The following is a 57,671-nucleotide window of genomic DNA, read 5'->3' as shown; positions in this document are numbered from 1 at the left end:
TAATGCCCTTGTTGAGCCAAATAGACGGGATCATGTCCATAAAGCGCGGGGCTATATTTATCGGGACTCAGCAAGAATTTTTGCTGTTGCTCTTTTCCGGCAAAGAGATACGTCCGTCCCCGATGCACAACGCCAAAATCCAAATTTCCCTTGACCCAGGCTTTGGACCCTAGTTTGCGATGGTCCAGCAGGGTCACGGGGCAGTATCCATCCAGGGCCAAATGTTGGGGGCTTCCCGCGGCTTCTTGTTTGTTGCGCGGCGGGTTAAGCGTGGCCGCGCCGGTAGTTACCGGCGGCAACTGCACGGGGCCCAGCGGAGTTATCTCGGAGGGAACCGCCACCGCTAACGGGCTAGAAACAGGGGAAGCGGCGGACGCCGGGGGTACGATCGCCAACGACGCTGGACCGGGCGGCACAGGTACCGGGCTGGATGTAGTCGTCTTGGGCTGTGGCGATCCCCCCGTCAATGGCTGCCCCAAATACTTCTCGTAATTCTCTGTGCTATAAGCGGAGATCGCCGGGCTTGGCGGTCCCGCCGCCGCTGTTCGTATCGGATTGACCGAGGAAACAAGGGGCTGAACCAAGCCACCCGGGGGCGTATTCGAGGCGGTGGTAGGATTGGAAAACGGCGGTTGCGCGGTGATTGCGAGCGGATGGGGAAGGACTGGCGGGGAAGGCTGCGGGGGTTGGGCAGCAGGCAGGGATCCCGCTGTCGTCCCGGAATTGCCCGTTGGAACTATGTTTGAGGGGGAGGCAACCACACCGGCCGATGCCACGGGGGAGGAGACCGTGGGCGTATTTGTGGCCGGGGGAGTCACCGCTGGGGATGCGGATACACCCCGAGGCGGGATTGATCCTCCGACAACCGGTTGAAAGGGGATGCTATCAATTCCCGCATAACCACTGATTGCGGGAGTTGCCGCGGGTTGGGCGGGGGAAACTGGCACAACGCTAGCGGGAAGGGATGTTGCCGTTAGCGCAGGCCCAGTCCCCGAGGGCGTTTGGGGGGGGGCGCTCATGGGGGGAGCTGGGCTAACATGGGGAGCGTTCGCTTCCACGGCGGCGGGAGTCAGCTTTGGATTTGCAGCTGTTGTCGCGGCGACCGCCGCCACCGGGGAGGGGGCGGGGGGATTCGCGGGGTACTGAAAATTTGCCGCGGGAGCGCGGGAGATGGGTTGACTGCTCAGCGGGAACAGGGAACTGGCGGGCTGGTTGGATAATTGAGGTGAGCCTAAGGTAATTGCCGGGCCGGTACTTGGAACTACTTGGGAAACCTTGACAACGGTCGTATCCTGAACGCCGGTGGTTGCGGCGGTTTGGGAAGTATCGGCGCGAACAGTCGCGGGATCAGGGGTCGTCTTGGGCTTTTCCGGCGCTGTGGTGGCAATATGGCCGGGCAAGGTCGCGTCCTCAGGGTCAGCGTTTTTTGCGGCTGGAGTTGCGGGTTTGGCTGGCTGAGGGGATGCTGTCAAAGTTGTTGAGGAACTTGTCGCGGGCTGTTTCGTAGGGGAGGGCGTGGCCGCCAAGTCAGCCTTAGGCGTTTCCGCGGAAGCCAGCCCATTGGCAGCGGGTTCTAGGATCGGTTGTAAGAGCTTGGCTAGGGCTGCTCCCGTGTCGGGAATCGTTAACCGCAGCAGCTCTTGTTGTGTGGGGCTTTGCACTACGATCAGGGGCAATTGGGCCGGATCGGTGGCTTGAAAGTGCCGGGCGGTGTAGGGGACGTCGCGCACATTGATCCGCACGGGGATCGCCTGTTTTGTCAGTTGGCGGTGAACATCGGCATGGCGCAAGATGGTGTCTTCGCAGCGCGTTGTCGGGGCCGTTCCCGGCAAATAAAAATAGAGAACCACCGGCTGGCGCGTTACCGTGGCAAGCTGTTGGGCTTCCCGGAGATTGGTTTTCCAAGGAATAGCCGAACTAGCGGAAATTTCCGATTCGGTGGCAGCGGGTAATTCGGTATGTGCCGAACCACAGACCAACATGATCAACAGGAAACCGATTGGCAACGAGCGAAGCGCTAATTTCATCATAAAATCCCCATGGACTCTGCCAAAAAAACCGGCAGATTGAGACCTATTGGGACGTATCGGGCGGGATGATTGATAAAGGTTAGCGATTTTAGCGGACAATGGGGTTTTTCGCGATTTACCGTGTTTACCAGTCAGAACAGCAAAAAAGGACGTCGCTCCCCCTGGCCAACGGGCTTTGTTCTTTCCCAAAAATATTCCCGCACTTGGCAAATTCACCCCCCGGATTCACTTGACAGCGTGGGTGGGGACGTTATATTTCAAGGAGAGATTAGCAATTTGCCTTTGATCCTACAAAAGGCATTCGCTGGCCAACCCTACGTATTCTGGCCACAGTAACAAGACACTAGCAGTGGAGTTTTTTCTGCTAGCTGTTCGCTTGTTATGGAAAAGCTACGGCAAACATGCTTTTTTGGCTCTTAGCTGTTTATGGCATGACTTCTGCTAGTGGTCTTTCCTGAAAAAAAGTGGCGCGCTGTCATCACCTGTTATTTGTGTGCTGACCCTTTTGCGTTGATAGCTCGGCTGGCTTAAATGTTAACGCTGGCATCGTTGCTAGGTTGGCTTAGCCATTAATGCTGGCATAGCTGTACCCTGGCTGACCTGTAGATATTGGCCTACCTTGTAGATATTGGCTGACCTTTAGGCACTGGCTAACTTGGTATAAAAAAAGCATTGCCGCAAACATGGGCTTAGATGGGGAACACGGGGTGGCCAAGCCCGCCACTTATAATTGGGCTTTTCCGTTTTTTGAAACGTGATTCCTAAACGTCCAGAGCGTTCCTGTTATAGAACTGTTCCTGTTATTGAACTTTGACCTTTGTTATTGATGCGTGGAGTGATAGCTTTTTTTCATACAGGGGAATTGCTCGGCATACGGCCCCGCCGCATTCATAGAGCAACGGAAGGTTTGGCAGCGGGGGATTTGTCTCCGCGCTGAATGTCACGGCGAATGGCTTTTCGCCTGTGAGGCTTTCGCCGGTGGGCATATAGGCTTATAAAGCGGTGTTGGCACTTGATTAGCTGGCGTAGAGGCTGGCAGTTCTAGCAACCGTTTGTTGGGATGTCTTGCGAATTTTGGTGTTTCGCCTGGCGGATTTGTTCTATCCAGGCTCCGTGTGGGTTCGGTGGCCGCTGGGTGTGGAGTGCCCGGTGGCTGAATATTCTCTTTTGGCTTCTCATGAGGCCGCTTTTTGTCCCGCGCAGTTTCTGCCGGGCCGTATTAGGTGTTCTGTTATGACGCGTGGTCGAAAAAGTCCGGGTGGCGGTAATGGTGGCGGGCGGGCACGGGGGGGGCGTCCCGGTTCCGGGGGACATCCCGGCGGCAGACCGATGAATGGTCGCGGCGGCAGTCGTGGCGGAGCGCCCGGTCAAAGCTTTCGCCGTCCCATGTCCAGCAATATCCCGGTGGATAATCTGAATTACAACGAGCCCGTGGGGGAGGATATCGGCGAACCGCTCCCGCTGGAGCATGGCCGCGGCGTCCTCGAGATGCACCCCAATGGCTACGGTTTTTTGCGTAGCCCGAACAACAACTATGCCCGTGAACGGATTGATCCGTTTGTGCCCGGGACCATGATCGAAAAATTCCGCCTGCGCGAGGGAGTCATGCTATCCGGCATGGTCCAGCCGGGCCGCCGCCAGCAAGGCCCGCGGCTCAAGGAAATTTTGGACGTGGACGGCATGCCCCCCGAGCAATATCCCAACGTCAAGGTATTTGATAATTTAACGCCCATCAATCCTGAGACCTGGCTCAAGCTCGAGACCGGGCAGCAGCCGCTGACCACGCGGGTCATGGATTTACTGACCCCGCTAGGCAAGGGGCAGCGGGCGTTGATCGTCGCGCCGCCGCGCACGGGCAAGACCATGCTCTTGCAACAGGTCAGTGCGGCTATTTCCACAAATTATCCCAATGTTTATTTGATCGTGTTGTTGGTGGATGAGCGTCCCGAGGAAGTGACTGACATGAAGCGCTCTGTCCGTGGCGAGGTCATTGCCAGTAGCCTGGACCGCGATGTGGAAAGCCACGTGCGCCTGTCGCAACTGGTGATCGAGCGCTGCAAGCGCCTGACCGAAATGGGGAAGGACGTCTTTTTACTGATGGACTCTATCACTCGCATGGCCCGCGCGTTCAACAAGACCGTCCGTAGCGACCGGACCGGCAGCGGTGGTGTCGATATCCGCGCGCTCGACATTCCCAAGAAGCTTTTTGCCAGCGCCCGCCAATTCGAAGAAGGGGGCTCGCTGACCATTTGCGCCACCGCGCTGATCGATACCGGCAGCCGCATGGACGAAGTGATCTTTCAAGAGTTCAAGGGGACCGGCAACATGGAACTGGTGCTGGACCGCAAATTGGCCGACCGCCGCGTCTGGCCGGCGATCGACATCAGCCAATCCGGCACCCGCCGCGAGGAAAAACTGCTCGATCCCGAAACACTGCACGCCGTCACCATGCTGCGGCGGACACTCTCGACCATGCATCATGTCGATGCCATGGAACAGCTCACCACCCGCCTGGCCAAGTTCAAATCCAATAAGGAATTCATCAACTTGATCAGCGGCGCGCGGGCGTTGTCGGAGTAGGGCGGAACATGTTCCGCCATGAAAAAGAGTAGTTCCATCGATAAGGAAAGTCAGGCGGAATGGGTTCCGAAATGAAAAATCCAAATCCGTGATCATTATGATACTCTAACTGTGTCTGATCACGATCCGACCTATTGCCTAAGAGAAAAACATAGGACGCCGCGGTTCATGTTCCCCCTTACGGTATCATCCCCCCCCAGAACCATCCCGTCTTGGCCAGTACCGCCAGCGCCACCACCATTCCCGCCGCCAGCCAGCTAACCCAGTCCGACAACGCGTAAACCAGCGGGTCTTCGTTTAGCTCGCGCCGCTTGGCCACAAACCATAGCCGCGTCATCCAATACAGCATTACCGGGCAAATCATAAGTAGCGCCCAGTGGTTGTTATACAGCTTCTTCATATTGTCCGAGTTGACATACAGCGCCAGCACCAAAATCGACATATACCCCGCGGTCGGGCCGATGCTTTCGATCATGCTCAGGTCGTGGACGCCATAGCCTCGCCCGGGCGTGGCGGGTTGGTTCTCGTCCGCCAGGCGGGCCAGTTCGGCGTGCCGCTTGGCAAAGGCCAATGACGTAAAAAAGAAAATCGCGAACGCCATCAGCCATTCGGACACGGTAATGCCGGTCGCCACCCCCCCCAGCACGATCCGCAGGCAGTACATTCCCGCCAGCAGCAGTACGTCGATCACCATGTGCCGCTTGAGCCACAGGCTGTACGCCAAATTTATCAGCCCATACGCGCCCATCAACAGCGCGAATGACGGCGCATTCCCCCCTGCCCACGGCAGACCCAGTAGCGCGATGGCAAACCCCGCCGCGGCCAGACCAAGGCTCAAAAACGGTCCCCACGCTAGCGGCAGCGTCCCCGCCGCGAAGGGTCGGCGGCATTTATGCGGGTTGCGCCGGTCGGCGGGCGCGTCGAACAGATCATTTAGCACATACACCGCACTGGCACATAGCGAAAACGCCATAAACGCCACGCACGCCTGCCAAATTTTTTCCCCGCTACTCAATTGATGTCCCAGCACCAGCGGCACGAACAACAGCAAATTCTTGACCCATTGCGTGGGTCGGATCAACTTTAACAGCGCCCGCCAGCGCGGCGGCAGGGTGTGCCAGATTTGCACCGGGCGGCGTTCTTTTTGCAATTCGGCCCGCACGGTCCTGCCGGGGTTGACCGCCCCGATCGCCGCGGAGTTTTCCGCCCGCCAGATGGGCAAATCCACCCGCGCATCCCCCCAATATTCAAATTGTTCCCACCCCTGCTTGGCGCAAAACTCCTGGATGGCCGCCAGTTTGGCCGACCCCTTTAAATTATGCAGTCCATCGCTGGCCAACACCGCGTCAAATAGACCCAGATGCGCGGCGATTTGTTCCGCCAGCAGGCGGTCGCTGGCCGTGGCCAATATAATGGGCCGCCCGGCGGCTTTGGCTTCTTGAAGGGCCGTGACCACCCGCGCGTGATAGGGCAATTCCGCGGCATCAAATCGCACGCGCGAGGCGAGGTGCCGCTTGAGCACGGCCAGTCCCCGCGCGGCTAGCAGGGGGAATTGCAGCAGCACGGCGGGATGCTGTTTAATGGCTTGAAAGGCTGTTTCCTGGCCCATATCCGTGGCGATTAGCGTCCCGTCCAAATCGACAAAGAGCGGGATCACCTTGGTTGCGCCGGGCGTGGCGGCGGCGATCTTATCGGCGTCCGCGGCGGCTGGCTCCGGCTCGCTGCTAATTGGATAACTGGACATGCCCGCCGCCCACAATAAAGTTAGATAAAAACGCGTCCCGCCCATCCCTGGCCCCCAGGTAACCCCGTGCCAAAACACCCGGCTAAGCGCCTACTCTCCAGCATCAACCAATTCGTCGCGAGTGTCAAACGATCCATTGCCTAACAGGGGGAATTCCCCTGAATTGGGCGTGCCTAACGCTATAATCGATACAATCAATCACATTCCGCACGCTTCACCCACGATCAATTTTCCCATGTCCATGCCGCCTCCCCCTTCCTCCGCGGAACTAAATCATTGGATCGAACGCTTTCAACGGGGAGAACTATCCGCCGCGGCCCTATTGGCGGAATTGACCCGCGCTCAAACGGCGAATCTAGAACACACGCAGGTTGATTTAGATCGGCAACGACGCTGCGGATATCCCGAAGTGGTTTATAGCCCGGGAAAATCGGACTGGGCGCTCATCCAGATTGCCGAGGCACTTTTAGCCCAGCGGCAGCGTGTCTTGATGACCCGCATCACGCCGGAGCAAGCCGCCGCCGTGACAGCCGCCTTTCCCGCGGCGCGGCACAATGCGGTGGGCCGGACGCTGCGGATCGATCCCGGGGCAACCCTGGAATCTACGGGGGAAAATAATAATGCTACGGGACGGGTGTGCGTGGTCACTGCGGGAACCACGGATCTGCCCGTGGCGGAGGAAGCCCGCGACACCGCCGCCTGGATGGGTTGCGAAACGACGCTGTTTAGCGACATCGGCGTGGCGGGACCGCAACGCCTGATTTCCCGCTTGGCCGACATTCAAACCGCGGACGCGGTGGTGGTTGCCGCGGGGATGGAGGGGGCATTGCCCAGCGTGGTTGGCGGTTATGTCCGTTGCCCCGTGATCGCCGTCCCGACCAGCGTCGGTTATGGGGCGGCCTTTGGCGGGTTAGCCGCGCTGTTGGGCATGCTCAATAGCTGTGCGGCGAATGTAACGGTGGTGAATATCGACGCCGGGTTCAAGGCGGGCTACATTGCGGGCCTCATCGCGCGGCGAAGTTTGTAGAAGGCGAGGATTCGTCATCATGTCGCCTGTAGCGGCGAGATTCTATCGCCGAGTTAGCCGTAGGGGCGAGTTTTACTCGCCCATCAGGTTTTTGCCTTTTTGTTTATTGCCCTCCTACCGCGTAGCGGCTACAAAAACTAGCCCGGGTCGGGCAGCGACCATAAAGAATGACAAGCGGATAGTCACTTCTATTAAATTTCATTCGACTCTCTCGTTCCTCTTGTTTCTCTGTCTCTATTGCTTTGACAACGATTCGTTACGGATGAGTCGTTGGGCTCAAGCACACGTTTAGAGCGGCAAAAAACTTGGGCTAGCGCCCTATGGCTGATCTGCCTAATTCGAATATTTCACTTTGAAAAAGCACTAAGTTTACAAGCAAGCTGGGCATCTCACTTGAAAGAATACTATGAAATAGGAGGCTTCTATTCCCCGTTAGGGGACAAGAAAAACCTCAGTGAAAGTGAATAATGGAAGTCGCTCCACCAGCAGTGAACGCACGCCTTGATCGTCGGGCGCGGCTTTACTTATCGGGCTGGCTGGACCACGGAAATATCTTTGAATTCAAACGGGACGGATACGAGCGAATTTTCAGTGGCGATGTGAAATCTGACAAGTAAATCGTCTGGCGGTTTTGCAAAAAATACGATGGTCATCTGCTTTGTGCCGCCGCTGCCGCCGCCCCACGGACCTTGTGTCGGTAAGGCTCGTCCATCACGATCTAGAAATTCCGGATTGCCGATCACTTTACCGTAAGGATCTTTGATCAAATATTCCAATTTCCATACCCGGGGTGGAGTGGTGGCATCTTTAGGGTCGTGCAATTTCTGGAGTGTGATCTCAATCACCCCTGGTTGCAGAATGTCTCGCTTGAGTGGCACGCCGGCTTCCTTGGGGAAATTGGCTGTGACATTCGACGAGGGATCCTTAGCCGACAACATGAGTTCCAAATAGCCGCGGAGCAACTTTAATTTCTTGATCGAGCCGGGAGCATTGAGCCAAATCTCTCTCCTACGTGGGTGTTTAAACTCGTCTTTCTCCGTTTTTTCCAAAGGTCTGTCGTTGTCATCCGTGGCTTCTAAAATATGTGTGCGAATGGCCAGCACATCCGCCAGCTCGGGACCGCTCAGGCGATAGTGAATGATCACCGCCTCGCGCTCACCAGGCCGAGTCGACTGTACTTTGTCGAGAGAGACTTGCATGTTTGCCGCCGCAGGGGGTCTTAGCGCGGAGGAACGTTTGATTGGATCGTCATCGGGATCCAAGAATGAGACCACGCGAAAGCCCGCTTGATCACAGTCGATGCTGGTGGGATTTGCCCAGTGACGGGAAGCGGAATAACACTCCCAAGGAATGCTAAGCCAGGAACCGCCGCGGAGAACGCGCGCTTCCCGGACAAGATAGCCGCGCCCCGGACCGGTGGGATCGTCCACAGGCGATTCGAGATAGTAATCCGGCTTGTACCAATCCCAGCACCACTGCCGCGCATTGCCATGCATGTCATAAAGGCCAAAAGAATTGGGTTGGAATTTCCCCACGGACGAGGTCAGAAAGTAACCGTCACGGGCTTTCAGCGTTCCTCCATGATGCGGGAATTTTTCGTTCAAGGTGGCATCGCCCACATTGGCCACGGTGGCCAAGCTCTCGGGATTGTCGCCACAATGATAGCGAGTGGTAGTTCCGGCGCGGCAGGCGTATTCCCATTCCGCCTCGGTCGGCAGACGATACACTTTGCCCTCTTTTTTGCTGAGCCACTCGCAAAAGGCAACCGCGTCGCTCCACGTCATCATGACAACCGGGTGCTCGTCGGACTGTTCATAGCCAGGATTTCGCCAGGAAACATCTTTGAGAAAACCATAACTCAACGACTTGGCGTCAACGCCTAAAGCGCCTGGCGGCCGGCCATCGCGCCCCTCCACGACGGTTTTATAACCGGTTTCATCGACAAACTTGCGAAATTGACCGCGTGTGACGTGATAAGCGCCCATGTAAAATGGGCGAGTGATCCGCACCCGATGTTGCGGGTATTCTTGAGCAAAGCGTTCCGGTGTCAAGTTAAAGGCATGATAATTTGTTTTGTGAAAATCGGCCATTGATTCCGCGGTTTCGCCATTTCCCATCAGAAATTCGCCTGGTGGAATATAGACCAGCCGCATACCAAGGGAGTTTGTGATTGGCTCTTTCACATTCTCCGCCGGGGGAATAGTCACTGTTGTCGGCAGAGAGGCGGTTGCCAAGGCAATTGAGAAATCGCTTGCGAGAATCAACAACAAACCAATGATTGCGATCGGTTGACGAGCCATGAGTTTTAGCCAAAACTTTGGAATGGGTTAATGACAGCCTAACGATCCTACCATCAGGGTGAAGATGTGCACGGAAAATTGCCTGGCAAGTATATTTGTCAAAGCGAATTTAAATTAATAATACTAGATTATCCGCGAATCACGCTTTTGCCAAACGTGAATTCGACTCGCCTACAAAGGGGAATTGTTTTTACTGCAGTGAGAATCGGCTGCCGGCAACGGGGAGCCCTGGTCGTTAACCGGGTAGCCAAGTAATTTGTTCCATGACCGCTTAGCTGCAGAAAACACTTCTTGATCTACCTCCGCTCCATCCAGTGGGCGTTTGGCACGCTGCACACTCCAGTGCCATCTGCGGTAGGAGAGTAAGAGCCAACAACCAACCACAACAGTCCCGTCGAACGGATGGCACATACGATCGCGCACGGGGCTTATTTCTTTTTCTTGGCCAGATATTCCGCGATAATTCCGGCCGGGTCTTCCTCAAATGCCTCTTTGCAACCGGTGCAACAGACAAAGTAGGTCTTCCCCTGGTAGCTCACTTCAATTGTTCCCAACCCCCCCGTGACGATGCATTCTGGTCCGGCGGCCCCTTTGGCAAAATTCCCGCCCAGGCGCGTCAGGCCGACTTCCGCCAGGCGTGAAAATTGCTTTCCGGCGGCGCGTTCGTACAGGACCACTAGCCGGTCCCCCTCCGCCAGAGTCTTGATGGTGATGCGCGCGGGTCGGTCGGTGGGGGGTGGATTGTCCGCGGGTTGTTTCTGGGGTTGGTCCGGGGGCTGCGCAGCGGTTGTAGTTGGTTGTTCGGCTGTTTTGCGCAGCAATACCAGCGTCCCTTCTTTATCCCGCGTGGCGGCGTAATCCTCGATGGTTTTGCCGTCGGGCAGGGTTCCTGCGATCATAAACTGGTCGGGTTTTTCGCCGGGTGTGATCAGCAACTGCGAAAAGTATTTGCCATCCGTCAATTCCAGCCGCAGCGCGGTTTGGTCCGGCGTAAAGCTCCAGGCACAAGCGGCGGTCTCTCCCCAGGCGCCGACATTCGACCCACGTTTGGGCAGGCCGACCCCTTTCCACTCCCCCACGAGGGTTTGTAGCGGGGCGAGGGCGAGTTTGGCTTGTGGGGATTGCTCGGAAGCTATTACAGTAAGATCAGTAAATAAATATGCCACAACGGTTACAATCAGCCGAGCAGCATAACAGCGATGAAAAAAAATTGGCATGGTTAAGAGTTGGGTAATTTTCTCTGGAAAACAAGTAAGTTCAAACCACATTACAAATGCCACTAACAAATTATGTAAGTCGCAAGACAAGAACCACCTGCTAGCGTCATTTTCGCATCTTTACCAGGAAAATGCCGCCTCCATTGAGGTTTCGCCCCTAACTTTCTATACTCAACGGCTTATTCCTAGGATTTTACCATTGGCACCTGTCCGTGAGTCAACGTTTTTTGCAATTTTGGAGAGTTTCATGCCTGATTTGATTCCCCCCCATGGCGACCTGCCCGCGCCGGTCAACCGCACCGTTCCCGCCGACCAAATTTCCTCGTTTACCGCCGGGGCCGAGTCGCTGGTCAAAATCCCCGTCAGCGACGCCGACCTGTCAACCGTCTACCGACTGGGTGATGGGGGGCTGAGCCCGCTCGTCGGATTTATGAATTCCGAAACGTACAACCGCGTGCTGGACGAAGAGCACATTGTCCATAACGGGGCCAAATACGCCTGGACGATTCCCCTAGCGCTGCCTGTCACCGCCGAACAGGCTGGTTCGTTAAAAACCGGCCAAAAGGTCGCGCTGGTCAATTCCGCTGGAAAGCTGGTCGCCACACTGGCGATCAACGATATCTTTCCCTGGGATAAACCGCGCTACCTCAAGAGTGTCTATCTGACAGAACGGACAGACCACCCTGGCGGCGACATGGTGTTAAAGAATGATGCCGAAAAAACGCATCTGCTCGGTGGCGAGGTCGAAGTGCTTCCCCAGCCGAAAAACGCCAAATTCGGCAAATACGTCCTCTCGCCGGCGGAAGTGCGCCAGTTGCTGGCCAGTAAGGGCTGGAACCGCGTGGTCGCCTTTCAAACCCGCAACCCCCTGCACCGGGCACACGAATACGCCCTGGTCTATGGGTTGGAACACCTGCTACGCGAAGGGCATAACGCCGGCGCGTGCCTGAACCCCCTCATTGGCGAGACCAAGGGGGATGATGTCAACGCCGAAATCCGTATGCAAACCTACGAAGCGCTCATCAACCAACGCGGCCTGGGGGAAGGGGACAGCGATACGAGTCTGTGGAGCGCGCGAAAGGAATCCGTGCCGGATCGCGTGATTCTGCTTGGCCTGGATATCAAAATGTTTTATGGCGGGCCCAAGGAAGCGGTCATGCATGGCATTTATCGGCAGAACTTTGGCTTTACCGATATTGTGATCGGGCGCAAGCACGCCGACGCCCCGTATGCCGATGGCACGGCCATTTGGGGGGACTTTGACGCGCAAGAGATTTTTAGCAAGCTCAAAGGGGACCTAAAAATCAACCCCATCAAGGTCGGCTTTGCCGCGTACTATGAGTCTATTGGGCGGGTCGATCTGTGCGAACGGCACAAAGAAGAAAAGCCGTGGTCCATCTCGGGCAAGGACATCCGCGCCACCCTGCAAGGGGGCAAAGAGGTCGATCCCCGGATCATGCGCCCCAGCACGAGCAAAATCCTAGCCGCCGCCATGGCGGGGAAGTAGTGTTTAGTGAGTAGTGAGTAGTGGGTGGTGGATAATGGATAGTGGGTGGTGGATAGTAACTTTGCGCTTCCCCACTCAACACTGTCCACTAACCACTATTCTTCCCACTGTCCACTCAGCACTACCCACTACCCACTCTTCTTCCCTCCCCTCCGCTTAGCGTCGTCGGGTGAGACTGGCAAAGATCGCTTGGCGAATGGTGCTAGTCGCCGAGCTATCACCGGACTCTCCCCCATTCCCGTGCCGATGCCGCAACGCGGTAAATTCGCGCAGGGTCAGGTTGCCATCGCCGTCCTTATCCAGCTTGTTAAAAATTTCTTCCGGCGTGGGAGCGTTTTCCGGGCGGTCCTCCCGCGCTCCGGCGGCAAATTCCTCCAGCGATAAACCACGACTCCCGTCGGTGTCCAATTTCTTAAACGCTTGCAAGGGATTGGGCCGCGGATCGGGCCGGGTGGAAAATTCGCGGAAGCTCAAGTTGCCGTCGTCGTTCCTGTCCAGCTTGGCAAAAATTTCTTCCGGCGTGGGAGCGTTATCCGGGCGGTCCTCCCGCGCTCCGGCGGCAAACTCCTCCAGTGACAAGCCGCCACTGCCATCCGTGTCCAGCTTCTTAAAAATTTGCGCCGGCGTGGGCCGATGATCCGGGCGGATCGTAAATTCGCGCAACGTCAAATTGCCATCATCGTTTTTGTCCAATTTGTCAAAAATTTCCTCTGGCGTAGGGGCGTTTTCCGGGCGGTCCTCCCGCGCTCCGGCGGCAAACTCCTCCAGTGACAGGCCGCCGCTTTTATCGGTGTCCAGCCTTTTAAACAGATTCTCCGCCACATGACCTTGTCCGGCCCCATGCCCAGGCTGGCCAGCGTGCTGGGGGCCAACCTGATTTGTTCCGCCGCCATTTGCCCCCGCGAGATTGCCGGGTCGCGGCGGCATGAGCGAACCCAGGGTGTGGCCGGCCAACATTTGGCGGGCTTCCAATTGTTCCAACAAGAATCGACGGTGTGTGCGCATCGGCAATGTTCCTTTTCCCTAAGAAATTATCCCCAACTGGCCGCGCTGCCCGAACGAAGGGCGGGTCGGAATCGACAAAGCGTCAGCCAGGCCTCTGACTTAAAAAACGGAAGAAGACGCGCGAGTCGCCGGAATTTTTGCCGCTGGGCGAAAGAAAACGGAATCCGTGAAGAAAAAAAAGAACACAGATTAGACTGATGAACACTGATAAAGTTAAGTGAGCGAATCTCCCCGCTGATCCGCGCAAATCACTAAAATCAGTGTCCTCTGCGGGCTATTGCCTATAGGAAAACCGGAAATTTGGAGAAATTAGGGAATGTAGCAAAATCAAGCGAGACCTAAGTTTGTCAGCCAAGGTTAATTAGTACTAGGTTTGCCTTAGTGGTTCTTTCCTGGGTCAAACGCCAATTACGCGATAATTGGCTGAACCTGACAGTGCTCCGAAGGCGTAGAACGCGCTGCCCAGGTGACTAGCTTTTCTTTTTTCTAGCGACGCTTCCTTATCGTGAGATAGAACATGCACAGTCCCGTGGCGGATGAAGAGTTACTAGCCAAGCTCGCGGCGGGAGACCGCGACTCGCTGGCGCAGTTGTTTGATCGTCAACGTCCCGCCCTGCGGCGCATGATCGAGCTGCGGGTCGATCCCCGGCTGGCGGGGCGGGTGTCCCCCTCCGACATTTTGCAAGAGGCGTACATCGACGCGCAAGAGCGGTTGCCCCACTTTTTAAGCAAGCCCGGGTTTTCCATCGGCGTCTGGCTGCGGCTGATCACGGGGCAATGCCTGATTGACGTGCATCGGCAACACCTGGGGGCGCAGATGCGCGCCGCGGGGCGCGAACAGTCGTGGGAACAGGCCTACGCGCCGGCGGCCAGTTCGCTTTGTCTGGCCGAGCAATTTGCCGCGCGCATCGCCACGCCCAGCCAGTTTGCGGTCCAAGCGGAGCTAGTGCGCCAGTTAGAGACGGCTCTGGCGTCCTTGGAACCGCTGGACCGCGAAGTGTTGACGCTAAGGCACTTTGAGGAATTATCTAATAACGAAGTGGCGGAGCTACTGGGCCTGCAAAAGCAAGCCGCCAGCAAGCGCTACGTCCGGGCCCTGGCGCGATTGCAAGCGGCGTTGGGAGAGTGAGGGAGTAGTGGAGTTTGGAGTAATGGAGTTTGGAGGAGTGGAGTTGCCGTTTTTTTGTGTTCTTATTTTCTTGAGGTGTACTATGGGATTAAAAAGTTATCGTGACTTGGAAGTCTGGAAAGTTGCAATGGAGATTGCGGTGGAGATTCGCCAGTACTCGGAGAAAATTCCCAAGTCGGAACTTTTTGGGTTAACCTCCCAGATTCGTAGCGCGGCTTTGTCCATACCCTCTAATATCGCCGAGGGTTACGCAACGGGAAAAACCCGTGTTTGGCTGCGGCATTTGGCAATCGCCGGGGGCTCATTGGTCGAGGTTGAGACTCAACTCATCTATTCCCAAAGAGTAAAACTGGGGAATAGGGATTTAGCAAAGCAGCTTTATCTCAAGCTACAGCAGTTAGGTAAGCAACTGCGTAAACTGCGTTCGTCTTTGCAAAAAAAGGATGCGAATTCCAAACGAAAAAAGTAAACGGAACTCCATTCCTCCATTCCTCCACCTCTCCAAAATGTCCGATCGCGATCCCCTTGATCTCCTGGCCGAGGAATTCGCCGCGCGGTGCCGCCGCGGAGAATCGCCCACACTGCGCGAATACGCCGAGCGCTACCCCGAACTGGCCAGTGAACTGGCGGAAATGCTCCCCGCGGTGGCCCTACTCGAACGCTGCAAGCTATCTGACGTCGTCACCGGCGACGCTGCCCCGCCCCGGCAAATCGGCGATTATCGCCTCATTCGCGAAATCGGCCGCGGCGGCATGGGCGTGGTCTACGAGGCCCTGCAAGAATCGCTGGGCCGTCGGGTCGCCATCAAGATCTTGCCCGCCCATTTTCTGCAGAATAGCGCCCGTGTGGCGCGGTTTCAGCGTGAAGCGCGGGCGGCCGCCCGGCTGCACCATACAAATATCGTGCCGATCTTTGGCGTCGGCAGTGAACAAGAGCTGCATTATTATGTGATGCAATTAATTCCGGGCCAGGGACTCGATCGGTGCATTCTTGCGCGGCGGCAAAAGAGCGGAAAGATAAACGAGAAGTCCGCTCCTGCCACCGAGCGCCCGGGACAGCGGGACACCAGGGCGTCCACCCCGATTTCTTCCACCGACGCGCCCGTGGAATCGAGAGAACTTGATTTTTCTCCGGCTCCGCTTTCTTCCCGGCAATCCTGGGAGCGGGCCTTGCGGATGCAGGAAATTGATCCGCCCAAGTATGTATGTGAGTTGGGCATGTCCGCGTATTTGCGGCAAATTGCCAGTTGGGGATCACAGATTGCCGAAGCGCTGGATTATGCGCATCAACAGGGAACGCTGCATCGCGATCTCAAGCCCGCCAATGTATTGATTGACCAGGAGGGACTGGCATGGCTGACGGATTTTGGCCTAGCTAAGGTGGTCAACGATAGCGAGCTAACGGCGACGGGAGACATCATTGGCACGTTGCAATATCTGGCTCCGGAATGCCTGCAGCACGCCCCCGCGACGCCGCAAAGCGATGTGTATGGGCTGGGGATGACGTTGTACGAGGCATTCACCTTTCGCGCGCCGTACACGGTGACGCAGCCAGTCGCTTTGCTCAAACAAATTAGCGAGACTTCGCCACCGCCGCCTCGGCAGGCCAACCCCGCGATTTCCCGCGACCTAGAGACCATTATCCTGAAGGCCATCTCCCGCGAACCGAAGCAGCGATATGCCACGGCGGGAGAACTAGCGGCGGATTTGCACAATTTTTTGAACGGGAGGCCGATTACCGCGCGGCGCAGTTCGTTCGTTACGATAGCCTGGCACTGGTGCCGCCGCAATCAGCTTACCTCCGGCTTGATCTTTGCCGCGTTGGCTTCGTTGGTGCTGGCGGCGGTGGTGGGGTGGATCGGCTATTGGCAAACGACCTCCGCCCTTTCGCGCGAATCCGTTTTGCGGTATCAGGCCGAAGTCGCCACGCAAAGCGCTGATCGCAATGTGCGGCTCTCGCTAGCCGCCTTTGAAGACCTGTTTCAAAAATTTAGCGACAGCCCGGGCGAATATCGCGCCGCGTGGCTGGAAGAACTGCTGCGTCCGGCCCCTGCCCTACGTCTGGCCGATGCCCTCCGTGATGGTCTTTTGGAACAAAGAAATTCCGCCGAGGAAGCCGAAATTTTGACCGGTATCCTGGACTTTTACCAAAAATTCGCCTCTCAAAACATCACCCACGGCGCGCTGCAAAGCGAGGCGATTCGCGCGTACCACCGCGTGGCGCAAATTCAGCGCCGCCTAGGCCGGACCGAGCAAGCCCGCGCCGCCCTGGCCACGGCGCGGGAGTTGTGGGACGAATTAATCCCCGCCGAACAACAACAGACCGCTTGGCAGCGGGAATGGGTGCAGGTGCTGATCGATTCAGCCCAATTGGCCAATGCCGCCGACCCACAGGCTGCGCAAACCCCCCTGGCCTGGGCGACGACAGCCGTGCAAATGGCGGAGGGACTGGCGCGGCGGGAAGGGACTCGTCTTAACCGCGCGCTGTTGGCGCAGGCCCTGGTGCAGCGGGCGTTATGCCGGGATAAATCGGGGGACTGGCGGCGGGCGAGTGAAGATTTTTCACGGGCGGAACAACTGGCGGAAGAGCTCGTGCGGCAGCGGCCCCAGTTTCAATTAGAGTTGGCAGCGCTGCGGCTGTTATACGCCCAGGCAAAAATTCGCCATCAGTCCGCGACGGAGGCGGAAACGCTATTACGTCAATCGATCCGCGCGATTCAGCGGGAAATAAGCCCGCCTTTGCAATTGCCGCCGCTGGCATTGCAGGGTTTGGTAAGGCTAGAGGTGGAGCACTGGCTGGCCTTGGCGGAGATATACCGCGCTGTGCCGGACGTGGTCAAAGAGCGCGAGGCGCTGGAGCAAGCGCGGCTGGCGACGCGTCGTCCCCTGCAACCCGCCCGGCGGCTGCGACCCCGCCCGGGGGAATAAGGGGAGCTTAAGCGATAGCTACATTCCAAGATCTTGGACTACATTTCACGAGCAATTTTGGCTCTATTCCAGGGTGATATGGTGTGACGTAATTCTCTTTCATCACTCCAGCCCATACTGGCCCGCCATCGGGACCTCCAGGCCGGTTCGCTTGCCAAAGCGCGTCTTGGGCAAGAAGCGCGGTTCAATGTACAGCATCACGCCAATGTTGTCGCGGGTTTGGTCGGCGTTGAACGCCGCCGTGACCAAAAACGATTCGCCGATGCGCGTCAAGCTGAGCGACTGGCCCAGATACCCATTATCGCTCAGATCAAAGCTCAGCCCGGCGGAGCCGACCCATTTGGGGCTGAGGCGGTAATTGACGCTGGCCAAGAGGATATTGCTGCTGATCGGTCCTTCCAACGATCGAAACCCAACATAGATATTTCCCCGCGCGGGACGGTTGAGCTGCGCTCCCACGCTAAAGTATCGCTGGCCATCGCCAAAAAAGTCCGCCGCGCCACTGGACATCAGCGTGACCCGGTCGCCGACATGCCAGCGAAAGTCATAGTCCAGCAGCCCCGCCGTTTCACCAAAGTTTTGGTCATCATCGGGGAAAAGCTCAAAATGGGTGTCCAAAATGACATAATCGATGATGCGCCGGTTGGCGGGGGGACCACGTTTGGTTTGCCAGCGTTGGCGCAGACCCAGCCGCGCGACGGACAGGTCGTCCACGATCTCGATCGGCCCGGTCACGTTATCCTGCAGGCCCCGCCGCACGCCATAAAAGCGCTCGTCAAAGCGGGCTGGCACCGGCGCCGGTCCGCCAAAATCTTGAAACGCCAGCCGTCGCCGAAAATGCTGCACGTTGTCATCGTCGATTTCGTCGTATAGCGGTAATTCCTCGACATTTTGGCTGCTATCCGTGTAAGAATATTCCATGTCAAAGTTGACCTTATGCGCCAGGCCATGCACGTTAAATAGTTCGCTTTCCACCTCGGGATAGAGGGCCCAGAATGGCAGCGTGGTTCGCACGCCCGCCTGACCGTACACCCGCTGCAGGTCGTTGCCGCTGAGGTCTTCGCCCCAGTGCGCCGCCTCCCCCAGGATAAATGGGACAACTTTGATATCTCCCACGGCCAGCGGATATTCCAGCGCCTGCCGCCAGGCAAACCGCTCGCCATTGGTGTCCGCCTCGTACGGTAGCGGGCTGAACGTGGCGGCATCTTGCGGCGCGGTGGGGGTCGTCGCCCTGCGCTGTTGCGTGTAGCCCCCCGTCACATGCCCATAGGTCGTCAGGCGGTCCTCCCACAACGACTGCCCCAGGGCAAAGTAGTCCAGCCGAGGCAGTTGCGACGTTCGCAGGAAGAAGTCGTTGGGATTATAATCGACCGCCAGTGCCAGCGACTGGTTATCAAATGTACGCTTAAGTTCAATACCGGTGATTTGGTCCTTTTGATCGTCCCATTCCCGCTCAAAGTATTGCTCCAAAAAATTTCGATCGGAAATTAGCCCCAATTCCGCCGTGACTTGCCAGCCGTTGTCCAGCAGTTGTCGATGCTTGCCCAACAGGCGATAGCGCTGGTCTTCTTCTGGAATCAGACCCACGCGATCCGTCCCCAGCGTATCCAACCCGCTATCATCGACATAAAACGCGTCAAACAGACCAAAGACCGGCGCCTCTTGGCCGAATAAAAAGTCCTGGCTGTAGGTAAAACGCGTCCCCGCGTTAAATCCCCGTTCGCTCATATAGCCCAGGTCAAATTCCCAATCCGTCCCCTCCGGCGGACGTGAGATGCCAAATATTTGATAAGCGTTAAAGGTCACCGTGCCATACGTGCCAAAGACCTGGTCGTTGCCAATGTTCACGTCCTCGACAAAGTAGGTGGGATTTTCCAGGTCGGTGACCAGTCGTGGCCAGTAAAAAACCGGTACTCCCCCCGCCAGCACGACGTTATTGGTGCTGGTGACCTGCTGCTGATGATCGACTAATTGCTCCCCCGTGAGCGCGTTGATGGCCGGTTGTCCCGTGCGCGGATCAAGCAGCGGCACTTGATTGTCCACAATCGTCAATTCCCCCGCGCGAAATTCATACGTTGGCATGGCCAGGCGGCTGGTCGTTAGCGACGCCCCTTCGGCGGCAAAGCGGGATTCGTCCAGTTGCCGCAGCACGTTCGTCCGCAAGCGCACCAGCCCGGCGTAATTCCGCACCGGCGTGAGCAATTCGGCGTTTAGGATCACGCCATTGCGCAACCGCACGTTGTAATACATGGCCTGAGCATAGATGACTCGGTCCCCTTCGCGAAAGACAATATCCCCTTCCAGGTAAATCTCCAAAGGCGCGTCCCCCGCCTGCGTCAAGCCATCCCCGGCCTCCGCCAAGTTCCCCTGATACCAGACCACCACTCGATCCGCTGACAGGTCGATCGTCCCCAAATTACCCAATGCGGGGTTTGTCCCCGCCACGCCATCGATTCGGACCTGCACGCCAGAGTTGATCGTCAATATATTTTCCACGCCCCCCGGGCTTTGCTGAAAGTCGATCTGTAACGGCACCGCGCTGCGGGGAAAAAACTGCACCCGCCGCGGACCCGCGGAGGTGGCCACTGGCCCGGTCACGGGAAACTGCCGCGGATCGGGGTTGAATTCGGCGAATTGTGTGCGTTGGATCGCCTGCTCCGTGGCTGGGTCGGCTGTGACGGCATCCTCTGCCGCGGGTTGCAAAATCGGCCCCGTTTGCGGACCAGGGGGAGCCGGAAAAATCGGTTGGTTCGACCCAGTCCCGGTTGCGGGTAACGCCCAATAATTCCAGGCGCGTTCATAGATTGCGGGACGGGGAAGTTGACCAGCCGAGCCACCAGAGGACGCGACTTTTGGAGAGGATGCCGCTGGGTTGTCGTTCCCCTGCTGCGGGCCCGGAGGCTGGTCCACCCGATTGCGCTGCGAGGAATCGGACACAAGTTGCGTTTGTATCCTAGGCTCGTGCCAGGACGAAAAACGCCCCAACCAGGCGGCGGTAGTTTGCTGATCACTGGGCTGCAGGGTTGGTTGCGCGGTCCCCGTGGCGGGACCACGAATGAGCGTCACCTGCCCTTCGGCATACGCCATCATCCGCCAGTGCGGCTGTGTGGGCGTGCCGACATTTTCTATCCACAATACCAGTTCATTCCCCGTCACCCGATTTCCCCCCTGGGTGATTTGGCAATCCCCCCCCAGAGACCAAACCTCATAAGCCCCCTCGCGCCAATGCTGGCCTTGCCGGGCCGAGATCGTGATGGGCGTTTCCAATTGCTCCGCGGGGGCAAAGTGAATCTCCGCCAGAACGGGTTGCCATGGGCCCACTAAGCACCACAACCAGGTGGTCACGGCCGCCGCCAACAGACTGCCATTGATATTGGCAACTATATGCATTTTGCCGTTGCGCGCACCGCCACCCAGCGCGCTCCTGCGAGCGCTTGCTAACAGACTCCAGCGTTGAAACTGCCTTATGAACAACCGCAGAAGTGCTTCCTTGCCAATTTACAAATAACAACTCGTGGGCGGCCGCGGCATGCGGAGCCTCGAACCAACCGAGAATTCGTTTTGCGCCGGCGCGCAAAAACTTTACAGAAAAGCGGTGGAAATTGTAAAAAGTCGCCAAAAAGGAGGCAAGGGAGGTTGTCCAAACGGATGCGCGAGTTAAGTGATTCAGCTACTTACACTTAGAACAGAAAATTGCCGATATTCCCCACATCGGCCCTGCAAATACTAGCTAGGGAATTAAATCAATACTCCGCAAATCCGCAAGCAGCTAGCAGAAAGCTTACCCTCCAGCAGGCAATAAACTGCGCAACAGTTCAGAAAAAAACGCTAGCATAAAATGCTAGGATATGTCGCCAAACATCCGCCAACTAACGGGTAGTTCCGCCGTCCACATCAATCGCGCGCCAGTCGTGGGATGTGTCAGCGTCAACCGCCGAGCATGCAGGGCAATCGATTCACGGGCAAATGCCCGCGTGCCGCCATATTTATGATCCCCCCAGATGGGCCAAGTTCGCTGGCTGGCTTGGACCCGGATTTGATGCTTGCGCCCGGTCAAGAGAGTAATTTCCAGCCAGGTCGCCGCTTGGCCCCCCGGCAGAGTCAATTCACGCCTTGTTTCATAACGTAACACGGCTTCATCCGCGTGGGGTGTGTGCGGTGAAGTTACCTCCATCCGCTGTCGCTGGTCGTTTTTTATCAGCCAGTCCCGCCATTCGCCGCTGGGGGGTCGCACCCGGCCTTCGAGGATCGCCCAATATGTTTTTTCTGTTTCACGGTTGGCAAACTGACTGCTTAACCGGGCGGCGGCTTTGGATGTGCGGGCCAGCACAATGACGCCGCTGGTCACTTGATCCAGGCGGCTAACCACGCCCAGGTAGACATTTCCAGGTTTATGATAGCGGCGTTTGAGGTCGGCCTTTGCCCAATCGACCAGCGATGGTTGTCCAGGCGCGGCTCCTTGAACCGTCCATCCCGCGGGCTTGTCCAGGACCAACAAATGGTTGTCCTCGTGGATGATGCGGGGCGGCGGGAGTTGGTTATGGGGCATGCGGGTTAGCGAGAGCCTGGGTAATTCAAAGCACTCGGATAGACGCATCATCTAAGCCACCGAGGCACTGAGTGTACAGAGTTTTTCACAGAGCAGCTTGAACCTTCGATTTACCCAATAAAAAAATCCGCGCGTTCATACTTGTATTCTGATCGTTGAAAATCAGTATTATCAGTTTCATCAGTGTTCCCATCTGGCATGCATAGCGGATGCGCGCGAATTCATTCTATCCCCCTAATTGCCCCAGCGCTCCGCGCAATTGCTCCAGAATCCATTCCGGCTCTTCGGTCCCCACCGAGAGGCGGATGGTGCCATCGGTGATCCCCAGGCGCGCACGTTCGGCGGGGGATAATCCACGATGACTGGTGGAGGCCGGGTGGCTCAGCGTGGTTTGCAATTCGCCCAGAGAGGGACAAAACGGGATCCCCCCCGCCACCGCGGTGATAAACCGGCTGGCAAGATCCCAGCCCCCGCGCAAATCAAATGCCACCAGCGTCCCCGTGGGAATCAGCGAAGTCGTCGGATCGTGGGGATGGGCCATACCGGCCCGCGTAAAAAGCTTTTGCACTATTGCCGCATCGGCATGATTCCCCAACCCGGGAAAGTGTACCCGCGCGATCCGGTTATCATTTTCCAACGCGGCGGCCACCGCGTGGGCGTTGCGGGTCGCTGCTTGCCAACGTAGGCGCAGCGTTGCCAAGCCCCGTTCCGCCAGCCAGCATTCAAATGGGGGCGCGGTCCAACCCCAAGTGGATAGGGCGCTGGGAACACGGTCCCATACGGCCGCCGTTCCGCCTAAATAACCTAAGAGCACATCGCTATGGCCATTCATCAATTTGGTCAGGCTTTCCACCACCAAGTCCGCCCCCCAATCCAGGGGACGGCAGTTGAGCGGTCCCGCCAGGGTATTATCCACCAGCAACAGCCCCCCCCGCTGGTGGCACAGTTCCGCTAGCACTGGCAAATCGTTGACGCGTAACAGTGGATTAGTGATTGTTTCAACCAGCAGCAGCCGTGTGCTCGGGGTCCAGGCAGCCGCGACCGCGGCGGGATCAAGGGAATTGACCACGGTGCACAAGAGACCCCAGCGGGAGGCTTCGTTGATATACAGCTTTGCCGTGCAGCCATACAACTGATCGCTAAGCAAAACATGTTCTCCCGCGCGGCACTGGCTGATCAAAGCCAACGCCAGCGCACTCATGCCGCTATTGGTTACGACCCCCCGGGGGGCGGCGTGCAGTTTGTTACATAGGTTGGCCAGCCGAGTGGAGTTGGGGTGGCCGTCCCGCGAATAGACATAACCCGCGGTCGTCCCCGCTAGCAATTCATTGGCCTGATCCGGCGTCGCGCATTGGTAAACGCTGGAAAGCCAAATTGGCGGACTATGGGGCCGGGTGGAATCCTCTCCATTGGCAAAGGTGGACATGAAAAACAGCGTTTCGTGGTGTAAAATGGTGGTTGGAGGGGGATGCCGGGGATATTTATGTGAAAATTTGCCGCTGGGGCAAGCTCCGCATTTTACAAAAAGTGCGCTCTGTGCCGTTCAAACAACAAAAAATGGGGTGGAAAAACTGAATTTTATGAGAACTGCATGAGCGGGTCAGGACTTCAACCCAGTTATCCGTTAAACTACAGTATGCGCAAAATGTTCTCGTTGGGAACAGTGCGCGCGGGCCGGTCTCTCAGATTTTATTACCGGCCATTTCCACGCTTTGACACTTTCGGGATTTTCCACGCGCCATGTCCACCGAGCAGCACGATCCTGACCTAGCCGATCAGATGCGCCAGCAAATTCGCAGCCTGGTGCGCGAAATTGAGCAACTTTCACGGTCGGACCTGGCTCCCGCCGAATTCTACGAAGGTTATCTCACGCGCGTGGTATCGGCCATGGCCGCCGAAGGGGGGGCCATTTGGACGTTGGGCGAGGGTAACCGCCTGGAATTGGTCTATCAAATCAACCTGCAGGTCACCCAACTGGCCAACAAGCGCGAAGAACAAGAACAGCACGGCCGCCTGCTGCGCAAGGTGATTTCTAGCGGGCAGGGGATGCTGGCTCCGCCGCAATCCGGCAATCCCGAGGACGCCGCCAACCCCACGGACTATTTACTAGTCTTAGGACCGCTTAAAAACGAGCAAGACACGCAGGGTGTGCTGGAAATCATTCACCGCCCCGGCGTGGCCCCCAATGTCGAACGCGGCTATCTGCGCTTTGTGCTGCAAATGTCCGACCTGGGTGGGGACTACCTCAAGACGCACCGCCTGCGGCAGTTTAACTCGCGGCAGGCCATGTGGTCCCAGCTAGAGCAATTTACCCGCCTGGTCCATCGCGATTTGCAGCCGCGCGAAACAGCCTACACCATAGCCAATGAAGGTCGCCGCCTGATCGAATGCGACCGTGTCAGCGTGGCGGTCCGACGCGGCGGTTATTATCACATCGAAGCGGTCAGCGGCCAAGAAGGCTTTGACAAGCGCTCAAACCTGATCCGCCTGTTGCAAGAGCTTACTACCACGGTCTGCCGCAGCGGCGAACCCCTGTGGTACACGGGCGAAACAGCCGACCTGGCCCCGCAGGTGGAAGAGGCCGTGGAGGCCTACGTGGACGAGGCCCACACCAAACTGCTGGCCATCTTGCCCTTGGCCCGGCCCAAGACCGAACTCACGCTCGAAACCACGCCCAACCAGCTCAAGCAAGAAGAAATCCTGGGCGCGCTGATTGTCGAGCAAATCGCCGTGGATGCCATTTCCACCGCCATGCAGCGACGGGTGGAGGTGGTGCGCGACCACAGCGCCCTGGCCCTGGCCAACGCCGTCGAGCATAACAGCCTGTTTCTCATGCCATTATGGCGCGCCTTGGGCAAGACCCGCGCGGTCGTCGCCTGGCGCAATTTGCCCAAGACACTGACCGTGCTGGCGGCGATTGTGGGGATTTTGCTGGCCCTGTTTTTGATCCCCTACCCGCTCAAGCTAGAGGCCAAAGGGACGCTAGAGCCCGCGATCAAACGGGATATTTTTGCCGCTGTTTCGGGGATTGTGGCCGAAGTCACGCCCCAGGCCGAACAAGGTCAAAACGTCCCCCAGGGGGCGCTCTTGGCCAAGATGATCAGTCCCGAGCTGGACCAGCAAATTTCCGCCGTGATTGGCGAGATCGAAAGCCAGGAAAAGTTTGTCCAGTCCATTAATAATATCCTCAATAGCAATACCGCGACCGACGCCGAAAAAACCAAGGCCCGCGGCGAAAAGGCCAGCATCCTGGCAAAAATCGACAGCCTGCACGAACGCTTGGATCTGCTTAACAGTGAAAAGCAACAACTAGCCGTGACCAGTCCCCTGGCGGGCCTGATGACCACCTGGCAAGCCCATAATAAACTGATCAATCGCCCGGTCGAGCGGGGCCAAAAATTGCTGACGATGGCCGATCCCACCGGACCTTGGGAATTGGTCCTGAATGTGCCTGACGACAAAATGGGCTACATCCTTTCCGCCCGCCAAAAACTGAAAAGCGAAGCCGGCCATGCACAAGACGACTTGCGGGTATCGTTTATCCTGGCCACGCATCCCTATTCGGAATTAGAAGGGACAATTAAGGAAATTCACACCATCGCCGAAACCCAGGGGGAAGAAGGCAACATGGTGCAAATCAAAGTTGCCATCGACAAAGCCCAACTGGAACAAGCGGGCATCACGGACCTGCGACCCGGAGCCGGCGTCACGGCCAAGGTCCTGTGCGGCAACACCACGCTGGGCTTTGCCTGGTTTCATGATTTGCTGTCGTTCATTCAAATCCGCTTCTTCTTTCGCTATTTTTAATTATTGGCGGAAGCTTCGCCGCGGCAGTTGGGCGAGTGGGTTCCCGCCCCCCTGGTTCGCGGCGATTGTTAGCAACCACCAGCTTTGTTGAACACATTTTTTAAGGGAATTTATCCAATGGCGAAGTTTTTTTCCTTATTACTGGCTTGTTGCCTGGTCTTGGGAATTGCGCTCTGGACGCAGTTTCCCACCGTGGGTCAAAATCCCTTTGGCTCTCCGACCCCGGCGGAAAGGAATGCCAACGAGACTAACGCCCCTCTCTCCGCGCCGCTGTCTCCTTTGCAAAATCCATTAGACACGGCGCCAGCGCGGTTGGATGCCAATACCCCCACAACGCCGGAAATTGCCCCGCAATCGGGCAGCGGCACGCCATCTGGCGTAGCGATTTCACCTTATAGCTCCGCCACCGACCTGGCCCCCGCCCCGGAATTTTCCCCACGGCGCGCCCGTCGCGAGGCCCGCTCGCTCAGCGATCCCAACCGCATTCAAAATTGCCTGATTAAGGCGATTGATGGCCAGGATATTCAAGTCCCCGCCCAAGAAGCCGGTTTGTTGGTCAAGCTGGATGTGATTGAGGGGAGCGAGATAACCGCGGCGGGAGTATTGGGCAATTTGGACGATATGCAACCCCGGCTGCAAAAGAAGGCAGCCGCCGCCGAGGCCAAGGCCGCCTTGGAAAAATCCAAATCAACCATTGATGAACGTTACGCTAAGAAAGCCGCCGCTGTCGCCAAAGCCGAATGGGACAAGGCCATCCAGGCCAATATCCAGGCTCCAAATTCCGTCTCCGAAGTCGAAGTCTTGCGGCTCAAGCTGACGTATGAGCGGGCGTTATTAGAGGCGGAACGGGCCGTCGAGGAACGGACGCTGGCCAGCCTGACCGCCGAAGCCAAAAATGTCGAGGTGGAAGCCGCCCAAGAGGCCATGAACCGCCGCCAAATCATTAGTCCGATCTCTGGCACGGTGGTGGAAATTGGCCCTCATCGGGGAGAATGGCTGAAACCGGGCGATATTATCCTGCGGGTAGTGAACCTGGAAAAACTGAAGATCGAAGGGTATGTCAATATCGACCACTTTGCCCGCGAGCAATTGCTCAACCGCGATATCGAAGTGGAAATTATGCTGACCAAGGGCCAAAAGGTGCGTGTTCCCGCGCATATCATCTTTGTCAGTCCGGTGATCGAGGCGGGGGGGGAATACCGCGTCAAGGCCGAGTTGCTCAACCAGCGTAACACCCAATCGGGCGAGTGGCTGCTCTCACCCGGTTTGATCGCGGATATGATTTTACCCCCGGCGTGATCTGATAAATCCATAGCGTTTCCACCTGGCCATTTTAGAAAACAAACCCTATACAGGCCACCCCGCGCATTCCCCCTTGGCCCGCCCGATTGATTATCGTCATCCATTCTGAATACTTACCTCTTGAGAATCCATTCCCGCCGTGTTCCTGACCGAACCCGCCCGCACCAACTACGATCTGCACTTTCGCCTGGCGGGAATTCCCGTGCGGGTGCATCCGCTGTTTTGGGTATTCACCCTGATGATGGGCCTGACGGGCGATGCCCGGCCGATGCCCGTGCTCATTTGGTTGGTGGCGGTTTTTGTGTCAATCCTGGTGCATGAATTGGGCCATGCGCTGGCGATCCGGTATTATGGCTGGCGGCCGTCCATCACGCTCTACGCCTTTGGGGGACTGGCCAGTTACAACCCCGCGGACGACCTGGGCTATGATCCGGATTTTGTCCTGGGGGAGCAAGCCTGGCGGGTCCGCAGCCTGACCAGCGAGTTGGTGATCTTATTTGCCGGGCCGGGGGCGGGCTTTTTGCTGGCGGCGACCATCATCATGGCGGTCAACCTGTGGGGAATGGCTACCGGCGGAGATATCGGGGTCTTATTTTTTTATGATCCCGCGACATTGATCGGCACCTTTGTCACCGGCCTGTTCCACCTGGAGCCGTTGCTTTATTTGCTGAACGACTTACTGTATATCAATATCTTTTGGGGACTATTAAATCTGTTGCCGATTTTCCCCTTGGACGGCGGGCAAATCTCGCAAAAACTGTTTTATCATTACCAAGGTCCGCGGGGACTGTTATGGGCGGCGCAACTGGCCATCGCCGCCTGCGTCGCCATGGTCCTTTTTGTGCTGCTGCGCTGGAATGACGAACAGCGTCTCTTTGGCATGCTGATGTTTGGCTCGCTGGGCTTTACCAACTTTCAGATTTATCGCGGGCTTAAAGGGTTGGGGGACGATATTGATTCCATTCATTTTGGCCAACCCCCGCGCGACCGTGACCGACAACCGTGGGAATCGGACGATGACGATGACCGGCCAAGCTGGCGGTAAGTAGGGGCGACACAAAACCGCCGATGGCATCGGCGGAAGGGAGGCGGGAGGGTTAGCTGCGACGCGCAGCGGAGCGCGACGCAGACTTCTCCAATTAAGAGGCTCAAGCTCACACCCCCTCACTTTCCCGGTTTTGTCACCGCCAACAAAAACGTGGGATTCAGCGCGTCAAAGCGGACCCGTTCTAGTTGAAACACCCCGCGCGCCACATTGATCATCCAGACCCGCACGTCCGGCACGCGGCGGTTCAGTAGTTCATGCACGCTGGAAAGATTTTCGATGCTACCGACATTGCAGACCAGCCGCCCGCCAGGTTGCAGCCGCTCATAGACCAGTTCGACCAGACGGGCCACTTCGCGTCCGCTCCCCCCGACAAACACGGCGTCGGGCGCGGGCAGTTTTTCCCAGGCCTCGGGCGCGCGGCCCAAGACGGGCCGCAGGTTTTTGACGGCAAAGCGTTCGGCGTTGGCCACGATCAGTTGATGATCCTCAATATCCTGCTCAATCGCGTAAACTGTTCCCTGGTTGGCGATATTAGCCGCTTCCACCGCGACCGACCCGCTTCCCGCCCCCACATCCCAAACCACGCTATGGGGTGATAACTCTAGCTGCGCGAGCGCGACCGACCGCACCTCGGCGGGAGTCAATAATCCTTGCTTGGGCCGCGATTGCAAAAAACATTCATCGGGATTGCCAAACAGCCGCAACGCGCCGGATTCAATTGGCCGGTCGGGGCGTTCCGGCTTGCGGACCAGAATTAACACGTTGAGCGGTGAAAAGTCCTGCCGGGCGATCTCCGCCAATTCCCCCTGAGTCACGCGCTCGTCGCGGGAACCCAGGTTCTCGCACACATACGCGTAAAAATAATCCAGCCGGTTGGACAACAGCGTTTGGGCGATGACCCGCGGCGGAAATTCCTCGCTGGTAAACAGGCCCACCTTATCCGCGACGCGAATTTTGGAGAGCGCATTTTCCAGGCCATGCAGATTCAAGTTGGTAAGAAACGCTTCTTCCCAGCTTTCCTTCACCCGTGCAAAAGCCATTTGCATGGAGCTGACATGGGGTAGAACCTCGAACCGGTCCTTCCCCAGACGGTCGCAGAGATACCGCGCGACGCCATAAAAGAGGGGGTCGCCACTAGCCAGCAAAACCGTGCGCTGACCCGCGGCGGCGTTGATGCGATCGACGATTTCGGTCAGATTGCCATGCAGGACGTGGCGGCTTTGGCCGGTGGTGGCGGGGATGAGCGCGAGGGTATTTTCCGAACCCAACAGCACCTGCGCCTGCGTGATTTCCTCGCGGGCTTTACTGGTCAGGCCCTCTAGGCCATCATCGCCAACCCCAATAATGCGAACCTTATGTTGGGTCAAAGTTTAAAACCTTTGAGAGGAGTTCTTAAATATCGGCGTCCAAGCTAATTGCAAGTCACTTAGAATCGTGGCCAGGGATCAAGCAAGTCACCCGTCAAGCGTGTCAAAGCCCGCGGCAATCCGCCAAGCAAGTAGATTCGCGGGGAACAGCGAAATTGCATGTTCCCCGCGATTGAGTAATCGTCCTAACCGAATTGCCGGCAACATTTTCCGTGAAAGTAGCATCCGGCAAAAAAAGCAAACCAATCGCTAGCTTTGGAACGAACTACCGCAACCACAGCTTTTTGTCGCGGTGGGGTTATCAAAGGTAAACCCGCGCTTTTCCAGACCTTCGTAAAAATCAACGGTTGTCGCATCCAAGTACAAAGCGCTTTTTTTGTCCACCACCACATTGACGCCATGCTGGACCGACTTGCTGTCCGCTTTTTCATCAAATTTGGTATCAAAACCCAGCGCATAGGAAAATCCGCTGCAACCGCCGGCAGCCACGCCCACGCGCAGCAAAGTTTGCGATTTATCCATTTGCTGGTCGTCCATGATTTTATTGACTTCTTGGGCGGCCCGTTCGGTAATTTTTAAAGCCATGAGACGTGACTCCTCTAAAACAAGGGGGCAAAGTGCGAAGTTTTTCGCATACATTTCTGTCTAAATTATAGCAGCAGGCCCAAAAAAACGAAGAGTGGTCCGTTAAGTCGCCGGGAAAAGCCCCGAGGGCATATTTTCGGGATTATTTTATCTAAAATGGGGTGGTGGAATTTGCTAAAAATACCAGATAGGGTGGCTCCCTGGCTGACGCGGCGGGCTGAAAATACGGAATTCTAGCGAATTCCGCTAGACCGTGCTTCCCGTAGCGGAACTTGCAAAAGTTCCGCCGCGATGCTAAGTAATCAATTTGCCTACGGCACCGGGACGGTGCCTGCTACTTTAGAATTCTGGTGAATTCCGCTACTACTCTTCTCCGCCGCCGCCACTCTCGGCGGTGGCAACCGCGTCGATCCCGGCCGCCAGGATTTTTTCCTTTAGTTCTTCGGTGATGGCGGGGTTATCCACCAGGTATTGGCGGACTTTCTCGCGTCCCTGGCCCAGGTGGACCTCTCCATACCGAAACCAAGCTCCGCTGCGCACGATCAGCTTGGCGTTCATGGCCAGATCCAGCACATCTCCTTCGTAACTGATTCCGTTGGTGTGCATCATGTCAAACTCAGCGACGCGGAACGGCGGGGCGACTTTGTTCTTGACCACTTTGGCTTTGACCCGCTGGCCTACCACGTTTTCCCCATCCTTAAGCTGGCCAATCCGCCGAACGTCAATCCGGCAGCTAGAGTAAAACTTGAGCGCGCGGCCGCCGGTCGTGGTCTCGGGACTGCCGAACATGACGCCGATTTTTTCGCGGATTTGGTTGATAAAAATGACCGTGGTCTTGGACTTGTTGATGACGGCGGTCAGCTTGCGCAGGGCCTGGCTCATCAGGCGGGCCTGTAGGCCCACATGCGAATCTCCCATATCGCCGTCCAGTTCCTTTTGCGGGACCAGGGCCGCGACGGAGTCAATCACAATCACATCCACCGCGTTGGATTTCACCAGCATTTCACAAATATTCATAGCCTCTTCGCCGCTGCTGGGCTGGCTGACCAAGAGTGTTTCTAGCTCCACGCCTAGTTTTTTGGCCCAACTGGGGTCAAGGGCGTGTTCGGCGTCGATAAACGCCGCGATGCCCCCCATTTTTTGCGAGCGGGCGATGACGTGCAGGGCCAGGGTGGTCTTGCCGCTGGATTCCGGGCCAAAAATCTCGATGACGCGGCCCCGCGGCAGGCCAAACCCCCCAAGCGCGATATCCAGCGACAAGCTGCCGGTGCCGATCCCTTCCACCGCCAAGTGGCCGTCATTTCCCAGGGGCATGATGGACCCTTCGCCGAACTCTTTTTCGATGAGCGCGATGGTGTTTTTGAGAGCGGAATTGACCTCGGAGATGGATTTTTGTCCTTCTTTGCCGTTGCTGTCTTTTGATTTGGCGGATTGCTTGCCTTTGGCGTCGGCATCCTTAACGGCGTCTTTGTCTTTTTTAGCCATGGGATCTTTGGATTTGGCGGGTGGATTTTTGAGGGCGACCATGAAAACCTCTTTGCCGAGTGAGCCGAAAAGTGGGTAACACCTGAATACTGTAAACCTATGTACAGTATATCGGTGTACTGGCTCAGGATCAAGAGGATTTTGGTCGTCCTGGTAAAAAATGTGAAAAAATGTACAGTTTTACTAACGGTGACCTAGCATTCGGCAATTTGGGTAATTTAACAAGACTGGCTCCTTTTGAATACCAAATTTCCAGAAAGCTCATTCATGCAAATTCGGTTCCCCTTGCGTGCAAATCAGTTTTTCAGGCACAATTTGATTCAATTCCACAAGTTTTAGATAACAATTCACCTGCTGCAATTTGCACCCCATGTCCAAACCCGCCAAGACCGCCATCACGCCCACGCGCGACCAGGATTATCCCGAATGGTTCCAGCAAGTCATCCGCGCGGCGGATCTGGCGGAGTTGTCCCCGGTACGGGGTTGCATGGTCATCAAGCCCTGGGGCTATGCCATTTGGGAAAACATGCAGCGGGTGCTGGACCGCATGTTTAAGGAAACCGGCCACGAGAACGCCTATTTTCCCCTGTTTATCCCGCTGAGTTTTTTACAAAAAGAGGCCGATCACGTCGAGGGGTTTGCCAAGGAATGCGCCGTGGTCACGCATCATCGGCTGGTTCAGACCGCGGACGGCACGCTGGTTCCGGACAAAAACGCCCAGCTTGAGGAACCGCTGATCGTGCGGCCCACCAGCGAGACGATCATTGGAGCCATGTACGCCAAGTGGGTCCAGTCGTACCGCGATCTGCCGATCCTCATCAATCAATGGGCGAATGTGGTGCGGTGGGAGTTGCGCACGCGGATGTTTTTGCGCACGGCGGAGTTTCTTTGGCAAGAGGGGCACACCGCCCATGCCACGGCCGATGAAGCGGTCGAGGAAACGCTGCAAATGTTGCGGGTGTATGGGACATTTGCCACGGATTACATGGCGATGCCCATCATCAAGGGGGAAAAGACCGCGGGCGAGCGGTTTCCCGGCGCGGTTAATACGTATAGCATTGAGGCGATGATGCAGGACCGGAAGGCGCTACAGGCGGGGACGTCGCATTTTTTGGGGCAGAACTTTGCCAAGGCGCAGGAGATCAAATACCTGAGCGCGGAGGGGAAAGAGGAATTTGCCTGGACGACATCGTGGGGGGTTTCCACCCGGCTGATCGGGGCGCTCATCATGACGCATAGCGACGATGACGGCCTGGTCCTGCCGCCAAAGTTGGCCCCGCGGCAGATTGTGCTGATGCCGATTTTTCGTAATGACGAGGAAAAAGCGACGGTGCTGGAGTATTGCCAGTCGCTGGTTAAGGAATTGCGCGAACAAAGTTACGATGGCGAGCGGCTGCGGGTGCACCTGGACGCGCGGGAAATGCGCGGCGGCGAAAAAGCCTGGGGTTATGTGAAACAAGGAGTGCCTGTGCGGGTGGAGATTGGCCCGCGGGATGTGGCGGCCGGGGGTGTGTTTGTTGGGAGGCGCGATAAACCGACCAACGAAAAGCAGTCTCTGCCCCGGGGAGAATTTGTGGCGACGGCGGCGCGGTTGCTGGACGAGATTCAGGCAAATCTGCTCGCCCGCGCGACGGCGTTTCGCAATGAGCATCTGCGGGTGATCAAGGATCTAGGGGAGTTTAAAAGTTATTTTACGCCCAAGAACGCCAACGAGCCGGAGATTCATGGGGGATTCGCGGTGTGCCACTTTACCGAGGGGCCGGAAACGGAAAAGGTTTTAGCGGATTTAAAAGTGACAATACGGAATATTCCCTTGCCGGGGGAACTGGCGGGTCTGGGGGCGATGGCCGGGGAGGTGGGCAGCGCAGCGGGGTCCACGAGCGGCAGCGTGGAAAACGGCACGCCGGGGAAATGCGTCTTTACGGGCGCGGCGACCACGCAGGTTGGAGTGTTTGCAAAGGCGTATTAGTCACTTGGACCTGTTAAGCGGCCCCTCCTTACTTCTTGCCAAAGCAGTAAATCACGCCGTCTTCGCTGCAGATAAACAATCGTCCCCCGGCCACGATAGGGGAGCTGCTAAAGCGACCCCCCGCTTCATATTCCCACTCCTTTTTGCCGCTGGCGATGTTGACGCCGACGATCCGCCCATCATGCGCGCCGATAAAGACTCGTTCCCCCGCGACCACGGGACTGGCGTCGAGTTTGCCGCGGAACGTGTATTTCCACAGGTCCTTGCCGTCATTGGCGCGAAAGGCGCGGAGGGTTTTGTCTTCGCCCGGGACAAAGACGGTTTTATCGGTCAAAGCGGCTGATCCCGAAATTTGCTGTTGGCGGGCCTTGTCTTGGAAATTCCAGATCGTATCGCCGGTCCGCCAGTTGATGCACAAAAATTCTCCGGCGCTGGTACCAAAGTAAATCAAGTCCCCCGCGGCGGCGGCCGTCGAGCCAGCCGGGGCATTGATGGGAATATCGCGGACGCTTTTTCCTTCTTGAATGTCAATCACGTGCAACTGCCCATCGCAGCCAACCAAAAAAGCATGCCCCTGGCTAATGGTGGCCGAGCAGCGGATTTGATCGGGAATTTGAAATGTCCACAGCTTTTCCCCCGTTTTGGCATTCAGGCAATGCAAGACGCCATCTTGTGATCCGCACAGCACGCGGTCCCCGGCAAAGTTCGCCCCATACAATTGCCCACGCGCCTGGTATTCCCACACGGTTTTTGCGGTGGCGGCATCCAGCGCCAGCAGCAGCCCCGCCTGATTGCCGACATACACCAGGCCATCTCGCACGGCCACCGCGCCGCTAAAACCATCTTCGCCAAAGTCCCGCCGCCAAACCTCCGACCCATCGACAACCTTGAGCGCGTAGACCGTGCCATCCAAGTCGGCGGCATACAGGATGCCATTAACTAGCGCGGGGGTGCATTCAAATGCTCCCTTGGGGACGGACATCTTCCACAGCAGTTCCAATTGCGGCGGCAAAAGGTCGCCACTGACTCCGGTCCCCAGGGAATTTCCCCGAAAGATGGGCCAAGCCTCGGCGGGGGTCGTCGGCCAGATGGGTTGGGTTAAATCAGGCGCGGGTGAATTTGGCTTCTCGGCCGCGACTTGTTCAACAGTTTTATCTGATTGTGCCGTCGTATCGGGCTGTTTGCTGGCCGGTTCGGCCTGTGCCGTGGCAACCGTCAACCAAATTGCCACTAGCGCAAAATAATGGGAATGCAAGCCATTTTTTGGGAGTAACATAAGATTCTCTCGTGAGAATTGGGTGGATACCGTAGCGGCGACTTTTAGTCGCCGAAGGAATGCGGGTTGGAAAATTGTAATAAGCTAGTCAGTAAATCCTTGTTGCTTGCAAAATGCCTCTTCAGGCGAGTGGAACTCGCCTCTACGGAAATTACGCAAAACGACACTCTAAATTATAGTCATTTTCACGGGGGTGTCGCCAAATTCTAAAAAATCTCGTTCGCAATCTCGTTTACTGAATGCTTTTTTTCAAAAGAGTTTAAAAATCATCGCTTTACAACGATTAATTCCCGCCAATTGTCGATTTACCTTGCGAACTCTATAATCGCGATACTTTCCTACCTTTTACGCAGCTTTACGCGGTGGACCGCATGAAAATTCACGAGTTTCAAGCCAAGCAAATCTTTCGCGCGGCGGGTGTTCCAGTGCCCCGTTCGATCGTCGCCAAAACCCCGGCAGAGGCCGCGCAGGCGTTCCGCGACCTGGGCAAGCCTATCAGCGTGGTCAAGGCCCAAATTCACGCGGGGGGCCGCGGCAAAGGGACCGTCAAGACCAACGCCCAGCAGCGCGGGGTGCAACTGGTCAAAAGTGCGGAGGAAAGCGCGGCCGTGGCCGAAAATCTATTGGGGAAGGAGCTGGTCACCATCCAAACCGGTCCCGCGGGGACGACCGTGCGGCAGGTGTTGGTGGAGGAAGGGTGCGACATCGGGCGCGAACTGTACCTGGGCATTGTGGTGGACCGCGCGGCCAAGTCGCCGGTGCTGATTTGCTCCGCCCAGGGGGGGGTAAATATTGAGGAGGTGGCGGAAAAGACGCCCGAGGCGATCTTTACCGAGGCCTTTGATCCCGATCGCGGTTTGCAAAGTTTTCAGGTGCGTAAAATGTGCCAGGCGTTGGAAATTACCGGTCCAACAGCGCGGCAGGCGGACAAATTTTTTAAGGATATTTGCCGGTTGTTTGTGGCTCAGGATGCGTCTCTGGTGGAAATCAATCCGCTGGTCATCACTAAAAGCGGCGAACTCTTGGCGTTGGATGGCAAGATGACATTTGACGAAAATGCCGACTTTCGCCAGCCGGGGCATGCGGAACTGCGGGACCTGGCGGAAGAAGACCCCTTCGAGATTCGCGCGGGCGAGGCGGGTCTGAGTTATGTCAAGCTGAACGGCAATATTGGCTGTTTAGTCAATGGGGCCGGGCTGGCGATGAGCACGATGGATCTGATTAAGCTGCATGGAGGAGAACCGGCGAACTTTTTGGACGTGGGGGGGGGAGCCAATGTCGAGCAAGTCACCAAGGCGTTTGAGATTTTATTATCTGATCAGGATGTGCGTGGGGTGTTGGTGAATATTTTTGGCGGGATCATGCGCTGCACGACGATCGCCACGGCGATTGTGGCGGCGTACCAGACCGTGGGATTTAACGTGCCATTGGTAGTCCGGCTGGAGGGAACCGAAGTGGAGCAAGGGCGCAAAATTCTCGCCGACAGCGGCTTTCCAATTATTTCGGCGGTGGGGCTGACCGACGCGGCGCAAAAGATCGTGGCGGCGGTCAAGCAAGCAAAGTAAGCTTGCAAGCGCGGATTCCCTCTTTGGCATTTTAATCATTACCTTTACTTTTAGTGATAAGCCCGTATGTCCATCCTCATTAACAAACAAACCCGCGTGATTTGCCAGGGAATCACCGGCAAAGTCGGCGCCTTTCACACCAAGGGTTGCCTGGAATACGGCACGCAAATGGTCGGCGGCGTCACCCCCGGCAAACGCGGCGAAACCGTCGAGGGACTGCCGGTCTTTGACACCGTGGCCGAGGCGGTTCGCCAGACCGGCGCGAACGCCACGATGATCTTTGTCCCGCCGGCGTTCTCCGCGGATGCCATCCTGGAGGCGGTCGATGCCGGCATCGGTGTGATCTGCGCTATTACCGAAGGGGTCCCCGTCCTGGATATGGCCCGCGTGTACCCGATCGTCAAACGAAGTAAAAGCGTGCTCATCGGGCCAAACTGCCCCGGCGTCATCACGCCCGACCAGTGTAAAATTGGCATCATGCCGGGCTACATCCATAAACCCGGTGGCGTCGGCGTTATCAGCCGCAGCGGCACACTCACGTATGAGGCCGTCTGGCAGCTCACCAGCCTGGGCCTGGGTCAATCGACCTGCGTGGGAATTGGCGGCGATCCCATTGTGGGGACTTCACAGATTGAACTGCTGGAAATGTTCGAGCGGGATCCGGGCACCGAAGCGATCCTGATGATTGGCGAAATCGGAGGGACCGCCGAGGAAGAAGCCGCCGCCTACGCCAAAGAACATGTGACCAAGCCCTTGGCGGCGTTCATTGCCGGGCAAACCGCGCCGCCGGGCAAACGGATGGGGCACGCGGGAGCGATCATCAGCGGCGGCCAAGGAACCGCCGCCGAGAAAATCAAAGCGCTCCGGGCAGCGGGATTTGAGATTGCCAATGGTCCCGCCGATCTCGGCGCCGCGGTAAAGCGGGCAATGTCCACCAAGCGGTAAGTTGTAGCGTAATTCGCTAATTTGGTAGCGGAATTCGCCAGAATTCCGTATTCATTTGAGCCCGCCGCGTCAGCCAGGGACCACACTCAGCCCGCCGCGTTAGCAAAGTAATGCATTTCAGCCCGTCGCGTCAGCAAGGGAAAGCATTTCAGCCCGCAGCGTCAGCCAGGGAGTAATGCGATAGAACGCAGATGACGCGGATTTGACTGACTTTCACAGATTTAAGACACTTTTTTAAGTGAATCTCAACCAACACTTATCAGTGCCAATCTGTTGAATCTGTAAAATCTGTGTTTATGTTTTCTGCACCGGAATTCACTTAATCCACCATAAGTCCGGAACTTTGGTAAGTTCCGCTACTAGGTGTCGGAACATTGGCAACTTCCGCTACAAATCCGGAACATTGGCAAGTTCCGCTACAACACAACACTTTATGCCACAAAACCCCTTACTTGACATTTCCCCCCCGCACTGCCGCGAACGCCAGGCGCGCCTGCTCCAGGCGATGCAAGAAAAAAGACTCGATTTGGTCATTCTCACCCGGATCGAGCATGTGCAATGGCTGTGCGGCCCGCGCTTTAACTGGCATCACGAACCAGCCGCCGCGATCTTTGCCGACGGCCACACGCTGCTGGTCGCGCCCAATAAACCTCCCCCCGTCGCCGCCGCCGATGAAATTCTGGTGTACGAGGCCAATTCCACCTCCACCCTCCGCAATGACCAGCGGGAAAAATCTTCGACCGTGCTCGTGCAGGCCATCCGTTCCAGGCCCGCCGCGCAACGCGTAGGCATTGAGTATTCCTGCTGTTCGCGGCACATGATGGGTCATTTGCAGGCCATCTATGTCGATGTGGAGCCGACTTTGTACCATCTGCGGCGGATCAAACACGCCGATGAACTGGCCCGGCTGAAACACGCCATCGCCGCCACGGGGGCCATGTACCTCCGCGCGCGGGAAATTGTCCATCCCGGCGTCAACGAATTGGAGGTCTTTAATGAACTGCAGGCCGCGGCTGTTCGCGCTTGTGGTGAAATGCTGACCGGGACCGGGAACGACTACGCCAGCGGCCAGCATGGCGGCCCGCCGCGGGACCGAGCGATTCAGGCCGGTGAACTTTACATATTAGACCTGGGCCCCGCTTACCGAGGGTATTTTGCCGATAACGCCCGCGTCATCGCGGTCGGTGGATCGCCCACAACGCGGCAAACCGCGGCTTGGCAGACCGTCGCGGACGTCTTTCCCTTGATCGAAAGCGCAGTTAAACCGGGGGTACGAGCCCGTGAGATTTATCGCCGGGCGCAGCATCACATTGCTCAATTTCCCGGAGGCGTATGGCGCTCGCACCTGGGGCACGGAATTGGTCTATTTCCGCATGAAGCTCCGCACCTGAATCCCAACTGGGACGATACCTTCCAGGCGGGAGAGGTTATTGCCGTAGAGCCGGCTGTTTACGCCGACGAGGAGTTGCGGCAGGGAATTCGGCTGGAAAACAACTACTTGGTGACGGAGCAGGGAGTGGAACTGCTCAGTGATTTTCCCTTGGGGCTGTAAATTTTATACAATTTAAAATATTGACCACATATTTTGTTGATTGAACATCTTTAAATCCAATAATAATATCGGTTTGCGCTGGATTTTTGTCAGAAATAGTGCACGTTATTTCTGACATTAAGAACCAAAAAAAGCACGGGCTTGGTTTCCGTGGTTATTCATGGGATAATTTTAATGCGACAAGACTTCCAGTTGTTAGCAGTCCGGGAGAAATTTATGCTGCGTTGCCGGTTAAGCGGGATATTGTTTTTTTTGTGCTATTTTTACCTTCTTCCCGCTCCCGCCGCCGAACCGGGTTTTGCGGACGCGCCGCCGGCGACCGGACCGGTGATCAAGGTGGGCGAGCGCTACCTGGTCCCTTATACTGTTACGCTGGCGGATGATGTCAGCTTTACCATGATCCCTGTCCCGGGCGGAAAATTCCGTTTAGGCTCTCCCGCCAACGAGCCCGCCCGAGAAGTGAACGAAGGCCCCCCGCTGGAGGTCGAGGTCCCCCCGTTTTGGATTGGCCAGGCGGAAGTCACCTGGGGAGAATACAAACTGTACATGGCGTCGCTCGACCAGGTGAAAAATCCCGATGGCGTTACGGCGGCTCCCCTCACAGCCGAGAACGCCGCCGACGCGGTGACCATCCCTTCCAAGCTATACGAGCCGACCTACACGTTTGAGCATGGGGACAACCCGCGCTTACCCGCCGTAACCATGAGCCAATTTGGCGCGCGGCAGTACACCAAATGGCTGAGCCGCCGAACCGGCCAAATCTTTCGCCTGCCGAATGAAATCGAATGGGAATACGCCTGCCGGGCGGGAAGCGACACCCCCTACAGCCACGGTAATGATCCGGAGCAACTAGGGGAATATGCCTGGACCGCCGAAAATTCAGATGAAGTGCCGCATCTGGTCATGACCAAAAAGCCCAACGCCTGGGGATTGTACGATATGCATGGCAACGTGCTGGAATGGACGCTAGATGCCTACACCCCGGCGGGTTACGACGCGGCGGTACAGGCCCCGGCGGGGCTGGCCGCGACCAACTGGCCCAAGCAACTTTTTCCCCGCGTGCTGCGCGGGGGCTCATTTGAATTTTCCGCCGACCGAGCGCGCAGCGCCGCCCGAACTCCTTCCGACGATAAAACCTGGTACGATACCGACCCCAACCGGCCCAAAAGCCCCTGGTGGCTGACGGATGATCCCGCGCGGGGCGTGGGCATGCGGATTATTCGTCCCGTCGCGCCCCCCACGGCCGAGGAGCGGGTCAAAATGTGGGAGATCGATAATCCGCAGACAGAGCGCGGTGTCACGGAGCGGTTAAAACAAGGACGCGGCACCAAAGGGGTGGTCTTGCCCCAAGCGGTCAAGTGATGTCCGCCGAACAGATCTTTTATCCCAGTCTCCCGCAGGTGGGAAAGACGATTTCCGCCGCGTTGCGCGCCTGGTTGCCCGGGCGTCCCTGGTCCGAAATTCGACAGCTTATTCGCGGACGGCGCGTCTTAATCAGTGGTAACTTATGCCAGGACGAGGCTCGCCGCCTGACCGAACGGGACGTGGTCAAAATCCTGGAACGTTCCGCTCCCAAGCCCCCCGACGCGGGGGATCTACGGCTGTATTATCTGGACGATCATGTCTGCGTCGTGGACAAACCAGCCCGCCTGACCAGCAATCGGCACAAAGAAGAAGAGCTGTGGTCCAATAAACGCAAGCAGCGACAGCCCACCTTGGAAGAACTGTTGCCCCAGGTTATCGCCAAACTCGACCCCAAGCTGCAAAGGCATAAAGGGGTGCCTCCCCCCGTGCGTCCCGTTCATCGGCTGGATCGCGAGACAACGGGACTGATGGTTTTTGCCCGGACCGCTAGCGCCGAAAGCCGCCTGGCCCTGCAATTTCGCGAACATACCACCCAGCGGCGGTATGTGGCGCTGGTGCCGGGGCGGGTCGCGGCGCAAACGATTGTCAGCCACCTGGTGCGCGACCGGGGAGACGGCCGCCGGGGAAGCACGCCTAACAAGGCCGTGGGTAAGCGCTCTGTCACCCACATCCGCCCGCTTGAGGAACTGCCGGGATACACGCTAATCGAGTGTCGGCTAGAAACCGGCCGGACCCACCAAATTCGCATTCACCTGGGCGAGTTGGGGCACCCGCTGTGCGGCGAAAAAGTGTACAACATCCCGCTGCATGGACCTCCCCGGACCGACTCCAGCGGAGCGCGGCGGGTGATGCTGCACGCGCGGGAGCTGGGCTTTGTCCACCCCCGCACGGGCGAGCAATTACGCTTTGCGTGCGATTTGCCGGCGGATTTTTTAGAGTTACTACAAAAATTGCGAAAAGGACCAGCGGGGTAAGGGCCGCGGGTCCGAGAACCGCCTGATGATTCGCGCCAGTAATATTGGTGCCTGCTTGCTGGGATTAGGTTTATCAAATTATAGCAACCGCAACTGGGTGCATGAATTTAGACGCATGGGGGAAGGAGGGCGACTTTTCCAGGGTAGTTCATAAAACCATATGATCCCGAACTCAATGGAATGGTTGCAAGATTTGAATACAACTGATAAATCCAGATTTATAATTGATAGGGATTGGCATTAGGTTTCAAATTCTGTTTTTGGAATCCCGGACTGTCGAATAATTGATCGCAGGGTTCCGATGCACAATTCACGGTGGTCCGGCACGGGGACAGTTGTTGTTCCCGTGGAAGTTACTCGTTGTAATATAATATGGCTACCCCGCCTGTGAACTTCCTGAAATTCGTGCCGTGCCAAAATAGCACAGACTTGCTGGCCCGACATGACACATAATTTACCCAACGACAACCTCCAGTTGTGTCACAAAGATTTCCTGGCCCAGTCGCTCGTAGATCTCCTCCGCGGGAGCACATTCAAAAAATAATTCCAACGCCTCTCGCAGATTTTCGCGGGCGGACTCGATGCTGTCACCTTGGCTGGCTATATCCAGTTCTGGACAGAGCGCAACATAGGCCTTTCCCTCGCGTTGGATAATCGCCGTAAGCGTTTTGCTCATGCTATACTTAAGTTAATGTTGTGCCGTTGGTTATTGTCTCACAATAATTTTAACTAACATTATAAAGGAATGCCAGTTGTCTGTCGCGTCATTACAGATGATGATCCCTACCTTCTTCAAAACGCATTTTGTATTCCGCCCCGCTTCCTTAATATCGGGTGATTGTCTCCTGCAAATTCAGCACGACGCGGCAGACGCCGCTCCAGGCGGCCAGGTCCACGGGATCAATGCGGGGAATCTGCGGATGCAGACCAATCCCCAAATACTTGGCCGCATCCGACTTTCCGCGGGCAAATTCCTCCCGTTGGGCGGCTAAAAACTTAAATAGCGACGCCTGCTCGGCGGAGCTTGGATCCCGCGCTAGCGCTAGCTGATATAATCTGTTCAAGCGTGCCTGGTCCACCGCGATAGTCGCGGGGGATGGGCTTGAGGCCGCAGTGGTTGCGGGACCGGCTTCTGGTAACCCACCCAGGATCACACGTTCCGCCAGCGCGCGCGCGGCTTCATTAAAGGTCGGATCATTCAGCAAGGTTAACGCCTGCTGCGGCGTGTTCGAAACGACTCGCTGGGCCGTGCATTCATCGCGCGGCGGAGCGTCAAAATTCGCCAATTGGGGATGCAAGAATGTCCGTTGCCAGTGCATGTAGACACCCCGGCGGTATTGTCGTTCATCCAGGTGCGGCTGGTAGTCGCGGTCAGGAAATTGTAATTGTGCGTAGTAGCCGGCGGGCTGATAGGGACGAACGCTGGGGCCCCCCAGTTCCGTGTTTAGCAGTCCGCTGATCGCCAGGGCGTTATCCCGAATAAATTCCGCCTCCAACCGCCGGGGATTTTGAAATGTCAGCCAGCGATTATGCGGGTCCAGATCGCGGAGTTCGGGCCTGCCGCGCGACGACTGCCGATAAGTTTGCGACATGACCAGCAGCTTGACCAAATGCTTTACATTCCAGCCGCTCTCGCGAAATTCCACCGCCAGCCAATCTAACAATTCCGGATGAGAGGGGGCTTCCCCTTGTGCCCCCAGGTCGTCCAATTGCGCGGAAAGTCCCTTGCCAAAAAATTCCTTCCACAGCCGATTGGCAAACGTGCGCGGCGTCAGGGGATTGTCGCTGGCGCAAATCCAACGGGCCAGGTCCACGCGGGTGAGGCGTCGATTGTCCGACACCGTGGGCCGGGGCAAAAAGTGAAGCGTCGCGGGTTGCATGACCGGGCCGCTGGCATCCTGCCAATTTCCCCGGGGAAGCAAGCGGATTTCCAGGGGCTGCCGTGGTTGCGTGATCATGGTCCAGGCCCGGCCGTCGCGGCATTCCGCGATTTCCCGCTGCAACTTCCTCAACGGTACGGCGATAACCTCGGGCTGCGGCGTCCCATAGGCATAACAACTGGCAATGAGGTACTGCTGCTCCAGGGTCCGGTCCGGGGAATCGGTTAAAAACGCCGTACGCAAGGCCGCGCTCCCGGACTGAAGCGGCCGGGGCTGGGCTAGCGGCGTCACACTGATCCGCACGGGATTTACATTGCCGGACAGTTGTACCAGTAATGTGTCTCCCGCCTGAATTTGCACCGGTTCGGCCAGGATCCACACCGCAAAGAGCGTCTCCCGCGGGTCGCTTGCGGCGGGGTTCCAAGGGTCTAGCACGCCCAGTTGATCCGCGCCATTTGCATACCGCGGTTGGGCGGAGTTGGCTGACGCCCAGGAAAATTTGAGGGAGAGGGGTTCTGTCGCTTTTGGCTCGGGAGGGGTGGGTTCTGTGGCTGTTTTGTCGTCTGCCGCCGTGGTATTTAAGTCTAGATGAATGGGGTTTGTGGCCCGCAGTAACTTCGCCTGCAATTTAACGGCTTTACGCTCAAACGGCTTACGGTTGGATTTATTTGCCCCCTTAGCTGGGGGTGGACTTGCCGCATTTGCGTCGTCAGAGGATTCACTCTCCGCTGTTTCCGGACCCAGTTCTAGCCGAATGGCCGCGACCCAACCGGGCGTGGGTGAAAACCACAAATCCGTCTGTGGTTGCTTGTTTTGCATCTCGTCCGTAATCGTAATAAATCCATCCTGATTTTTTGCTAAAGGCAGATTGGGGGAAGATTCCTTAGCTCCCTCTTCCTGGGGAGAGGGTTGGGGTGAGGGTTCCTTAGCTCCCTCTCCTTGGGGAGAGGGTTGTGGTGAGGGGTGCAATACTTCCCAACCTGCCGGGTGTTTCCTGACAAAATCCTGGACAGCCGCCAGCCACGATTCCCGTGCGTGGTCATGCTCTCGTTCGTGCTCGTCACCCCCCATCGCTTGCAGGCCTAGGAGCGCGGCTTGGCGTTCTAGTTTTGCCAGGCGGGCGGCCAGCGCGGGGCTATCCACCAAGATTTCCGGCGGAAAGGGCCAATCGTTATTCACGCCGCGCAGTTCGGGTTCGGGGGTGTAATGGTAGTCGGCATAAACCCCCCATTGCTTGATATCGGCAAAGAACGCCGACAACGCATAAAAGTCCGCCTGTTGGAACGGGTCGTATTTGTGGTCGTGACATTCGCAGCAGCCCAGCGTGGCTCCTAGCCAGGCCCCGCCAACGGTCCGGACGCGGTCCGCCTGATATTTGGCAATGTATTCCCCCGGCTGCGCGCCTCCTTCGCGGGTCATCATATTCAACCGGTTAAAACCGCTCGCTATCAATTGCTCCGGAGTGGGATTGGGGAGTAAATCCCCCGCCAGTTGTTCCAGCGTGAATTGGTCAAACGGCTTATTGGCATTAAACGAGTTAATAACGTAATCACGATATGGGAATATTCGCTGGTTTTGATCGCCATGAAAACCCACGGTATCACTAAAACGGGCGACATCCAACCACCACACGGCCATTCGCTCGCCAAAGTGGGGGGACGCCAGCAACCGATCCACCAACCGCTCATACGCGTCGGGGCTGGGGTCCGCCACATAGGCCGCGACATCCGCGGGCGCGGGGGGAAGGCCCAACAGGTCCAGGCTTAGTCGGCGGATCAGGGCCGCCTTTTCCCCAGGGGGAGATGGCGCGATTCCCCGCGCGGCCAAAGGCGCGCGAATAAACGCGTCAATCGCATTGGTCTGTTCATCGACGCTTGTTTGGCCAGTCTTTTCCTGGGGTGGTTTATGAAGGAGTGGGACCTCTGGTCGGACCAGCGGCGTATAGGCCCAATGTTCTTGGTATTCCGCTCCGGCGGCGATCCACTGCCGCAGCAGGTCGCGCTGTTGGGGAGTCAGGGGTTTATTGGCATCCGGCGGGGGCATGACCACATCCGGATCATTAGAGGTGATCCGCCGCCAAAGTTCGCTTTCGTCCGCGTTGCCCGGAACAAACGCGTTTTTAGCCAGGGCGTCGGCCCTCATATCCAAACGCAATTCGGCTTGGCGGTGATTCTTGTCCGGCCCATGACACGCAAAGCAATGATCGCTAAGTATCGGGCGGATATCGCGGTTGTAGGGCGGGGGGGCGGATCGCTCCTGGGCTGAACAAGGAATTACCATGACCAGCCAAAGCAGGCCCGCCAGTGGCGACAGGTAGTTTCCCCCCACGCGCAACAATTTGAAAATTGCAAAGTTCATCGGCAAAAGTCGTCGCATAAAGTCAGAAAAGAGCAAACCGAGAGTTCACTCCACTTTTCCAGCCAATCACCAGTTTGCCCGGGGGATGCTAGCTGCCGCACTCCGTGCATTCTGCCGCCAGTTTAACAAAAAGCCGCGACCACTGCATAAGGTGGACAGGGCCTGATCGTTTTTTGCTATCAAAAACCGGTTCTGCGGATATTTTGCGAAATCACGAACCAAAATCACTGGACTAGCGTACAGATCATGTTAAGATAATGTGCACGGACGTACATGTTTACTCCATGATGGGCATCCTGCGATTTTGCACGGCAAAAGAGGATTATCCAATGATCGCACCCCTGAATTTTCCGCAGCTTCCCCAATACTCGCAAGCTATCAAATCAAGTCTGGCACATTTGGAATTGGGCCTGTCGATTCCCCGCGCCATTGGGCCGATTTTGGGGGCGGTTTTGGCCAAATATGGCATTGAGGATGCCTCATCGGCTGGCAACTCGACCACTGCCACGCTTCGTCCCGCGGGGCGTTCAGGTGGCGGGGCTTCCCAGTCATCGCGACGTTCCCAAAATCCCGTTAGTCGCCGTCGCAAGCGAAATCCTGGCAATAATCCAACGGGGGGCAATTATCCATCCGGGGGTAGTCAAACCGGCGATGATCAAACTCCAAATAACCAGGGTTGGCTATTTTAATTGTAAATAGGAAAAGTCGTCCCTCGGGGCTGGTCGCCATGCGGCAGCCAGCTGAGGGGGAGATTACATTTTTTTCGGCTTGGGAATGCGGCCCGATTGGCGTTGGGTCTGGCCGAGGGTCTCACCCAGGATGACCCCTTTGTCGCTGGTGCCTCCTGGTTTGCCCCCCCCTCCCCTTCGGCCTTTTCGTCCTTTTCTGCCGCGGTTTTCGCCGCCGACGGTGACATCGGCTTCGTGGACCGGCTTGCCGATCTGATCTTTGATGCGCTCGATGCGGTCCCGGATGGCGGCGGCCCGCTCAAATTCCAGCGATTCCGCCGCAGCCAGCATCTCGGCCTGCAGTTCGGTGATGTACTCTTGGGTGACGTATTGGGTTTCATCTGTCCGGCCGACGACGGCGTTGGCCATTTTGTGCGCGGCGGCGGCGGACTCGATTCCCGCGTGGATGGTTTTTTGCACGTTGGCGGGGATGATGCCGTGTTCGCGGTTGTAGGCTTCTTGGATGGCGCGGCGGCGTTGGGTTTCCTCGATAGCGCGCTGCATGGACTGGGTCATGGTGTCGGCATAGAGGATCACCTTGGCATTGACGTTGCGCGCGGCGCGGCCGATCGTTTGGATCAGGGAGGTTTCATTCCGCAAGAAACCTTCTTTGTCGGCGTCGAGGATCGCGACCAGGGAAACTTCCGGCAGGTCCAACCCCTCGCGCAGCAGATTCACGCCGACGACGCATTCAAACTTGCCGCTGCGCAGGTCACGCAGGACCTCGACCCGTTCAAAGGCGTCCAGTTCGCTATGCAGCCATTTGCATTTGACCCCTTGCTCGTCCAGGTAAAAGGAGAGATCCTCGGCCAGGCGTTTGGTCAGGGTGGTGACCAGGACGCGTTCTTGCGCGGCGGCGCGTTCGCGAATTTGGCTTAGCAAATGGGGCACCTGGTTTTTAGCGGGGTGCAGCTCAATCACGGGATCCAGGAGTCCCGTGGGGCGGATGAGTTGCTCCACCACTTCGCCCCCAGCTTTTTCCAGTTCGTATTCGCCCGGTGTGGCGCTAACATAGATCGCCTGATTGATCTTTTTTTCCCATTCGTCAAACGTCAAGGGGCGGTTATCCAGCGCGCTGGGGAGACGAAAGCCATGCTCGACCAGGGTGATCTTGCGGCTGCGGTCCCCATGGTACATTCCCCGAATTTGCGGCACGGTGACGTGCGATTCATCCACAAATAACAGGAAATCCTGCGGGAAAAAGTTGTACAGCGTGTCCGGCGTGCTGCCGGCGGGCCTGCCCGACAGGGGGCGGCTGTAGTTTTCGATTCCCGGGCAAAAACCCGCTTCCTGCATCATCTCCAGGTCAAACCGCGTCCGCGCGCTTAACCGCTGCGCCTCGAGCAGTTTGCCGGCGTTGCGCAGTTGTTCCAGGCGTTCCTCGAGTTCGGCCTGAATGGCGGCGATAGCATTGGCGATGCGTTCCTCTGGCATCACAAAGTGCTTGGCCGGATAGATGTGCAGCGCCGGCTCGCGGCTGATGACTTCGCCGCTAAGGGGATTGATGTACGAGAGTTGTTCAACCTCGTCCCCCCAAAATTCGATCCTGTAGGCAAATTCCTCGTAAGAGGGCCACAGCTCGACACAATCCCCCCGTACGCGAAACTTGCCCCGTGCAAATTCAATATCGTTTCGCTCGTACAAGATATCGACCAACTTGCGCAGCACCTCGTCCCGGTCGATCTGCTGTCCTCGCAATAGATTCACTTGCATCTTGCGGTAATCATCTGGCGAACCCAAGCCATAAATGCACGACACGCTGGCGACGATGATCACATCGCGGCGGCTGATCAGCGAGCTGGTGCTGGCCAGCCGTAGGCGATCAATCTCTTGGTTGATGCTGGCGTCTTTTTCGATGTAGATGTCCCGCTGGGGGATGTACGCTTCAGGCTGGTAATAGTCGTAATAACTGACAAAGTAATTGACCGAGTTGCGGGGAAAAAACTCTTTAAACTCCGCATACAGCTGCGCGGCCAGCGTTTTATTATGTGACAAAACCAACGCGGGCCGATTTAAGGCGGCGATCACATTGGCCATGGTAAAGGTCTTGCCCGAACCGGTTACGCCCAACAGCACCTGCTGTTTGCGATTGGCCCGAATCCCTTCGATGAGGGCCTGGATCGCCGCTGGTTGATCACCCGCGGGCTCATACGGCGCGACAAGTTCAAAATCCATGATGGGGAGAGGTTGGAGAAGTGGAGTAGTGGAGGGTTGGAGGTTGGAGAATTGCAAATACGTTTATCACGGAGACACGGAGGCTGACACGGGATTTCACCGAGAAGAGGGGGGATTAAATAATGCCTTTGCCCTCTGATCCGTAAACTCAGTCCAATCTGTCAAATTTGTGTTCCAGTCTTTCCGCTTCTTATCCAGAATCACACTGTTGAATCGGGCCGTTGGCCCTTCCAGTTTTACTTACCATTTACCTAGGGCGACGCTGCGCTTGCCCTAGGCTGGGATCGGTCGGGCCGTTGGCCCGCAAAGTATCAAATGCCTTTGGCCTGTAATCCAAAACCCCTGTTCCGCCAAAATCAGTCCGATCTGACAAATCTGTGTTCTCGCCTTCCTGAACTAAAAACCAAACACCAAATACCAAAAATCCCCGCCAACCGTGGCAAACTCCTCCGTCGGTGCGTTACAATGCCAACTGCGGTCGAACAATTTATTTTACCGGAGGGACCACCGATGTGGCAGTTGGGGACGAGTCAAAATTTGTTGTACCGGGGGACTGGCAGTTGGCGAAAAAATTTGCGGCAAACCGAGGTTGGGACAGGTTTTTTCCGCTTTTGTCTCCTTGCGCTACTTCTTGTGCTTCATTGGACTGCCTTATCGCGAGGGGCCGATCAACCCCCCGTGCTCGCGGTGACTAGCGCGAATCCCGTCAATAATCCCGATCCCGCCGCTGTTCTGGCAAAATTTCCCCCCGATGTGGAAGGTACGCCCACGCCCGTGGCCGAGGCGCTGAAAAAAGTGACCATGCCAGAGGGATTTCACATCACCTGCTTTGCGTCGGAACCGCAGGTGATGCAGCCGATCGCCATTCAGGTGGACGACCGTGGCCGCCTGTGGGTGGCGGAATGCTATTCTTATCCAGAATGGCAGCCGATCGGCCAAGACCGGCTTTTGATCCTGGAAGACACCAATGGCGACGGTATACACGATACCCGCAAGGTGTTTTATCAGCAGGAACGTTATCTAACTGGCTTTGTGCTAGGCCATGGTGGTGTCTGGGTTTGCGCTGCGCCCGATTTGCTGTTTATTCCCGACCGTAATCAGGACGACGTCCCCGATGGGCCACCGGAAATAATTCTAACTGGTTGGTCCACTGAGGGAAAACATAACGTTGTCAACGGCCTGCAGTGGGGGCCGGATGGCTGGCTTTATGGCTGCAACGGGGTTTCGTCCCCATCGAGGGTGGGAACACCCGATACACTCCAAAAAGATCGCACGCCGCTCAGTTGCGGTGTCTGGCGGTATCACCCGACGCGCAAAAAATTCGAGGGGGTCACCCATGGCGGCACGAACCCCTGGGGGATCGACTGGAACGCAGAAGGGGATTTGTTTTACACCAATTGCGTTATTGGGCATTTGTATCAAGCCCTGCCTGGTGCACACTACATTCGCATGCATGGCCAAGACGTCAATCCCTATTCGTATGATCTAATGCCCGCGACCAGCGACCACTTTCACTGGCAAGGAGGGGATTGGACCCGCGCCCGGGGCCAGGACGAGCATGACGATCTGGGCGGGGGCCACGCGCATAGCGGGGCGGTGTTTTTGCTGGGGGACCGGTGGCCGCAGGAATATCGTGGCGACCTGCTGATGTGCAATATTCACGGATTGCGGATCAATCGGGACCGGCTAGAGAGGACAGCAACCGGCTATGTGGGACGGCACCGGCCGGACCTGATCAAATTTAACGATCCGTGGTTTCGTGGGGTTTGCCTGGCGACGGGGCCGGATGGTTCGATCTATGTCGCGGACTGGTGCGACATTGGCGAGTGCCACGATTATAAAGATGTGCACCGCAATAGCGGGCGGATATATAAGTTTTGGCATGGCGAGCTAAAGAAATGGCAGCCAGCCGATTTGGAGGCGCTGGTGGCGGATCCGACCAAAGTTGATGCGGTGGCCGACCCCTGGAGCGCGCGGCGGGTCTTGCGGCGGACGTATGAAGCGGATTTGCAACAACGCAAAATCCTAGCTGAAAATGCCTTTCCGCAAATCCTGGTGGATAAGTTCAAGACACTTCCCGTCCCGCAATTGCTATACCAACTTTGGTATTGGCGCGCCCTTCTGGAGTCCGAACAAGATCGGAAATTTTTAGACCTACTGGGCACGATGATTTCACCCAGCAATGCACTCACTGGCCATGTCTATGCCGACCCTGTTCGCAAAACGGCATTGGCCGTTTATTGCGATCTCCTAGGAAACACCCAAGAAGCCAATAGTCTTACCGCCAGCTTTTTTGCCGAGGTGGATCCTGCGGGTTCCCTCGTATTGGCCTACTTGGGCAACTTACACAATGCTCCCGTCACCGAGCGTAAAGCCGTCCTTGCTGCCATCTTCAAAAATCCCCTCTGGCAAAAACTGCCCCAAGTTGAGAAAGAGCGGGATTATGCCGCTTGGGCCGACCGGCGGAACCTGCAACTCATGACCTGGTACGCGCTAGAAGCAGCGGTCGGCGCCGATCCACAGTGGGCCGTTGAACAGTTGCCCAAACTTCCCGACCCGCTTCTCGTTCGCTTGACCATACGCCGCCTGACCGATCAGTCCGACGATGCGCAATTGGCCAAAAATCTCGAGGCGATTTTTGGCACGCCGTCGCTGTGGCAGGACGAATCCCAGGCGTACGACTTTTTAGCCGCGCTCCAAGCCGGGTTGGCCGGACGGGAAAAATTGTCCCTCAGTAAGAACTGGACCAAACTCGCCCCCGAACTGCGTAAGCACACCGATGGCCGTGTGCGCCTGCAGGCCATCGAACTGAGCCTGCTCATGGGCGATCCCAAAATCGGCACGGTGCTCCTGGAAAACCTGGCCAATGAAAAACTTTCGACGCCGGAACGCGCCCGCGCGATGCAACTTATGGCCCGCCGCAAAGTGCCAGAACTGGCCCCGCAACTAGAAAAACTGCTGGATGACCCGGCCCTGCGCAAAGAAGCCCTGGCCGCGCTCGCGGCTTATAATCTGGAAACGACACCCGATTGGGTGCTAGCCCGTTTTGCCAGATTGACCCCGCCCGAAAAACTGGTCGCCGTCGAAACTCTGGCCAGCCGCCCCCATTGGGCCGGGCGACTGATCGACGCACTAGAGCAAAAAACCATCGCCCGCGCGGACCTGCCGGCGTATGTCGCGCGGCAGATCGAACTCTTTAAGCAACCGCAACTCACCAAGAAGTTGCGGGAAATTTGGGGGAACGTCCGGGCGACCCCCGAGGCAATCACCAAACGGAAAGCCGAACTCATGGCCGAACTGACCGCTGAGCGTCTCGCGGCCAGCGACTACGTCGCGGGGGGAAAACTTTTTCGCGAAAACTGTGCCCAATGCCACAAGCTTTTGGGCGAGGGGGGGAATGTAGGGCCGGAACTGACCGGCGCGCAGCGCGGCGACCTGAATTACCTGTTGGATAACATTCTGGACCCCAGCGCCGTCGTGCCGAAGGACCTGCAAATGACCGTCCTCACGCTTAACGATGGCCGCGTGCTGACCGGCGTCGTGGCAGAGCAATCTCAACTGGCGTATCGTCTACGGAACGCGCAAGGGGAACATTTGGTCTCGCGCGGCGAAATCGACGAAGAACAGCGGTTGGGGATTTCGCTGATGCCGGACGGACTCTTGGGTGTGCTCACCACGGATCAAATTCGCGATTTGATCGGGTACTTGCAGCATCCAGAAAAGGGGAACTGAGTTGGCCTCGGCAGGGGTTGGCGCTGTTGACGCGGAATTTTATGGAACATCATTCGCGATGCGCTCACGTCCCCTTTATCGTGGCACAAGGGGTCAAAAGTTCATGGCGTGCGACGCGCGTACGAATGACGGCATGGTATCGCCAGCGACTCCCGATATTGGGATGGTAAAGCTCCCATTGAAGCAGGTATAGTAATTGTGTAGTAGTCAAAAGTTGATGTTAGCGATTTTTTTAATGGAGATGGAGCATGGTTACAGCAACTCAGGTGGAAACTTGCAAAACCTTGAATAAGGTCTTTGTCAAATGCCGTGCTGCACGCGGTTTTTTAGGGGGTGAATTGGGAATAGTTATTCAGGGAGTTGATCAAAGTTACGAATCTTTTGTAGAGCCAGATCATGTACGGTTTGCCGATGGCAGGATTCCCCAAAATGAGGAAGAAAAGCCAGGATTAATCGAAGCAGGCATTGTCCAGGTCAACTGTGATTCCATGTTGGTGGAACTGCCACGGCAAGTTATTACCGCTGGGCGGCGGGTCTGGATACCCAAAAGCGAGGTGGCGGAGTAATGGGCTTACTTTCTCGTGCGGCCATTCAACGACGGATCGCGGATGGGAGTTTATTGATTGATCCTCCTCCACTTGCCGGAGATTATGATAGTGACTCCGTGGATGTGCATTTGGGTAACAAAGTCTATGAATGGTTGCAACCCGCCACAGGCACGACACTTACGATTTCCCTACATAAAAAGCAGCAACAATTTTCCTATCGCGAATTCGCCAAAACTTATCTCCGCGAAGTGCCCGTGGACAACTCGGGAATAATCACCCTACGCCCGCATACATTTTATTTAGCGGATTTGCGGCAACATACGACTTTACCATCCGATCTGGCGATGCATATCCAAGGAAAAAGCAGTCTAGCGCGGCTGGGCGTGTTGGTGCATTTAACCGCTCCGCACGCGCATGCTGGTTGGAAAGGTCGATTAGCCTTGGAAATTTACAATTTAGGTCCTTTCAATATTGAATTGACTCCGGAAATTGTCATAGGTCAATTGACATTTTGGAAAGTGGAAGAACCCGAAAGTCAGCCAGACGAAACCCCAAAGCAATTTGATAATCAACAAACCGCGCGTGGCGAAAATTAAAAATATTGCTATGTTGCATCCTTCTTCCACTACCCTTCGCATCGGCACCCGCGCGAGCGCGCTCGCGCGCTGGCAGGCGGAATGGGTCGCCACACAGTTGGCGCAGCGGGGTGTCTCGACAGAGTTGGTCTTTATTTCCACTAGCGGCGACATCGATCAGTCCGGGCCGATCGGCACCCTCCCCACCCAGGGGGTCTTTACCAAGGAAATCCAGCGGTCACTTTTGGACGGTCGGGTCGATCTGGCGGTGCATAGCCTTAAGGACCTTCCCACCCAGGTTGTTCCCGGTCTAGCGCTGGCGGCGATCCCCCCACGGGAAAGCGTCGCCGATGTCCTCATCAGCCGCGGAGGCGTGACATTTGCCAACTTGCCAGCTAGCGCGCGGATAGGCACAGGCAGTTCCCGCCGTGTCAGCCAACTGCGGAACGCCCGCGCGGATTTGACGTATCTGGATATTCGCGGCAATGTCGATACACGGCTCAAAAAACTGGATCACGGCGAATATGACGCCATCGTCCTCGCGGAAGCCGGTTTGCGCCGCTTGGGCCATACCGACCGCATTAGCGAGCTGTTTTCACCTGATCTGCTGCTTTCCGCCGTTGGCCAGGGGGCCTTGGGACTGGAAACCCGCGCCGATGACGCAACCACCCAAGCGATGGTGGGGGCATTAAATGATCCCGTTTCCCAGGCGGCGGTCCTAGCCGAGCGGGCCTGCCTGCATACCCTCCGCGGAGGGTGCCTGGCGCCGATCGGGGCTTGGGCCAGGCGGGAAAATGACGAAATGGTGTTGTCGGTCTGTGTGCTAAATATCGCGGGAACCGTGAAATTGCCCACGGAACAGCGTGTTTTGTGGCCTAATGACCCCGCGCAGGCATTGCTGGCGGCGGAGGAACTGGGAGTCTCAACAGGAAATGTACTGATCGCCGCCGGCGCGGAACGTTTGATTTTGGAATCCCGCGCGGTCGCTGGTGGGTCCAACGGGGGATTGGGACTAGAATAAATGGTTATTCGATCAATCTTTATAGCCACTGAGGCACAGAATACACTGAGGTGTATCACAGAGAAAACAAAAATCAAGCAACCCGCAATCATACCAGTAAAGCAACCGACCCTAAATTAAACCTGTGATGGGACTTGTTGCTTTTTATACTAATTTTATGCAATCCTCTGTGAATTCCTCTGCGTTCTTTGCGCCTCTGTGGCTATGTATTTAAACCTTTAATCTTTACCCGCATGCAATGGCTTAGTTTGGGGACCGCCGTACTCAATCAAACCCCGCTCGATTGGGACGGCAATCAAGACCGGATCTTACAGGCGATTGCCGCGGCCCGCGCGGCGGGGGTGACGGTCCTGTGCCTACCGGAACTGTGCATCACGGGTTACGGCTGCGAAGATGCCTTTTTGGCGGCGAACACGCGGAGACAGGCGTGGCGGGTCTTGCACGCTGTATTGCCCGCCACACACGGCATGATCGTCTGCGTGGGGCTGCCGCTCTTGTATCAAAACGCGCTTTACAATACGGCGGCGCTTTTGGTCGATGGCCGGATCGCCGGATTTGCCGCCAAGCAGCATCTGGCGGGCGATGGCATCCATTATGAACCGCGCTGGTTCAAACCGTGGCCCGCGGAATTGCAGACGCGATTTTCCGCCAGCGACCTAGAGGACTACACCCAGGTCTCCGCGGATGCCGCGGAAAACGCGCGCACAACAGGCGAACCCGCGGGTTATCCCCTGGGGGATTTGCTATTTGACATTGGCGGCGTGCGGATCGGCTTTGAAATTTGCGAGGACGCTTGGGTGGCCAATCGGCCCGGCGCGCGGCACGCCCTGCGCGGGGCGGATGTGATCCTAAACCCCAGCGCCAGCCACTTTGCCTTTGGCAAGGATGAAATTCGCCAGCGGTTTGTGCTAGAGGGCTCCCGCGCGTTTGGCGTCAGCTATCTTTATGCCAATTTGCTGGGGAACGAGGCGGGCCGCGCTATTTATGACGGCGGGGCCATGATCGCCAGCGGCGGTAAAATGCTAGCCATTGGCCCGCAGTTTTCCTTTGCCGATATGCGCCTGACCGCCGCTTATGCCGACTTGGACGCTACCCGCCAAAGCCGCGCCGCCAGCGGCAGTTATCAGCCCCAATTGCGACTGGACGACGATGATTGTGTCCGTGCGCCCTTTGACTGGCCCCGGCTGGCCGTCCCGCGTCCCGCCGTGATTCCGCCGCTCCCCTGGCCAAACGCGGTTGACAAAGAAGAGGAATTCACCCACGCGCTCACGCTGGGATTATTTGACTATTTGCGCAAGAGCCGCTCGCGGGGGTTTGTGATTTCACTGAGCGGCGGGGCGGATTCCTCGGCGCTCGCTTGCCTAGTGGGGTTAATGGCGCGCCTGGGTGTGCGCGAATTAGGCCATGCCGGATTTGTCCAAAAACTGGCGTACGTTCCCGGTATAGAACAGTGCGCTACAACCGCTGACCTGACAAAGAAACTGTTAACTTGTGTGTATCAAGCCACGCAAAATAGCGGGCCGGTCACATTGGAGGCCGCGCGGCGGGTGGCCGCGGCCGTGGGGGCGAACTTTCTGTTGTTTGATGTCGATCCCGTCGTGCGGCAATACATCGCGCTGGTCGAGGAGGGCTTGGGCCGCACACTCACCTGGCAAACGGATGATATCGCGCTGCAAAATATCCAAGCGCGGGTCCGCTCGCCCAGCGTCTGGCTGGTGGCGAATTTGCAAAATGCGCTGCTCTTGGCGACGAGCAACCGATCCGAGGCGGCGGTGGGCTATGCCACGATGGATGGGGACACCAGCGGCGGGCTTAGCCCCCTGGCGGGCATCGACAAGCATTTTCTGCGGCATTGGCTGCGGTGGCTGGAATCTTCCGGCCCGGTCGGCGCGGGGCCGATCCCCGAATTGCGGTACGTCAACCAGCAGGCTCCCACCGCGGAGTTGCGCCCGCCGGAGCAGGCCCAAACCGACGAGGGGGACCTGATGCCGTACGACCTGCTGGACGCGATTGAAAAAGCGGCAATCCGCGACAAGCGCAACCCGCTGGAGACCTTTTTGTGCGTGGAGGGGCCATTTGCGCAATACGACCGGCGGCAATTGGCGGCCTGGGTGGAGCGCTTTTTCCGCCTCTGGTGCCGCAACCAGTGGAAGCGCGAGCGTTACGCCCCGTCGTTTCATCTGGATGATGAAAATTTGGACCCCAAGACCTGGTGCCGGTTTCCGATCCTCAATGGCGGCTTTGAAGCCGGGCTGCGCGAACTGGACAGCCAGTAAGCGCTTTCCTGCGAAAAATCATCGTCCCTGCTGCGAATTGAAGCAGTGGCAAATTTTTTTTTCCTTTCGAATTGGGTATTTTTGGCCGTTTTTAAAGCATCATTTATTTAAACCCATTTGCCCATGTCCGCCCCTCAGGAAAAGGTAGAAATGATTATCGATGGAAAGAGCCATTCTTTCCCGGTCATCGTAGGAACGTATAATGAAAAAGCCATCGATATTTCCAAATTGCTGGCCCAAACCGGGTACGTGACCATGGATCCCGGGTATAAAAATACGGGTGCAACCTTAAGCGCCATTACCTTTATCGATGGCGATGCCGGTATCCTGGAGCACAGAGGGTATCCCATCGAAAACCTCGCCGAAAAGGTTTCTTTTCCCGAGGTAATTTACCTGCTGCTGTATGGCGAATTGCCGGATGCGGCTCAGCTTGCCACCTTTAATGCGGACCTGAAAGCCCATATGGGGTTGCCTGAAGGGGTAAAAGCAGTGCTCAACGCCCTGCCTCAGGATACCCACCCCATGGGAATGCTTACCGCAGTATTAGCCTCCCTGACCGGCTTTTTCGCCGAGGACCTCGAGTCATGGTTTGATGAATCGGTGCGCAAACGTACCATTTACCGGGTACTGGCCAATATGCCGGTGATTTCGGCCTACGTATACCGCCGCTCAGCCGGGCTGCCCTTTATTGAGCCCGACCCTAGCCGCGATTATACCGCCAACTTCATGCACATGATGTTTGGGGAAATTGCCGAAGCGGCTGTGGAAGCCATGGACAAGCTGCTTATTCTGCATGCCGACCATGAGCAAAACTGCTCTACCTCCACCGTGCGGCTTTCCGGTTCTTCCCAAACGAACCTGTATTCCGCTGTGGCAGCAGGCGTATCGGCACTGTGGGGTCCCCTCCACGGGGGGGCCAATATGGCTGTGCTTGAGATGCTCGACGATATCATGGCCGACGATGGCGATGCGGCGCATTACATTGCCAAGGCCAAGGATAAAAATGATCCTTTCCGCCTGATGGGCTTTGGGCACCGGGTGTATAAAAACTATGACCCCCGCGCCAAAGTGATCAAAAAATACACCGATAAGGTACTTGCCGACCTCGGTGTGAGCGATCCGG

The 57,671-nt window shown here is 56.9% G+C and carries 37 protein-coding genes (1 of these 37 running past the window's edge); 22 read left to right on the top strand and 15 right to left on the bottom strand.

The genetic code is table 11. From position 1 onward, the window contains the following. Positions 1 to 2,027 carry the 5' portion of a hypothetical protein gene (locus SFX18_10795; protein MDX1963633.1) on the bottom strand. The gene continues 154 nt to the left of window position 1, outside the view, so 2,027 of the gene's 2,181 nt are visible here — the first part of the coding sequence; its start codon is at positions 2,025 to 2,027; the stop codon falls past the left edge of the window. 1,236 nt (positions 2,028 to 3,263) lie between these two features. Between SFX18_10795 and rho the strand changes: the two genes are divergently transcribed. Further along, positions 3,264 to 4,610 (top strand): transcription termination factor Rho, encoded by a 1,347-nt coding sequence (rho, locus tag SFX18_10790; GenBank protein MDX1963632.1) that lies wholly within the window; start codon positions 3,264 to 3,266, stop codon positions 4,608 to 4,610. Between the two features lie 178 nt (positions 4,611 to 4,788). On the opposite strand, the gene SFX18_10785 is transcribed toward rho, so the two are convergent. Beyond that, on the bottom strand, positions 4,789 to 6,354 hold the full coding sequence (locus SFX18_10785) for a UbiA family prenyltransferase (protein ID MDX1963631.1): 1,566 nt from the start codon (positions 6,352 to 6,354) through the stop codon (positions 4,789 to 4,791). A gap of 235 nt (positions 6,355 to 6,589) precedes the next feature. Here SFX18_10785 and larB point away from each other — a divergent pair, with 235 nt between their 5' ends. Next, a complete protein-coding gene (larB, locus tag SFX18_10780) occupies positions 6,590 to 7,381 on the top strand; it encodes a nickel pincer cofactor biosynthesis protein LarB (GenBank protein ID MDX1963630.1) in 792 nt (263 codons plus the stop codon). Positions 7,382 to 7,905: 524 nt separating this feature from the next. On the opposite strand, the gene SFX18_10775 is transcribed toward larB, so the two are convergent. Together SFX18_10775 and SFX18_10770 are read right to left on the bottom strand one after the other, a co-directional pair. Further along, complete coding sequence (locus SFX18_10775) at positions 7,906 to 9,615, bottom strand: formylglycine-generating enzyme family protein (protein ID MDX1963629.1); 1,710 nt, start codon at positions 9,613 to 9,615, stop codon at positions 7,906 to 7,908. Between the two features lie 494 nt (positions 9,616 to 10,109). Further along, on the bottom strand, positions 10,110 to 10,898 hold the full coding sequence (locus SFX18_10770; GenBank protein MDX1963628.1) for a hypothetical protein: 789 nt from the start codon (positions 10,896 to 10,898) through the stop codon (positions 10,110 to 10,112). Between the two features lie 247 nt (positions 10,899 to 11,145). On the opposite strand from SFX18_10770, the gene SFX18_10765 reads away from it, so the two are divergent. After that, entirely contained in the window at positions 11,146 to 12,405 is a 1,260-nt protein-coding gene (locus SFX18_10765) for a hypothetical protein (protein MDX1963627.1), read from the top strand. A gap of 156 nt (positions 12,406 to 12,561) precedes the next feature. Here the strand turns inward: SFX18_10765 and SFX18_10760 are convergent, their stop codons facing one another. Then, positions 12,562 to 13,410: an EF-hand domain-containing protein gene (locus tag SFX18_10760; protein MDX1963626.1), complete on the bottom strand. Its 849-nt coding sequence runs from the start codon at positions 13,408 to 13,410 to the stop codon at positions 12,562 to 12,564. A gap of 517 nt (positions 13,411 to 13,927) precedes the next feature. Between SFX18_10760 and SFX18_10755 the strand changes: the two genes are divergently transcribed. From SFX18_10755 to SFX18_10745, 3 genes are read left to right on the top strand one after another with little or no spacing between them, the layout of a single operon-like run. Continuing rightward, the gene (locus SFX18_10755; GenBank protein MDX1963625.1) at positions 13,928 to 14,539 is read left to right on the top strand and encodes a sigma-70 family RNA polymerase sigma factor; all 612 of its coding nucleotides are present in this window, start codon (positions 13,928 to 13,930) and stop codon (positions 14,537 to 14,539) included. A 7-nt stretch (positions 14,540 to 14,546) separates the two neighbouring features. Further along, positions 14,547 to 15,008, top strand: coding sequence for a four helix bundle protein (locus SFX18_10750; GenBank protein MDX1963624.1), 462 nt, complete (start codon positions 14,547 to 14,549; stop codon positions 15,006 to 15,008). Positions 15,009 to 15,045: 37 nt separating this feature from the next. Further along, on the top strand, positions 15,046 to 17,466 hold the full coding sequence (locus SFX18_10745) for a protein kinase (protein MDX1963623.1): 2,421 nt from the start codon (positions 15,046 to 15,048) through the stop codon (positions 17,464 to 17,466). 102 nt (positions 17,467 to 17,568) lie between these two features. Here the strand turns inward: SFX18_10745 and SFX18_10740 are convergent, their stop codons facing one another. The 3 genes from SFX18_10740 to SFX18_10730 all read right to left on the bottom strand — a co-directional run bounded on the left by SFX18_10740 (position 17,569) and on the right by SFX18_10730 (position 23,441). Continuing rightward, the gene (locus tag SFX18_10740; GenBank protein ID MDX1963622.1) at positions 17,569 to 20,856 is read right to left on the bottom strand and encodes an organic solvent tolerance protein OstA; all 3,288 of its coding nucleotides are present in this window, start codon (positions 20,854 to 20,856) and stop codon (positions 17,569 to 17,571) included. A gap of 451 nt (positions 20,857 to 21,307) precedes the next feature. Further along, positions 21,308 to 22,066, bottom strand: a complete 759-nt coding sequence (locus SFX18_10735; GenBank protein ID MDX1963621.1) for an RluA family pseudouridine synthase — start codon at positions 22,064 to 22,066, stop codon at positions 21,308 to 21,310. 175 nt (positions 22,067 to 22,241) lie between these two features. After that, entirely contained in the window at positions 22,242 to 23,441 is a 1,200-nt protein-coding gene (locus SFX18_10730) for a PLP-dependent transferase (protein ID MDX1963620.1), read from the bottom strand. Between the two features lie 314 nt (positions 23,442 to 23,755). On the opposite strand from SFX18_10730, the gene SFX18_10725 reads away from it, so the two are divergent. The 3 genes from SFX18_10725 (at position 23,756) to SFX18_10715 (ending at position 28,169) form a co-directional block, all read left to right on the top strand. Next, positions 23,756 to 25,822, top strand: a complete 2,067-nt coding sequence (locus tag SFX18_10725) for a hypothetical protein (GenBank protein ID MDX1963619.1) — start codon at positions 23,756 to 23,758, stop codon at positions 25,820 to 25,822. A gap of 117 nt (positions 25,823 to 25,939) precedes the next feature. Continuing rightward, on the top strand, positions 25,940 to 27,121 hold the full coding sequence (locus SFX18_10720) for an HlyD family efflux transporter periplasmic adaptor subunit (GenBank protein ID MDX1963618.1): 1,182 nt from the start codon (positions 25,940 to 25,942) through the stop codon (positions 27,119 to 27,121). A gap of 142 nt (positions 27,122 to 27,263) precedes the next feature. Continuing rightward, positions 27,264 to 28,169: a site-2 protease family protein gene (locus SFX18_10715; GenBank protein ID MDX1963617.1), complete on the top strand. Its 906-nt coding sequence runs from the start codon at positions 27,264 to 27,266 to the stop codon at positions 28,167 to 28,169. A gap of 119 nt (positions 28,170 to 28,288) precedes the next feature. Here the strand turns inward: SFX18_10715 and cbiE are convergent, their stop codons facing one another. From cbiE to recA, 3 genes are all read right to left on the bottom strand, one after another. Beyond that, the gene (gene cbiE / locus SFX18_10710; protein MDX1963616.1) at positions 28,289 to 29,539 is read right to left on the bottom strand and encodes a precorrin-6y C5,15-methyltransferase (decarboxylating) subunit CbiE; all 1,251 of its coding nucleotides are present in this window, start codon (positions 29,537 to 29,539) and stop codon (positions 28,289 to 28,291) included. Between the two features lie 249 nt (positions 29,540 to 29,788). Next, complete coding sequence (locus tag SFX18_10705) at positions 29,789 to 30,124, bottom strand: iron-sulfur cluster assembly accessory protein (protein ID MDX1963615.1); 336 nt, start codon at positions 30,122 to 30,124, stop codon at positions 29,789 to 29,791. 363 nt (positions 30,125 to 30,487) lie between these two features. Then, on the bottom strand, positions 30,488 to 31,651 hold the full coding sequence (gene recA, locus SFX18_10700) for a recombinase RecA (GenBank protein ID MDX1963614.1): 1,164 nt from the start codon (positions 31,649 to 31,651) through the stop codon (positions 30,488 to 30,490). Positions 31,652 to 31,979: 328 nt separating this feature from the next. On the opposite strand from recA, the gene proS reads away from it, so the two are divergent. Then, positions 31,980 to 33,578, top strand: coding sequence for a proline--tRNA ligase (gene proS, locus SFX18_10695; protein ID MDX1963613.1), 1,599 nt, complete (start codon positions 31,980 to 31,982; stop codon positions 33,576 to 33,578). Between the two features lie 28 nt (positions 33,579 to 33,606). Here the strand turns inward: proS and SFX18_10690 are convergent, their stop codons facing one another. Further along, positions 33,607 to 34,854: a PQQ-binding-like beta-propeller repeat protein gene (locus SFX18_10690; GenBank protein ID MDX1963612.1), complete on the bottom strand. Its 1,248-nt coding sequence runs from the start codon at positions 34,852 to 34,854 to the stop codon at positions 33,607 to 33,609. Between the two features lie 371 nt (positions 34,855 to 35,225). On the opposite strand from SFX18_10690, the gene sucC reads away from it, so the two are divergent. The 5 genes from sucC (at position 35,226) to SFX18_10665 (ending at position 41,255) form a co-directional block, all read left to right on the top strand. Beyond that, the gene (gene sucC / locus SFX18_10685) at positions 35,226 to 36,419 is read left to right on the top strand and encodes an ADP-forming succinate--CoA ligase subunit beta (GenBank protein ID MDX1963611.1); all 1,194 of its coding nucleotides are present in this window, start codon (positions 35,226 to 35,228) and stop codon (positions 36,417 to 36,419) included. Positions 36,420 to 36,485: 66 nt separating this feature from the next. Beyond that, a complete protein-coding gene (gene sucD, locus SFX18_10680; protein ID MDX1963610.1) occupies positions 36,486 to 37,364 on the top strand; it encodes a succinate--CoA ligase subunit alpha in 879 nt (292 codons plus the stop codon). 433 nt (positions 37,365 to 37,797) lie between these two features. After that, positions 37,798 to 38,916, top strand: a complete 1,119-nt coding sequence (locus SFX18_10675) for a Xaa-Pro peptidase family protein (protein ID MDX1963609.1) — start codon at positions 37,798 to 37,800, stop codon at positions 38,914 to 38,916. Between the two features lie 174 nt (positions 38,917 to 39,090). After that, the gene (locus tag SFX18_10670) at positions 39,091 to 40,278 is read left to right on the top strand and encodes an SUMF1/EgtB/PvdO family nonheme iron enzyme (GenBank protein ID MDX1963608.1); all 1,188 of its coding nucleotides are present in this window, start codon (positions 39,091 to 39,093) and stop codon (positions 40,276 to 40,278) included. Next, complete coding sequence (locus SFX18_10665) at positions 40,278 to 41,255, top strand: RluA family pseudouridine synthase (GenBank protein ID MDX1963607.1); 978 nt, start codon at positions 40,278 to 40,280, stop codon at positions 41,253 to 41,255. The genes SFX18_10670 and SFX18_10665 overlap by 1 nt, the downstream gene beginning before the upstream one ends. 454 nt (positions 41,256 to 41,709) lie before the next feature. On the opposite strand, the gene SFX18_10660 is transcribed toward SFX18_10665, so the two are convergent. Both SFX18_10660 and SFX18_10655 read right to left on the bottom strand, forming a co-directional pair. Continuing rightward, complete coding sequence (locus tag SFX18_10660) at positions 41,710 to 41,931, bottom strand: type II toxin-antitoxin system HicB family antitoxin (GenBank protein ID MDX1963606.1); 222 nt, start codon at positions 41,929 to 41,931, stop codon at positions 41,710 to 41,712. A 148-nt stretch (positions 41,932 to 42,079) separates the two neighbouring features. Further along, positions 42,080 to 45,511, bottom strand: a complete 3,432-nt coding sequence (locus SFX18_10655; protein ID MDX1963605.1) for a DUF1553 domain-containing protein — start codon at positions 45,509 to 45,511, stop codon at positions 42,080 to 42,082. A 311-nt stretch (positions 45,512 to 45,822) separates the two neighbouring features. Between SFX18_10655 and SFX18_10650 the strand changes: the two genes are divergently transcribed. Then, positions 45,823 to 46,182, top strand: coding sequence for a hypothetical protein (locus tag SFX18_10650; protein ID MDX1963604.1), 360 nt, complete (start codon positions 45,823 to 45,825; stop codon positions 46,180 to 46,182). 63 nt (positions 46,183 to 46,245) lie between these two features. On the opposite strand, the gene uvrB is transcribed toward SFX18_10650, so the two are convergent. Continuing rightward, entirely contained in the window at positions 46,246 to 48,396 is a 2,151-nt protein-coding gene (uvrB, locus tag SFX18_10645) for an excinuclease ABC subunit UvrB (GenBank protein MDX1963603.1), read from the bottom strand. Positions 48,397 to 49,029: 633 nt separating this feature from the next. Between uvrB and SFX18_10640 the strand changes: the two genes are divergently transcribed. From SFX18_10640 to SFX18_10615, 6 genes are all read left to right on the top strand, one after another. Further along, positions 49,030 to 52,128: a c-type cytochrome gene (locus SFX18_10640; GenBank protein ID MDX1963602.1), complete on the top strand. Its 3,099-nt coding sequence runs from the start codon at positions 49,030 to 49,032 to the stop codon at positions 52,126 to 52,128. Positions 52,129 to 52,376: 248 nt separating this feature from the next. Beyond that, positions 52,377 to 52,694: a hypothetical protein gene (locus tag SFX18_10635; protein MDX1963601.1), complete on the top strand. Its 318-nt coding sequence runs from the start codon at positions 52,377 to 52,379 to the stop codon at positions 52,692 to 52,694. Then, complete coding sequence (gene dcd / locus SFX18_10630; protein MDX1963600.1) at positions 52,694 to 53,272, top strand: dCTP deaminase; 579 nt, start codon at positions 52,694 to 52,696, stop codon at positions 53,270 to 53,272. Before SFX18_10635 ends, dcd begins: the two co-directional genes overlap by 1 nt. Positions 53,273 to 53,282: 10 nt before the next feature. Next, positions 53,283 to 54,272: a hydroxymethylbilane synthase gene (hemC, locus tag SFX18_10625; GenBank protein MDX1963599.1), complete on the top strand. Its 990-nt coding sequence runs from the start codon at positions 53,283 to 53,285 to the stop codon at positions 54,270 to 54,272. Positions 54,273 to 54,505: 233 nt separating this feature from the next. Then, complete coding sequence (nadE, locus tag SFX18_10620; GenBank protein MDX1963598.1) at positions 54,506 to 56,548, top strand: NAD(+) synthase; 2,043 nt, start codon at positions 54,506 to 54,508, stop codon at positions 56,546 to 56,548. A gap of 123 nt (positions 56,549 to 56,671) precedes the next feature. Further along, a partial coding sequence (locus tag SFX18_10615; protein ID MDX1963597.1) for a citrate/2-methylcitrate synthase occupies positions 56,672 to 57,671 on the top strand: 1,000 nt, incomplete at its 3' end.

The organism is Pirellulales bacterium (genome assembly GCA_033762255.1).
GTDB lineage: Bacteria > Planctomycetota > Planctomycetia > Pirellulales > JALHPA01 > JANRLT01.
The sequence above is the reverse complement of the archived record's forward strand: the minus strand, read 5'-3'. Positions and strand labels throughout refer to the sequence as shown.

Excerpts from the sequence above, each read along its gene's own strand:
- SFX18_10730 (MDX1963620.1), bottom strand. The coding sequence starts at position 23,441 with ATGTCCACCTTTGCCAATGGAGAGGATTCCACCCGGCCCCATAGTCCG.
- SFX18_10675 (MDX1963609.1), top strand. The coding sequence starts at position 37,798 with ATGCCACAAAACCCCTTACTTGACATTTCCCCCCCGCACTGCCGCGAA.
- proS (MDX1963613.1), top strand. The coding sequence starts at position 31,980 with ATGTCCAAACCCGCCAAGACCGCCATCACGCCCACGCGCGACCAGGAT.
- SFX18_10665 (MDX1963607.1), top strand. The coding sequence starts at position 40,278 with ATGTCCGCCGAACAGATCTTTTATCCCAGTCTCCCGCAGGTGGGAAAG.
- SFX18_10705 (MDX1963615.1), bottom strand. The coding sequence starts at position 30,124 with ATGGCTTTAAAAATTACCGAACGGGCCGCCCAAGAAGTCAATAAAATC.
- SFX18_10735 (MDX1963621.1), bottom strand. The coding sequence starts at position 22,066 with ATGATGCGTCTATCCGAGTGCTTTGAATTACCCAGGCTCTCGCTAACC.
- SFX18_10650 (MDX1963604.1), top strand. The coding sequence starts at position 45,823 with ATGATCGCACCCCTGAATTTTCCGCAGCTTCCCCAATACTCGCAAGCT.
- SFX18_10655 (MDX1963605.1), bottom strand. The coding sequence starts at position 45,511 with ATGCGACGACTTTTGCCGATGAACTTTGCAATTTTCAAATTGTTGCGC.
- SFX18_10635 (MDX1963601.1), top strand. The coding sequence starts at position 52,377 with ATGGTTACAGCAACTCAGGTGGAAACTTGCAAAACCTTGAATAAGGTC.
- SFX18_10660 (MDX1963606.1), bottom strand. The coding sequence starts at position 41,931 with ATGAGCAAAACGCTTACGGCGATTATCCAACGCGAGGGAAAGGCCTAT.
- SFX18_10670 (MDX1963608.1), top strand. The coding sequence starts at position 39,091 with ATGCGACAAGACTTCCAGTTGTTAGCAGTCCGGGAGAAATTTATGCTG.
- dcd (MDX1963600.1), top strand. The coding sequence starts at position 52,694 with ATGGGCTTACTTTCTCGTGCGGCCATTCAACGACGGATCGCGGATGGG.
- SFX18_10765 (MDX1963627.1), top strand. The coding sequence starts at position 11,146 with ATGCCTGATTTGATTCCCCCCCATGGCGACCTGCCCGCGCCGGTCAAC.
- SFX18_10725 (MDX1963619.1), top strand. The coding sequence starts at position 23,756 with ATGTCCACCGAGCAGCACGATCCTGACCTAGCCGATCAGATGCGCCAG.
- recA (MDX1963614.1), bottom strand. The coding sequence starts at position 31,651 with ATGGTCGCCCTCAAAAATCCACCCGCCAAATCCAAAGATCCCATGGCT.
- SFX18_10760 (MDX1963626.1), bottom strand. The coding sequence starts at position 13,410 with ATGCGCACACACCGTCGATTCTTGTTGGAACAATTGGAAGCCCGCCAA.
- SFX18_10770 (MDX1963628.1), bottom strand. The coding sequence starts at position 10,898 with ATGCCAATTTTTTTTCATCGCTGTTATGCTGCTCGGCTGATTGTAACC.
- SFX18_10745 (MDX1963623.1), top strand. The coding sequence starts at position 15,046 with ATGTCCGATCGCGATCCCCTTGATCTCCTGGCCGAGGAATTCGCCGCG.
- SFX18_10720 (MDX1963618.1), top strand. The coding sequence starts at position 25,940 with ATGGCGAAGTTTTTTTCCTTATTACTGGCTTGTTGCCTGGTCTTGGGA.
- SFX18_10740 (MDX1963622.1), bottom strand. The coding sequence starts at position 20,856 with ATGCATATAGTTGCCAATATCAATGGCAGTCTGTTGGCGGCGGCCGTG.
- SFX18_10785 (MDX1963631.1), bottom strand. The coding sequence starts at position 6,354 with ATGTCCAGTTATCCAATTAGCAGCGAGCCGGAGCCAGCCGCCGCGGAC.
- uvrB (MDX1963603.1), bottom strand. The coding sequence starts at position 48,396 with ATGGATTTTGAACTTGTCGCGCCGTATGAGCCCGCGGGTGATCAACCA.
- larB (MDX1963630.1), top strand. The coding sequence starts at position 6,590 with ATGTCCATGCCGCCTCCCCCTTCCTCCGCGGAACTAAATCATTGGATC.
- SFX18_10690 (MDX1963612.1), bottom strand. The coding sequence starts at position 34,854 with ATGTTACTCCCAAAAAATGGCTTGCATTCCCATTATTTTGCGCTAGTG.
- sucD (MDX1963610.1), top strand. The coding sequence starts at position 36,486 with ATGTCCATCCTCATTAACAAACAAACCCGCGTGATTTGCCAGGGAATC.
- hemC (MDX1963599.1), top strand. The coding sequence starts at position 53,283 with ATGTTGCATCCTTCTTCCACTACCCTTCGCATCGGCACCCGCGCGAGC.
- SFX18_10755 (MDX1963625.1), top strand. The coding sequence starts at position 13,928 with ATGCACAGTCCCGTGGCGGATGAAGAGTTACTAGCCAAGCTCGCGGCG.
- nadE (MDX1963598.1), top strand. The coding sequence starts at position 54,506 with ATGCAATGGCTTAGTTTGGGGACCGCCGTACTCAATCAAACCCCGCTC.
- rho (MDX1963632.1), top strand. The coding sequence starts at position 3,264 with ATGACGCGTGGTCGAAAAAGTCCGGGTGGCGGTAATGGTGGCGGGCGG.
- sucC (MDX1963611.1), top strand. The coding sequence starts at position 35,226 with ATGAAAATTCACGAGTTTCAAGCCAAGCAAATCTTTCGCGCGGCGGGT.